General features: G+C 45.1%; 64 protein-coding genes (1 of these 64 only partly in view). 21 read left to right on the forward strand and 43 right to left on the reverse strand.

From position 1 onward, the window contains the following. The first annotated feature begins 48 nt into the window (after positions 1-48). The 8 genes from B0G85_RS00915 to B0G85_RS00950 all read left to right on the forward strand — a co-directional run bounded on the left by B0G85_RS00915 (position 49) and on the right by B0G85_RS00950 (position 5666). Positions 49-1515: a protein adenylyltransferase SelO gene (locus tag B0G85_RS00915; RefSeq protein ID WP_100378565.1), complete on the forward strand. Its 1467-nt coding sequence runs from the start codon at positions 49-51 to the stop codon at positions 1513-1515. Between the two features lie 62 nt (positions 1516-1577). Next, a complete protein-coding gene (gene msrB / locus B0G85_RS00920; protein ID WP_100378566.1) occupies positions 1578-1991 on the forward strand; it encodes a peptide-methionine (R)-S-oxide reductase MsrB in 414 nt (137 codons plus the stop codon). A 26-nt stretch (positions 1992-2017) separates the two neighbouring features. Next, positions 2018-2566 carry a septation protein A gene (locus tag B0G85_RS00925; RefSeq protein WP_100378567.1) on the forward strand — a complete coding sequence of 183 codons (549 nt, stop codon included), beginning with the start codon at positions 2018-2020 and terminating at the stop codon, positions 2564-2566. Beyond that, positions 2563-2841 carry a BolA family protein gene (locus B0G85_RS00930; protein ID WP_100378568.1) on the forward strand — a complete coding sequence of 93 codons (279 nt, stop codon included), beginning with the start codon at positions 2563-2565 and terminating at the stop codon, positions 2839-2841. Before B0G85_RS00925 ends, B0G85_RS00930 begins: the two co-directional genes overlap by 4 nt. Before the next feature lie 99 nt (positions 2842-2940). Further along, positions 2941-3735 (forward strand): peptidylprolyl isomerase, encoded by a 795-nt coding sequence (locus B0G85_RS00935; protein ID WP_100378569.1) that lies wholly within the window; start codon positions 2941-2943, stop codon positions 3733-3735. A 102-nt stretch (positions 3736-3837) separates the two neighbouring features. Further along, entirely contained in the window at positions 3838-4227 is a 390-nt protein-coding gene (gene gloA, locus B0G85_RS00940; RefSeq protein WP_100378570.1) for a lactoylglutathione lyase, read from the forward strand. A 12-nt stretch (positions 4228-4239) separates the two neighbouring features. Then, positions 4240-5412 (forward strand): GNAT family N-acetyltransferase, encoded by a 1173-nt coding sequence (locus B0G85_RS00945; protein WP_100378571.1) that lies wholly within the window; start codon positions 4240-4242, stop codon positions 5410-5412. After that, a complete protein-coding gene (locus B0G85_RS00950; RefSeq protein WP_100378572.1) occupies positions 5409-5666 on the forward strand; it encodes a DUF1289 domain-containing protein in 258 nt (85 codons plus the stop codon). The genes B0G85_RS00945 and B0G85_RS00950 overlap by 4 nt, the downstream gene beginning before the upstream one ends. Here the strand turns inward: B0G85_RS00950 and B0G85_RS00955 are convergent. Next, positions 5663-7270, reverse strand: a complete 1608-nt coding sequence (locus B0G85_RS00955) for an ABC-F family ATPase (protein ID WP_100378573.1) — start codon at positions 7268-7270, stop codon at positions 5663-5665. The genes B0G85_RS00950 and B0G85_RS00955 overlap by 4 nt on opposite strands. A gap of 288 nt (positions 7271-7558) precedes the next feature. Between B0G85_RS00955 and B0G85_RS00960 the strand changes: the two genes are divergently transcribed. After that, positions 7559-8737 carry an acyl-CoA dehydrogenase gene (locus B0G85_RS00960; protein ID WP_232725880.1) on the forward strand — a complete coding sequence of 393 codons (1179 nt, stop codon included), beginning with the start codon at positions 7559-7561 and terminating at the stop codon, positions 8735-8737. Here the strand turns inward: B0G85_RS00960 and mnmH are convergent. The 16 genes from mnmH to B0G85_RS01040 form a co-directional block, all read right to left on the reverse strand. Next, on the reverse strand, positions 8734-9807 hold the full coding sequence (mnmH, locus tag B0G85_RS00965) for a tRNA 2-selenouridine(34) synthase MnmH (RefSeq protein WP_100378575.1): 1074 nt from the start codon (positions 9805-9807) through the stop codon (positions 8734-8736). The genes B0G85_RS00960 and mnmH overlap by 4 nt on opposite strands. A gap of 27 nt (positions 9808-9834) precedes the next feature. Further along, positions 9835-10179 carry a protein tyrosine phosphatase family protein gene (locus B0G85_RS00970; RefSeq protein WP_100378576.1) on the reverse strand — a complete coding sequence of 115 codons (345 nt, stop codon included), beginning with the start codon at positions 10177-10179 and terminating at the stop codon, positions 9835-9837. A 50-nt stretch (positions 10180-10229) separates the two neighbouring features. Continuing rightward, entirely contained in the window at positions 10230-10667 is a 438-nt protein-coding gene (locus B0G85_RS00975) for a DUF6691 family protein (protein ID WP_198508665.1), read from the reverse strand. Between the two features lie 3 nt (positions 10668-10670). Further along, positions 10671-11108, reverse strand: coding sequence for a YeeE/YedE family protein (locus tag B0G85_RS00980; protein ID WP_100378577.1), 438 nt, complete (start codon positions 11106-11108; stop codon positions 10671-10673). Positions 11109-11152: 44 nt separating this feature from the next. Further along, on the reverse strand, positions 11153-12274 hold the full coding sequence (locus B0G85_RS00985; RefSeq protein WP_100378578.1) for a YeeE/YedE family protein: 1122 nt from the start codon (positions 12272-12274) through the stop codon (positions 11153-11155). Positions 12275-12290: 16 nt separating this feature from the next. Next, on the reverse strand, positions 12291-12608 hold the full coding sequence (locus B0G85_RS00990) for a hypothetical protein (RefSeq protein ID WP_232725881.1): 318 nt from the start codon (positions 12606-12608) through the stop codon (positions 12291-12293). Between the two features lie 59 nt (positions 12609-12667). Beyond that, positions 12668-13621, reverse strand: a complete 954-nt coding sequence (locus B0G85_RS00995) for an MBL fold metallo-hydrolase (RefSeq protein ID WP_100378579.1) — start codon at positions 13619-13621, stop codon at positions 12668-12670. Between the two features lie 6 nt (positions 13622-13627). Further along, on the reverse strand, positions 13628-14065 hold the full coding sequence (locus tag B0G85_RS01000) for a DsrE family protein (RefSeq protein WP_100378580.1): 438 nt from the start codon (positions 14063-14065) through the stop codon (positions 13628-13630). 21 nt (positions 14066-14086) lie between these two features. Continuing rightward, the gene (soxB, locus tag B0G85_RS01005) at positions 14087-15817 is read right to left on the reverse strand and encodes a thiosulfohydrolase SoxB (protein ID WP_100378581.1); all 1731 of its coding nucleotides are present in this window, start codon (positions 15815-15817) and stop codon (positions 14087-14089) included. 57 nt (positions 15818-15874) lie between these two features. Continuing rightward, positions 15875-16498, reverse strand: coding sequence for a sulfur oxidation c-type cytochrome SoxX (gene soxX / locus B0G85_RS01010; RefSeq protein WP_232725882.1), 624 nt, complete (start codon positions 16496-16498; stop codon positions 15875-15877). Between the two features lie 34 nt (positions 16499-16532). Then, on the reverse strand, positions 16533-17348 hold the full coding sequence (soxA, locus tag B0G85_RS01015) for a sulfur oxidation c-type cytochrome SoxA (protein ID WP_100378583.1): 816 nt from the start codon (positions 17346-17348) through the stop codon (positions 16533-16535). A gap of 20 nt (positions 17349-17368) precedes the next feature. Continuing rightward, positions 17369-17677: a thiosulfate oxidation carrier complex protein SoxZ gene (gene soxZ / locus B0G85_RS01020; RefSeq protein WP_100378584.1), complete on the reverse strand. Its 309-nt coding sequence runs from the start codon at positions 17675-17677 to the stop codon at positions 17369-17371. Positions 17678-17733: 56 nt separating this feature from the next. Beyond that, complete coding sequence (gene soxY, locus B0G85_RS01025; protein ID WP_100378585.1) at positions 17734-18186, reverse strand: thiosulfate oxidation carrier protein SoxY; 453 nt, start codon at positions 18184-18186, stop codon at positions 17734-17736. A gap of 85 nt (positions 18187-18271) precedes the next feature. Beyond that, positions 18272-19351, reverse strand: a complete 1080-nt coding sequence (locus B0G85_RS01030) for a c-type cytochrome (protein ID WP_100378586.1) — start codon at positions 19349-19351, stop codon at positions 18272-18274. Continuing rightward, positions 19335-20690, reverse strand: a complete 1356-nt coding sequence (gene soxC, locus B0G85_RS01035; protein WP_100379131.1) for a sulfite dehydrogenase — start codon at positions 20688-20690, stop codon at positions 19335-19337. The genes B0G85_RS01030 and soxC overlap by 17 nt, the downstream gene beginning before the upstream one ends. Before the next feature lie 78 nt (positions 20691-20768). Continuing rightward, positions 20769-21110 carry an ArsR/SmtB family transcription factor gene (locus B0G85_RS01040; protein ID WP_100378587.1) on the reverse strand — a complete coding sequence of 114 codons (342 nt, stop codon included), beginning with the start codon at positions 21108-21110 and terminating at the stop codon, positions 20769-20771. Positions 21111-21217: 107 nt separating this feature from the next. Between B0G85_RS01040 and modB the strand changes: the two genes are divergently transcribed. Continuing rightward, entirely contained in the window at positions 21218-21871 is a 654-nt protein-coding gene (gene modB / locus B0G85_RS01045; RefSeq protein WP_369405920.1) for a molybdate ABC transporter permease subunit, read from the forward strand. After that, positions 21871-22983 (forward strand): ABC transporter ATP-binding protein, encoded by a 1113-nt coding sequence (locus B0G85_RS01050; RefSeq protein WP_100378589.1) that lies wholly within the window; start codon positions 21871-21873, stop codon positions 22981-22983. Before modB ends, B0G85_RS01050 begins: the two co-directional genes overlap by 1 nt. A 3-nt stretch (positions 22984-22986) precedes the next feature. On the opposite strand, the gene B0G85_RS01055 is transcribed toward B0G85_RS01050, so the two are convergent. The 24 genes from B0G85_RS01055 to B0G85_RS01170 all read right to left on the reverse strand — a co-directional run bounded on the left by B0G85_RS01055 (position 22987) and on the right by B0G85_RS01170 (position 45467). Then, positions 22987-23607: a class I SAM-dependent methyltransferase gene (locus tag B0G85_RS01055; protein WP_100378590.1), complete on the reverse strand. Its 621-nt coding sequence runs from the start codon at positions 23605-23607 to the stop codon at positions 22987-22989. A gap of 7 nt (positions 23608-23614) precedes the next feature. Continuing rightward, a complete protein-coding gene (locus tag B0G85_RS01060) occupies positions 23615-24820 on the reverse strand; it encodes an O-succinylhomoserine sulfhydrylase (RefSeq protein ID WP_100378591.1) in 1206 nt (401 codons plus the stop codon). Between the two features lie 70 nt (positions 24821-24890). Continuing rightward, on the reverse strand, positions 24891-26429 hold the full coding sequence (gene purF, locus B0G85_RS01065) for an amidophosphoribosyltransferase (protein ID WP_100378592.1): 1539 nt from the start codon (positions 26427-26429) through the stop codon (positions 24891-24893). Between the two features lie 4 nt (positions 26430-26433). Beyond that, positions 26434-27000: a CvpA family protein gene (locus tag B0G85_RS01070; RefSeq protein ID WP_100378593.1), complete on the reverse strand. Its 567-nt coding sequence runs from the start codon at positions 26998-27000 to the stop codon at positions 26434-26436. Then, positions 27000-27770 carry an SPOR domain-containing protein gene (locus B0G85_RS01075; RefSeq protein ID WP_100378594.1) on the reverse strand — a complete coding sequence of 257 codons (771 nt, stop codon included), beginning with the start codon at positions 27768-27770 and terminating at the stop codon, positions 27000-27002. The genes B0G85_RS01070 and B0G85_RS01075 overlap by 1 nt, the downstream gene beginning before the upstream one ends. Before the next feature lie 3 nt (positions 27771-27773). After that, positions 27774-29099 (reverse strand): bifunctional tetrahydrofolate synthase/dihydrofolate synthase, encoded by a 1326-nt coding sequence (folC, locus tag B0G85_RS01080; protein WP_100378595.1) that lies wholly within the window; start codon positions 29097-29099, stop codon positions 27774-27776. A 5-nt stretch (positions 29100-29104) separates the two neighbouring features. Further along, positions 29105-29992, reverse strand: a complete 888-nt coding sequence (gene accD, locus B0G85_RS01085) for an acetyl-CoA carboxylase, carboxyltransferase subunit beta (RefSeq protein ID WP_100378596.1) — start codon at positions 29990-29992, stop codon at positions 29105-29107. A gap of 22 nt (positions 29993-30014) precedes the next feature. Next, entirely contained in the window at positions 30015-30812 is a 798-nt protein-coding gene (gene trpA, locus B0G85_RS01090) for a tryptophan synthase subunit alpha (RefSeq protein ID WP_100378597.1), read from the reverse strand. Positions 30813-30847: 35 nt separating this feature from the next. Beyond that, the gene (trpB, locus tag B0G85_RS01095; RefSeq protein ID WP_100378598.1) at positions 30848-32041 is read right to left on the reverse strand and encodes a tryptophan synthase subunit beta; all 1194 of its coding nucleotides are present in this window, start codon (positions 32039-32041) and stop codon (positions 30848-30850) included. A gap of 29 nt (positions 32042-32070) precedes the next feature. Continuing rightward, positions 32071-32745, reverse strand: a complete 675-nt coding sequence (locus tag B0G85_RS01100; protein ID WP_100378599.1) for a phosphoribosylanthranilate isomerase — start codon at positions 32743-32745, stop codon at positions 32071-32073. A gap of 45 nt (positions 32746-32790) precedes the next feature. Then, positions 32791-33609, reverse strand: coding sequence for a tRNA pseudouridine(38-40) synthase TruA (gene truA / locus B0G85_RS01105; RefSeq protein WP_100378600.1), 819 nt, complete (start codon positions 33607-33609; stop codon positions 32791-32793). A 26-nt stretch (positions 33610-33635) separates the two neighbouring features. Further along, complete coding sequence (locus tag B0G85_RS01110; protein WP_232725883.1) at positions 33636-34931, reverse strand: FimV/HubP family polar landmark protein; 1296 nt, start codon at positions 34929-34931, stop codon at positions 33636-33638. A 97-nt stretch (positions 34932-35028) separates the two neighbouring features. Beyond that, positions 35029-36180, reverse strand: a complete 1152-nt coding sequence (asd, locus tag B0G85_RS01115; protein ID WP_100378602.1) for an aspartate-semialdehyde dehydrogenase — start codon at positions 36178-36180, stop codon at positions 35029-35031. A gap of 27 nt (positions 36181-36207) precedes the next feature. Further along, positions 36208-37281: a 3-isopropylmalate dehydrogenase gene (gene leuB, locus B0G85_RS01120; RefSeq protein WP_100378603.1), complete on the reverse strand. Its 1074-nt coding sequence runs from the start codon at positions 37279-37281 to the stop codon at positions 36208-36210. A 23-nt stretch (positions 37282-37304) separates the two neighbouring features. Beyond that, complete coding sequence (gene leuD, locus B0G85_RS01125) at positions 37305-37952, reverse strand: 3-isopropylmalate dehydratase small subunit (RefSeq protein ID WP_100378604.1); 648 nt, start codon at positions 37950-37952, stop codon at positions 37305-37307. A 35-nt stretch (positions 37953-37987) separates the two neighbouring features. After that, complete coding sequence (locus B0G85_RS01130) at positions 37988-38194, reverse strand: hypothetical protein (protein ID WP_100378605.1); 207 nt, start codon at positions 38192-38194, stop codon at positions 37988-37990. A 9-nt stretch (positions 38195-38203) separates the two neighbouring features. Further along, a complete protein-coding gene (leuC, locus tag B0G85_RS01135; protein ID WP_100378606.1) occupies positions 38204-39613 on the reverse strand; it encodes a 3-isopropylmalate dehydratase large subunit in 1410 nt (469 codons plus the stop codon). Between the two features lie 18 nt (positions 39614-39631). Then, the gene (gene gltA / locus B0G85_RS01140; protein WP_100378607.1) at positions 39632-40945 is read right to left on the reverse strand and encodes a citrate synthase; all 1314 of its coding nucleotides are present in this window, start codon (positions 40943-40945) and stop codon (positions 39632-39634) included. Between the two features lie 60 nt (positions 40946-41005). Further along, a complete protein-coding gene (locus B0G85_RS01145; RefSeq protein ID WP_100378608.1) occupies positions 41006-41275 on the reverse strand; it encodes an FAD assembly factor SdhE in 270 nt (89 codons plus the stop codon). Beyond that, positions 41272-41976, reverse strand: coding sequence for a succinate dehydrogenase iron-sulfur subunit (locus B0G85_RS01150; protein ID WP_100378609.1), 705 nt, complete (start codon positions 41974-41976; stop codon positions 41272-41274). Before B0G85_RS01150 ends, B0G85_RS01145 begins: the two co-directional genes overlap by 4 nt. A 17-nt stretch (positions 41977-41993) precedes the next feature. Next, positions 41994-43772 (reverse strand): succinate dehydrogenase flavoprotein subunit, encoded by a 1779-nt coding sequence (sdhA, locus tag B0G85_RS01155; RefSeq protein WP_100378610.1) that lies wholly within the window; start codon positions 43770-43772, stop codon positions 41994-41996. A gap of 4 nt (positions 43773-43776) precedes the next feature. Beyond that, on the reverse strand, positions 43777-44142 hold the full coding sequence (gene sdhD / locus B0G85_RS01160; protein ID WP_100378611.1) for a succinate dehydrogenase, hydrophobic membrane anchor protein: 366 nt from the start codon (positions 44140-44142) through the stop codon (positions 43777-43779). A 25-nt stretch (positions 44143-44167) separates the two neighbouring features. Continuing rightward, positions 44168-44587 carry a succinate dehydrogenase, cytochrome b556 subunit gene (sdhC, locus tag B0G85_RS01165; protein WP_100378612.1) on the reverse strand — a complete coding sequence of 140 codons (420 nt, stop codon included), beginning with the start codon at positions 44585-44587 and terminating at the stop codon, positions 44168-44170. A gap of 142 nt (positions 44588-44729) precedes the next feature. Then, positions 44730-45467, reverse strand: coding sequence for a GntR family transcriptional regulator (locus B0G85_RS01170; protein WP_100378613.1), 738 nt, complete (start codon positions 45465-45467; stop codon positions 44730-44732). Positions 45468-45619: 152 nt separating this feature from the next. Between B0G85_RS01170 and B0G85_RS01175 the strand changes: the two genes are divergently transcribed. Next, positions 45620-46609 carry a malate dehydrogenase gene (locus B0G85_RS01175; protein ID WP_100378614.1) on the forward strand — a complete coding sequence of 330 codons (990 nt, stop codon included), beginning with the start codon at positions 45620-45622 and terminating at the stop codon, positions 46607-46609. Positions 46610-46617: 8 nt separating this feature from the next. Then, complete coding sequence (locus B0G85_RS01180; RefSeq protein ID WP_100378615.1) at positions 46618-46986, forward strand: hypothetical protein; 369 nt, start codon at positions 46618-46620, stop codon at positions 46984-46986. Between the two features lie 104 nt (positions 46987-47090). On the opposite strand, the gene B0G85_RS01185 is transcribed toward B0G85_RS01180, so the two are convergent. Both B0G85_RS01185 and yaaA read right to left on the reverse strand, forming a co-directional pair. Continuing rightward, positions 47091-48302, reverse strand: coding sequence for a DUF2863 family protein (locus B0G85_RS01185; RefSeq protein WP_100378616.1), 1212 nt, complete (start codon positions 48300-48302; stop codon positions 47091-47093). A gap of 9 nt (positions 48303-48311) precedes the next feature. Then, positions 48312-49088, reverse strand: a complete 777-nt coding sequence (gene yaaA / locus B0G85_RS01190; protein WP_100378617.1) for a peroxide stress protein YaaA — start codon at positions 49086-49088, stop codon at positions 48312-48314. Positions 49089-49156: 68 nt separating this feature from the next. Between yaaA and B0G85_RS01195 the strand changes: the two genes are divergently transcribed. The 8 genes in view from B0G85_RS01195 to B0G85_RS01230 are tightly spaced (at most 54 nt apart) and all read left to right on the forward strand, a layout consistent with a single transcriptional unit that may run on beyond the window. Then, entirely contained in the window at positions 49157-50359 is a 1203-nt protein-coding gene (locus B0G85_RS01195) for a methionine aminotransferase (protein WP_100378618.1), read from the forward strand. A 50-nt stretch (positions 50360-50409) separates the two neighbouring features. Then, the gene (locus B0G85_RS01200; protein WP_100379132.1) at positions 50410-51117 is read left to right on the forward strand and encodes a glutathione binding-like protein; all 708 of its coding nucleotides are present in this window, start codon (positions 50410-50412) and stop codon (positions 51115-51117) included. Position 51118: 1 nt separating this feature from the next. Then, positions 51119-51976, forward strand: coding sequence for a 3-hydroxybutyryl-CoA dehydrogenase (locus tag B0G85_RS01205; protein ID WP_100378619.1), 858 nt, complete (start codon positions 51119-51121; stop codon positions 51974-51976). A 54-nt stretch (positions 51977-52030) separates the two neighbouring features. Then, entirely contained in the window at positions 52031-52510 is a 480-nt protein-coding gene (locus tag B0G85_RS01210; protein WP_100379133.1) for a DUF3429 domain-containing protein, read from the forward strand. 51 nt (positions 52511-52561) lie between these two features. Beyond that, positions 52562-53875 (forward strand): replication-associated recombination protein A, encoded by a 1314-nt coding sequence (locus B0G85_RS01215; RefSeq protein WP_100378620.1) that lies wholly within the window; start codon positions 52562-52564, stop codon positions 53873-53875. Further along, positions 53872-54513: a 2-hydroxychromene-2-carboxylate isomerase gene (locus B0G85_RS01220; protein WP_100378621.1), complete on the forward strand. Its 642-nt coding sequence runs from the start codon at positions 53872-53874 to the stop codon at positions 54511-54513. Before B0G85_RS01215 ends, B0G85_RS01220 begins: the two co-directional genes overlap by 4 nt. 49 nt (positions 54514-54562) lie before the next feature. Then, a complete protein-coding gene (locus B0G85_RS01225; protein ID WP_100378622.1) occupies positions 54563-55138 on the forward strand; it encodes a peptidylprolyl isomerase in 576 nt (191 codons plus the stop codon). 27 nt (positions 55139-55165) lie between these two features. Continuing rightward, positions 55166-56554: the 5' portion of a bifunctional chorismate-binding protein/class IV aminotransferase gene (locus B0G85_RS01230; RefSeq protein ID WP_232725884.1), read on the forward strand. The gene runs 453 nt beyond the window's last position; 1389 of the gene's 1842 nt are visible here — the first part of the coding sequence; it begins with the start codon at positions 55166-55168; the stop codon falls past the right edge of the window.

A 56554-nucleotide genomic window follows, 5' to 3' on the forward strand; every position in this document is an offset into this window, starting at 1 on the left:
TATATTAAATGCTTCTGCGGCGATAGTAAATTCCTCTTAAAATAAAGAATGCCCTTCATTTTGCACGGCGGCGATGTCTGTCAGCCCACTATCCCCACCCCAATCCCCAATCCGCACTGGGTGGCCTTCTCTGAGAGGGCGGCTCAACTGTTAGGCCTGTCTATTAACAACAGTGGCTTGCCAAGCGATCCGCAGTGGCTTGATGTTCTGGCAGGTAATTCTTTAAAAGCCAATGATATTGAATTTATAGACCCTATTTCAACGGCTTATAGTGGCCATCAATTTGGTGTTTGGGCTGGGCAATTAGGCGATGGACGGGCAATCTTACTGGGTGATATGCAGGGGCTTGAACTACAGCTCAAGGGTGCCGGAAAAACACATTACTCACGCATGGGGGACGGCCGTGCCGTTCTTCGATCTTCTATACGAGAGTTTCTCTGTAGTGAAGCAATGGATGCGCTAGGCATTCCTACGAGTCGTGCATTATCGATTGTGGGCTCAAAGCAAGCCGTTAGGAGAGAGACAGTTGAAACTGCGGCGGTATGCGCCAGAATTGCTCCCAGCTTTATTCGGGTTGGCCATTTTGAGCACTATGCCTCATTACAAGATACAGTCCGACTTAAAGAATTGGCCGATTTACTCATAGACCACTTTTACCCCGAATGCCTGGAGTCTAGTGACCCATATTTACAATTATTCATCTGCATAGCATCTAAAAATGCAACGCTAGTTGCTCAGTGGCAATCGGTTGGTTTTTGCCATGGCGTTTTAAATACAGACAATATTAGTGTGCTGGGCTTAACGATTGACTATGGCCCATTTGGCTTTTTAGATCAATTTGAAATTGACCATGTTTGCAACCATAGCGATCATAGTGGTCGGTATGCTTACCATCGACAACCGCAAGTGATGCACTGGAATATGGCATGCCTGGCTAGCGCAATGCTTCCCCTAATAGAGTTAACTCATCCCGCAGAAGAGTCTCAAGAACTTTTACGGGCCGCTCTTGAAGACTTCCCCAAGATTTATGCCCAAAAATGGCAACATTTATTTAGGCGCAAACTTGGGCTAACCCAAGAGTTACCTGATGATATTGCCCTTATTGAACGTTTGCTACAAGCGATGAATCAATCTAAAGTTGATTTTACGAACTTCTTTCGTAGCCTTGCCCAGGTCAATCAACGTAGTGATCTCATCGATATCAAGCAGCGAGATCACTTTATCGATAGGGAGCAAATCGACCAATGGTTTAGTGAATATCTCGCTAGACTTGAAATCGAAAACATTGCCGATCCGGTTCGAAGTCAAGCTATGAACGACATCAACCCAAAATTTATCCTTAGAAATCACTTAGCTCAAACTGCAATAGAAAAAGCCCAGCAAGACGACTTTACTGAGATTGCAACCTTACTCAAGATATTGAGTTATCCGTATGATGAGCAATCCGAGCATGAGAGTTACGCAAACGCACCGCCCCTCGATTTACAGAAAATGGCTGTTAGCTGCTCTTCTTAATGTTCACTTCTTTTAGATCCAACTTCAATCCAAACTTAAATCTAACTTAAATCCAACACACGATGCCTAAAAAAACAGATCAAGAATATAAACAACAATTAAGCGATATTGAATATCGAGTGACACGTGAAGCCGCAACTGAGCGTCCATTTAGCGGTAAGTATTGGGATCACTGGATTGATGGGCGCTATAGCTGCGTCTGTTGTAACGCCCCTCTTTTTCGCTCAACTAGTAAGTTTGATGCAGGTTGCGGGTGGCCAAGCTACAGCTCTCCAGAGGAAAGTGCCGCCATTACTGAAATTAAAGATGTGACTCACGGCATGATCCGTACTGAAGTGAGATGCTCGGAATGTGATGCCCATTTGGGCCATGTTTTTGAGGATGGTCCCCACTCATCAGGGTTGCGCTATTGTATTAACTCCGCATCATTAGGTTTTGAGCCCTCAGACAATGCCGCCGACTCCAATTCGAAATAGCTTAAAAATATCAGGATAATGAAAGAATGAAATTCTTATTTGATTTATTCCCCATTATTTTATTCTTTATTGCCTTTAAATTTGGTGATATCTATACCGCCACAATCGTTGCAATGGTAGCTACGATTGGCCAAATTCTATGGGTCTACTATCGACATCGCAAGATTGAGGCTATGCAATGGGTTAGCTTGGTGATGATCCTAGTTTTTGGTAGCCTAACCATTTTTTTGCATGACAAAACTTTTATACAGCTCAAGCCAACGGCCCTCTATTGGTTATTTTCAGCCACCCTATTTATTAGCGCTCAGTTTTTCCAGAAAAACTGGATACAGGTTTTAATGGGCAAGCAAGTCACTCTAAAAGCATCCTCATCTAAATCGATATGGCAAAAAGTGAATCTAGCTTGGTCTGCATTCTTTTTCCTTATGGGTGCTCTCAATTTATACATTGCTTTTGAGTACACAGAAGAAACTTGGGTTAATTTCAAGCTTTTTGGTAGCACTGGATTGCTCGTTATATTTGTCATTATTCAAGGAATTTGGCTAAGTCGACACATGGAGCAACCGGCAGAATGAGCATCAATCAAGAACGTATCAAGCTTTTTGAAATAGATTTAAGAAGCGCCTTCCAGCTTTCGCAATTAGCGATTGAGGATGAAAGCCACCTGCACGCAGGACATGCAGGTGCAGCTAGTGGTGGCGGTCACTTCAAAGTGCGGATTGTTGCGCCAGAATTTGATGGCCTCAGTCAAGTCAAACGCCATCGCGCAGTCTATGCCGCTTTAAATAGGCACTTTCCCCATGAAATTCATGCGCTTTCCATAAACGCTTTAACCCCAAGCGAAGCCTAGTAGAGTATTGATTGCTACTAAACTACTTTTAGATTTAACTTAAGATTTACCTTTATTCATCTTTGACTAACCTTTACTTCAATAATCACTTCTCTACTTATGTTCAATACACGCAAGTTATCCACCATCAGCGCTCTGATCTTAGCTTTACTCTCTAGTAATGTGATGGCCCAAAATGCCGCTATCGTCAATGGCAAGTCTATTCCAAAATCTCAACTTGATAAGTTGGTGCAAAAGTCGAATCAACCAGATAACCCGCAAGTGCGTGATCAAGCAAGAGAGATGCTAGTGACCCGCGAACTTATTCTTCAAGAGGCGAGCAATCGGGGTGTTACACAAAAAGAATCTGTCAGAGATCAGCTCGAGCAGGCCAAGATGGGCGTCCTCATCGCTGCCGTTTTCGAAGATTACGTTGAAAAAGAAGGTGTTGCAGAAGCTGAACTGAAATCTGCTTATGAGCAGGTAAAAGGACAGTATGCTGGCAAGGAATATCACGTAGAACATATCTTGGTTGAAAAAGAGGCGGATGCAAAAGCGATAACCGCCCAATTGAAGGCGGGTGGTAATTTCGCTCAAATAGCAAAAGAAAAGTCTAAGGATCCAGGGTCAGCTCCAAATGGTGGTGACTTAGGCTGGGTCAGTGAAAAAGCGTTGGTGCCAGAGTTTTCAAAAGCAATGGCTCAACTTAAAAAAGGTCAAATTACCGATAAGCCAGTAAAGACTCAGTATGGCTGGCACATTATCAAAGTTGATGATGTTCGTGATGTTCAGGCTCCCAGTATGGAAGAAATTAAAGATCAGCTAAAACAGATGATCACTGCTGACCAGAATTGGCAAAAAGCTAAGTTTTCTGAGCTAATGCAAAAGCTACGCGCTAAGGCAAAAATACAATAAAGCCTAAAGAATGGTAATTTAAACCGGCTCAAAAAACCCAGCCCACACCTCTGGGTTTTTTGTTAACTGACAAAAAACCGGGTTTAGCTTTATATTGAAAATATGATGATTCTCCACACAATGCTCCGGGTAGGCAACCTTAATCGCTCAATCGACTTTTACACCAAAATATTAGGGATGAATTTACTCAGAACTACCGATCGCCCAGAGCAACAGTACTCACTAGCCTTTATAGGGTTTGGAAAAGGCAATATTGATGGCCAATCCGAGCTAGAGTTGACTTACAACTATGGCGTTGAATCTTATGAGCTAGGTACTGCCTATGGTCATATTGCCATAAGCGTTCCTAATGCATACGCTGCTTGCGAAAAGATCAGGGCCTCTGGTGGTAATGTAACGAGAGAGGCTGGGCCTGTGATGGGTGGCGATACTGTTATTGCGTTTGTGGTGGATCCCGATGGCTACAAGATTGAATTAATTGAGCATAAATAGTACGTACATCGTTTGAACTTAGAAACATATAAACCTCGTATTGCTAACAGTCTTGCAGATGTTTCTTCTTTACAGTGGAATTGCTTGCTTGGAGAAGATTCCGGCCCATTTTTAAAGTATGCATTTCTTCGGGCTCTTGAGAGTTGCGGGTGCGTGGGTGAGGATACCGGTTGGCAAGTTGCCCATATCTTAATTGAAGACAAAGAGTCTCGATTAATAGCAGCTATGCCACTCTACCTAAAGAGCCATTCTTACGGTGAATTTGTATTTGACTGGGCATGGGCTGAAGCCTATGCTCAACACGGTTTGAACTACTACCCAAAAGCGCTGTGCGCCATTCCATTTACCCCAGTTCGAGGTACTAGACTTCTTGTTGGAAAAGGATGTGAAGGCGGACAATTACAAAAAATGCTGATTGAAACACTCAAGACCTTGGTGATTCAAAATCAATTTTCTTCGGCACATATGCTTTTTCCTGATCCAAGTGAGTTACCGAAGATCCAAGAGCAAGGATTCATGCTGCGTGACTCTGTTCAGTTTCACTGGCATAACGCCCAATATAAAAATTTTGAGGAATTTTTATCCCACCTAACCATGAAGCGACGTAAGAATATCCGTCGCGAGCGTGCTCAAGTTGGAGGTATGGGCATTGTGTATCGCCATATCCCGGGAGCAGAAAGCACAACCCATGACTGGGAATTTTTTTATCGCTGTTACGAAAATACATATTTAGAGCATCGCTCAAAACCCTATCTCAACCTACAGTTTTTTCAAGCTTTAGCACTCAGCATGCCTGAGAATTTGCATCTTATTACCGCTATTCGTGACGAAATGCCTATTGCAGCATCTCTACTGATTATTGATAAAGAAGCATCCAAAGCGTACGGTAGATACTGGGGTGCACTGGAGCACATTCCCTGCCTTCATTTTGAAGTAGCCTACTACCAAGCGATCGAGTTCTGTATTGATCAGGACATACAGACTTTCGAGGGAGGCGCTCAAGGTGAGCATAAGATGGCTAGGGGATTTATTCCGAGCACAATTCAATCAGCGCATTGGTTAGCGGACCCTCAATTCTCTCTGGCGGTTCAGCGATTTTTAGAAAGAGAGCAGCAAGGCATTGCTGCCTATGTAAATGAGCTTGAAGAGCATCATCCCTTGAAATCGACTAAAGTACTGCTATGAATTCAAATCAAAGTCCAAACTCCAGCCTAGATAGCGCTAATTCACTAGGCGTTGGCGATGATTCGTCTGACACCCCTTGTATAGGAGTATGTACAACGCTTTATGATGAAATTTGCCAAGGCTGCGGACGTACGCTTGCTGAAGTCAGCAATTGGGTATTCTTAAGCCAGGAAGACAAGGATGTGGTCTGGAAACGCATTCGTACAGAAGGTACTGCAATGCGATTCCAGCGACAGGCAAAGAACCAGCCTTAACCAGCCAAGGCTTGGCTTCTGAGATACTCTTCATAAGTACCAGAGTAATCAGCAATAGTGCCGTCCATCTTTACTTCTAAAATTCGGTTAGCTAGAGCAGAAACAAACTCACGATCGTGAGAAACAAAAACTAAAGTACCCTCATACTTTTCTAAGGCAATTTGTAAGCTCTCAATAGATTCCATATCCATATGATTGGTTGGCTCATCCATGGCAAGCACATTGTGTTTTTGAAGCATGAGCTTACCCCAGATCATGCGTCCCTTCTCTCCGCCTGAAAGAATCTTGACGGACTTACTGATGTCGTCTCCAGAAAACAATAAGCGACCTAAAGTTCCGCGGATCACTTGATCATCATCGCCAGTATTGCGCCACTCATTCATCCAGTCCATCAGAATTTCTTCTTTTGCGAATAGTTCGGTGTTATCTTGCGGCATGACTCCGACGTTGGCATTCTCAGCCCACTTTACATCTCCGCTGTCAGCAGGAATACCGCTAAAGCGCTTACTTAAAATAGTCTTTAAAAGAGTGGTTTTACCAGCGCCGTTTTGGCCGATGATAGCCACCTTCTCACCAGCACGAATGGCAATCTTAAAGTTCTTAAAAATAGGACGGTCGTAAGCCTTGCTCAGGGCGTTGCATTCAACGGCCATATTGTGAAGCTTCTTCTCTGAGTCAAAGCGAATAAACGGATTCTGACGAGAGGATGGCTTAATCTCCGTAATCTCTATCTTCTCTAGTTGTTTTTGACGTGAAGTAGCTTGGCGCGCTTTAGAAGCGTTCGCAGAAAACCGACTTACAAATGCCTGTAATTCAGCAATCTTTTCTTTGGCCTTGACATTGGTACTCAACTGCTGCGCACGTGCCTGAACAGAGGCAAGCATGTAAGAATCATAATTACCAGGGTAGACTTTTAAAGTTCCAAAGTCCATATCAGCCATATGCGTACAAACTTCGTTTAAGAAGTGGCGATCATGGGAAATGATCACGATCGTACTTTTGATCTGATTGAGAATGTCTTCAAGCCAATGAATGGAGTGAATGTCTAAGTTATTGGTTGGCTCATCGAGTAACAACACATCTGGATCTGAAAATAGCGCTTGAGCTAATAGAACGCGCAGCTTCCAGCCGGGTGCAACGTTAGCCATCAGGCCGTCGTGCTGCTCAATCGGAATGCCAATGCCCAATAGCAACTCACCCGCTTTAGCTTCGGCCGTATAACCACCGTATTCTGCATACTTCCCCTCAAGTTCAGCAGCCTTCATGTAGTCTTCGTCACTCGCGTCTGGATTTGCGTAAATAGCATCTCGCTCAGCTGCAGCTTTCCACATCTCCTCATGACCCATCATGACAACATCTAGAACTCGCTGATCTTCATAAGCGAATTGATCTTGGCGCAACTTACCCAAACGAATTCCGGGATCCAGACTAATGTTGCCACTACTGGGCTCTAACTCACCGCCGAGGATTTTCATAAAAGTAGACTTGCCGCAACCGTTTGCACCGATCAAACCATAACGATTGCCACCGCCAAATTTAACGGAAATGTTCTCAAACAGGGGTTTTGCCCCAAATTGCATAGTGATGTTGGATGCGGATAGCACGGCTGGATCTTACTTTCTAATAATGGAATACATATGCGGATGCGGATCTTGCATCGAAGTCCAACATTTTAACGGGTTCAGGGGCTAAATGTTGTAATTTGGCTAATTGTGACCCCCAAATCGTGATGGACGTCAAAAATAGCCACTAAAACCAAAAATATAAGCGATAAAAATCGAAGGAATTGAAGGCCAGAATTATTTAGAGGAAAAAAGGATAATGTACACATCGATAGGTTAATTTACAGACTCTATTAGCCACAGAAATAACCCCGTACTAAGGAATATATGATGAGTAAAGCAAGTTTTAATTGGGCTGATCCCCTACTTCTAGATACCCAGTTAACCGAAGAGGAGCGCATGATTCGTGACGCTGCAGCTGAATATGCTCAAGGTCGTCTCATGCCCCGGATTCATGATGCTTTTCGTAATGAAACTACTGACCCCGCTATTTTTCGCGAAATGGGCGAACTTGGTCTCTTAGGCATCACCATTCCCGAAGAGTACGGTGGAGCTAATTTGAGCTATGTCTCATACGGCTTGATTGCCCGAGAAATTGAGCGAGTTGATTCAGGATATCGCTCCATGATGAGTGTGCAATCCTCTCTTGTCATGGTGCCCATCAATGAATTTGGCAGCAAAGCGCAAAAAGAAAAATATCTGCCCAAATTAGCCACCGGTGAATCGATTGGGTGTTTTGGGCTAACCGAGCCAAACTATGGCTCTGATGCTGGCGGAATGATAACCAGGGCCAAGAAGGTTCCCGGTGGATTCTCTTTAACGGGATCTAAGATGTGGATCTCCAATTCACCAATTGCCGATGTGTTTGTGGTTTGGGCTAAAAACGATGAGGGCCTGATTAGAGGCTATATCTTGGAAAAGGGCATGAAGGGTCTGTCCGCTCCAAAAATCAGCGGAAAAATGGGTTTACGCGCTTCTATTACCGGTGAAATCGTAATGGATGAAGTCTTTGTTCCCGATGAAAATGAGTTCCCTGAAATTACTGGCCTTAAAGGGCCCTTTACCTGCTTAAATTCAGCTCGCTATGGAATTGCCTGGGGGACGCTAGGTGCCGCCGAGTGGTGCTGGTATGCCGCGCGCCAATACACTATGGACCGCAAGCAATTTGGTAGGCCATTAGCAGCTAATCAGCTAATTCAAAAAAAGCTTGCTGATATGCAAACAGAAATTGCCCTAGGGCTGCAAGGATGCCTGCGTCTTGGGCGTATGAAAGATGAAGGCATTGCCTCACCAGAAATTACCTCGATCATGAAGCGTAACTCTTGCGGTAAATCTTTAGATATTGCCCGACTGGCCAGAGATATGCATGGCGGTAACGGTATCTCTGATGAGTACGGAGTAATACGTCATATGCTAAACCTTGAAGTCGTCAACACCTACGAGGGGACTCACGATATTCATGCGCTGATCTTAGGTAGAGCTCAAACCGGTATACAGGCATTTAGTTAAATCGTAAGCTGAGCGATGATGTGCTTTGCTGCTTTGGCAAACGCTTCATCGCTATCATTTTCCAGAGATACAAAATTCTCCTCCCGATAGTTCGGGAAGTTGCGCACGATTGAGGATTGGTATGAGGGGTCGTAATGTGCCACCAACAATTCTTGCACTAATTGACTAAACTTGCCTTGATCAATTGCATCATGCCATTGATCAATTTTTAGCTTTCCGTAGCGTGATGTAAGTAAAGAAAGTTTTTGCTTAAAGCTCTCTGGATTGGATACAAAATGATGGTACTCACGCAATAACCATGACACTCTGGTTTCAGTATTGGATCGTAGCTCGATACACTTACCGGCGCGAATGGTTTCCATTAAAGCATCGGGAATATGTAAGCCGCCCACCTTTTTACTCTCGGACTCCACAAAAACTACTTGGGATGGATCAAGAGAATTCAGCGCATTCCATAACAGCGTTTCAAACCCCTTTTGAGAAGGCTGGTCAATGTCAGGCTCATTGCCAAGAACAGAGCCGCGATGAATTGCTAAGCCCTCAAGATCTAAAATCTGAGCTCCCTGCCCCTGTAAATCCTGTAGAACCCGGGTCTTACCACTACCAGTCATGCCACAAATGACCTGAAAAGAAAAATCTTTTGCGGCACGCTCTAACCCGGCAATAACTATTTTTCTAAAGCCTTGATAGCCATCTTCTAATTGCATCGCTTTCCAACCAATACGATTCAAAATATGGGTAAAGGCTCCGCTACGTTCGCCACCACGCCAGCAATAAATTAATGGACGCCATTCTCTAGGTAGCTCAAGTAAAGATTCTTCTAAATGACGTGCAATATTTTTGGAAACTAATGCTGCGCCTAATTTTTTAGCAGCAAAAGGCGAAACCTGTTTATACAAAGTTCCGATCTGAATACGCTCATTATTATTGAGCACTGGAAAGTTCACTGCACCAGGAATATGATCAAGCGCAAATTCTGCCGGTGAACGAACATCGATAATGGCATCAAACTGCTTAAGACTGCTTGAAAGCTCATCAATGCCCAGTTTGTGCGGATTGCTAGGTTGCAAGCATTGCCCTATCAATAAACCAATTCACTAGCGAACTTGTAAAGCCATCTGATACAGGTTAGAAGAGCGTGCACCAGATCGACAAAAAGCTAAGATAGGACTAGGCATGGTTTTCAATAATCGCGCCATTTCAGCAACTTGCTCAGGTGTAAAAGCGCCGGGAATAACAGGCAAGAATGCGTAATGCAATCCTAGGCTTTCGGCTTGTGCCTGTATAGAGTCATTGGTAGGCTGATTAGGGCCAGCCTCAAAATCAGGGCGATTATTGATCACGCTTTTATAGCCTTGATTCGCAATCTCTGCCAAATGGCTTGGATCAATTTGACCCAGGGTAGAAAAATAATCACTGTGACAAGCAATAGGAAGACTCATCTAAAACCTCAAAATTTGATATACGAAAGAACAATAACAACCATTCTAAATCACGCGCTTAAGCGATGGCCAGTAAAGAAGCGATTGCATATGGCCATACCGGCAAGCATTGCGACAACAAAAACCAGCGCTTTGATTTGACCGCTTCCAATAGCAACGATTGCAGGTCCTGGGCAAAAGCCTGCAATACCCCACCCCACTCCAAAAATGAGACTGCCAATAATTAGTGGTTTTGAGATATCGCGCCTAGTCGGCACATGAAACTGACCGCCGAAGAAGGCTTCCTTTTTTATGGAGGCCACATAAAAACCCCCAAGACCAACCAGTACTGCACCGCCCATTACAAATAGGAGCGAGGGATCCCAGTTGCCTGCGAGGTCTAAAAAATTCAAAATCTTTGCTGGATTACTCATGCCGGATATCAATAAACCGAGTCCAAATAGAACGCCAATTAAGTACTGACTATAAAAAGTAAAGTGTTTTCTCATTTTTTATAACCCTAGTAGATGACGGATAATAAAAACCGTAGTAAAGCCAGCTAACATAAATGTCACTGTAGCTATTAATGAGCGCGGCGAGAGACGTGATATTCCACAGATACCATGGCCGCTCGTACAGCCAGATCCATACTGAGCACCAAACCCAACCAGCAATCCTGCTAGTAAAAGAGCAGCCCATCCCGCATCGATCTCTTGCGTGGCATGTAAATTAAACAACAGCGCACCCCAAAACGGAGCACTCAGAATACCCGCTACCAAAGTAAATCTCCAGGCCCAGTCATCCGCCTTTTGAGAAAGCAAACCAGACACAATTCCGCTAATACCCAAAACTCGGCCATGTAAAAGCACATAAAGAATGGCAGCAAACCCCAATAAGATCCCCCCAAAAAAGGATGGGCCCGGCGTAAAAGCCAACCAATCAATTTGCATGATGAACTCCTAGGGAAGGTAGCACTATAAAGATAAAAGCTTGCTTAAGTACAAGGATTGGGCGCAAGGCGAACCTGCAAATAACGCAAAGCCAAGTATGCCCCGAAGATAAAACCAGGTAAGGCTAAAAAAGATCCGAGTGCTAAGGTAGAAATTCCACTCAAGCCCTGACCAACTGTACAACCCAATGCCGTAATTCCACCAAAGCCCATCAACGCAGCGCCTACCAGGTGATTGGCAGTATCTTCTGCGTCACGAAAACTTTCCCACCGAAATGATTTGGTTGTTAAGGCAATCAATGCCGAACCCGAAATCATTCCAAGGACAGCAGTAATTCCCATCGTTAGAACCTTGGAGGTATCGCTGTACAACATCAGTAAATCCAAAGAGTAGGCATAAGGCGCAACAAAAGAAAGGCTTTCCATGCGACCAGAATTGGTTGCTAAAAATACCTCTTCAAGAGTGTTGGGATCCTCAGCAACAAAGCCTAGGTTTCCTGAAATCCACCACACAGCACAAATAGCTAAACCAACTAATGTACCTGCAAGAATATTTTCAACTGTCCAAAATACCTTATTCGCTAATGCATAGGCAACAAAAGCAAATCCGATGATTAAGCCCAACACCAAATGTAAATCAAGGCGTGCAAAACCAGTAAAGGCGCTCAATATACTGGGAAGATCCTGGGGCGTACTAAGGGCAATAAATACAGAGTCAAGGGTGTTAACGCGCAGTACACCTAAAAACCCACGCATAGTCATATAAGCGGTAAGTCCAAGCACTAAAAAGACAATAATGGACTTTAAGTTACCGCCACCAATACGTACCAATGTTTTACTGCCACAACCGGAGGCTAGAACCATCCCGAACCCAAATAAGGTGCTACCGACGATAGTTGAAAGCCATAAAAACTTACTATTGGTGTAAATGCTTTTAAGTGGGTCAATTAGGCCCAAAAAAGACATCAGGGTAAAGCCAATTATTGCAACTCCAATGGCCAGAAACCATTGTCTGAGACGACTCCAGCTAGACATAATGTATATGTCTGAAACAGCACCCATGCTACAAAATCCAGTTTTTTGCATCACTGCACCAAGCAAAAAGGTAACCGCAAAAGTTGCTAATAAAACAGTTTTGCTAATTGAAGAGATATCTACGGCATCCATATGAAATTCTAAGAAATTAAGGTTTAAATTTATAAAACTGCTTGTTAAGAAAGGCAGCAACATCCGCCTCATCTTCAGGGAATAAATCGAGACGAAGCTCGGTATTGCACAATCCCACCATCGCTTTTAATTGGGCGCTATTTTTAACCTTACCATCACTGCGGGTGTAGATCATGTCGCCGTTTCCAAAGCCCACCTTTTTGGCGTGGCAGGCATAGCATTTTTGTTGATCAATCAGTTTGCCATTCGCAATATCAGGCGAAGCTATCACCAGCGTGCTGTGGAGCCCGCAAAATATCAGTGAAACAAATGAACGAAATAAAGAAATAGCCATTAAAAAACAAGGATTTGAAAGTAATACCCTTATTTTAAGGTCTAAATAGCAAAAATACCTTATTCCGCCTGAATTGAAAGATAAACGTTGAAGGCGTTCATCCGATTGGCGGCCCTAAATAAGGGCATTCCATCATATTCTGACCAATCAGCCTGTAGGTAGGCCGCTTCAAACGGGTCGAGATTGACGGCTGCATTTGTCATAACCTCACGTAAATACTTCAAGTAATTTCTAGTGAAAGTAATATCTGCTGGTGGATTGGTGGAGTAGGCACCATGCCCTGGGATAACAATGCTGGGATCAGACTGATTAATCTGATCTAAAGCAGCCAACCACCCCCGACTATCGGCATTTCCTACAAACGGGATGCGTCCTCGAAAGACTAAATCTCCGGCAAACAAGACCTTTTCTGATGGAATATTAACAATTAAATCTTCAGGAGCATGGGCAGGCCCCACTCTACTGATTAAAAAATCGGTGCCGCCGATGGTCAACTTCATTGTTTGATCGATCCAAATATCTGCAGGAGTCAACCTAGTGCTGGCATTCACCCAGGGAGCAAAATCAACTCTAGATGCGATTAATCGTTGCTTGGCGGTCTCAGAGGAGAGGTAGCTTCTACCCTCTGCTTGGGCGTATATTTTTGCCCCAATTTTTTTAAATTCTTGTAATCCATATACATGATCTGCGTGGTAATGCGTGACGATTACTGCCACGATTTTTTGGGGGGTTATCTTTTTAATTTCACCGATTAATTTAAGCGCTAGGGTTGGCGAGCCCAAAGCATCGATCACCACCACCCCCTTGGGCGTCACGACAAAGCCGGCGTTAGAAATAAAGTTTTGGTTTTTACTACTGCCTAGCTCTGCAAAACCTTGCACAAAATAAGTATGCGGCGCTACTTGAACAGGCTTTAGGTTAATTGTATTGATTGACGGGTTTTCTTGCGCAATTGCAGGGGCAAAAAAAAGGATCCCCGCAATAAAAAAACCACAAGCTTGAAGGAGTGGCATGAGGGTCTATGGCTTGATATAGGCGAAGTGATCTTTGTATTGCAGGTCAGCGATACGAACCACACCAGATGGAGTGAAATCTGCATCAAGTACAAATTGATCTTTTTTCAAATTGCGATTTTTTAAAGTAATTTCGCATACTTCAAAACGAACCCCACGGGATTTCAAGGCAGAAACTAAAGGGGCATATTCCACATTATTTTTCTTATCCTTAGCGCCGTCCATTAAAAGGTCGACACCATTTGCATGTGTGACCACAATAATCGTCGTGGTAGGAGCGGTATCTAAATGATTGCGGACATTACGGAGGCCCTTTAATCCCTGTGACTCAGCATCATCTATGTGATACACCACTTTAGTGGTGCCACTAGTCTGAGCGAATACAGCAGTGCCCAATCCAAAAGTTAATGCGATCGCTAGCAATGATCTTAAAAGAATTTTCATAGTTAATGCCTTTATTAATGTTTACAGAGAAACCATGCCCGGGTTATTACGAATACCTTTGATAGTGGGCTCGTTTAATTTAACGGCCTTAACTACTTTTATATCACGTAAGTGACGCTCCATCACATCCCAAATAGCTTCACCACCAGCATTTTTAGCTTCTTCACTTACTGGGGCCCAACCCGCAACTTTATAGGTTTTGGATGGCTCTATGTCTTTACCATTGAGTCGCATATCAGATATCCGCTTACCGGCAGTTTGATTGGGGTCGATCGTGTATTGCATGCCACCAACACGAACCATATCACCGCCCTGCTGATAATAAGGATCCGGATTAAAGAGGTTATCCGCAACATCCTCTAAGATAGTCTTGATGGTTTCCCCACTCATATTGGTAACAGTTGTATACGGGTAAGTAATCGCAGTTTGATCTAATAAATTCTCACGAGTAATAGCTTGCCCTGGTAACAAGCTTGTTCCCCAACGGAAACCTGGTGAGAAGGCAATCTCTGCATTCTTTTGAGCCATCAGGCCATCCAAGATGAGCTGATCAAAACTCCCGTTAAAATTTCCACGGCGATACAACAAACTATCGGTTGTCGCTAACTTTTCATTTAGCTTGGCCTCGTAAGGCGCCCTTATTTTTGTAATGAGCTGATTCATTACGGGATCAGCAGGGATCAAATTAGAAAAGATGGGAAATAATTTGTAGCGGAAGTCGACTGGCTTGCCACCCTTGACATCGAAATCAAGAACACCTAAGAACTTACTATTCGAGCCCGCATTTGTAACAAGCGTGACGCCATTGGCATTTTTTACTTTAACGGGAATAGGCACTCCATCATGTGTATGCCCACCCATAATTGCATCTAGCCCTGTAACCCGTGATGCCATTTTAAGATCGACATCCATACCATTGTGAGAAAGAAGAACAACTACTTTAGCTCCCTTTGCCTTTACTTCATTAATGGTTTTTTGCATGTTCTCTTCTTGGATACCATAGGTCCAATCAGGCGTAAAGTAGCGCGGGTTTGCAATCGGTGTATACGGGAAGGCCTGACCAATAATAGCTACCTGAATCCCATTTTGGACTTTCATGACATAGGGATTAAACACGGTGTCTCCAAAATCAGCCGTCTTAATATTTTGCGCAATAAAAGAGACCTTGCCCTTAAAGTCACCATCCACAATTTCCATGACCCGCTTCTCGCCTAAAGTCATTTCCCAGTGGGCTGTCATCACATCAACACCCATAGCTAAAGCAGCATCAACCATATCCTGGCCATTGGTCCAAAGTGCAGTACCAGAGCCCTGCCAGGTATCTCCACCATCAAGCAGCAGCGCTCCTGGACGACTCGCTTTCATTTGCTTAATCAAAGTGGTCATATGGGCAAAGCCTCCCATCTTTCCATAATTTTGAGATGCAGCTACATAATCAAGATAGGTGAATGCGTGAGCATCACGCGTACCCGGAGCAATACCATTCGCTTTCAGAAAATATTGCCCAACTAGGTGCGGCGTCTTTCCCTCTTGTGACGCGATGCCAATATTGACATTCGGCTCACGAAAGTAGATGGGCAGCAGCTGTGCATGACAATCGGTGAAATGTAAAAAGTGGACATTACCGAACTTTGGCAAATCATAAAAATTTTTAGCCTTACTTTGCGCGTTTGCAAAATTAGACTGTAGACTCATGCCACCAGCCGAGGCTATAGCAAGGGCCTGTAAAAATTCTCGGCGATTAAGAGACATAGTAGTTTCCTTGTTAAAACAGGCCTTTCGGCCTGTTTTTTTGATGTTGATTGATGTTTATTGATTTACTGGAGAAGCTGGGTCAAGAAGTAAAGCCATGACATCTTGCATCTGCTGCTCACTTAAGAGCTTGAAGTGACCAAAGCGCGGCATGTTACTGCAAGCGTTATAGGCCTTGGAATTATTGATCCGATTCCAGGTGTACGTCACGATCTCTTGCGAATAACCACGTAATTTTCCATAGCCTGTCAGAGATGGGCCAATATTTCCATAGGAAACTTCTTTAGGGTCAATTTGATGGCAGTTGTAACAACCTCCGCCAACAACAGTATCTGCCTTATCGGACCAAGTTGCGCCGCGACCGCTTTGAGCAGTTGCCTCTCCTTTTTTCCAGTCACCAATATATTTTCCATCAGCAGGTTGCTTGATAGTTGACATATTGATCTTCTGAATTTTTTCACGCATTGCTGCGCCTTGCTTGCTATTAGCAAAAACAGGGTCCGAACAAAATTTTTGTGTTTCATCCTGCACAATTCGGTCAAGACCAGCAATACCATCAGCCCTAAAGCTATCCTGCATCAGCTTATTAAACTTAGGATCATTTTTTTGTTGCGCTAGAGCAGTAGTGTTAATCAAGCCAGAGAGCAAGATAAAACCGGTGACGGCTAAGATTTTCTTCATATAGGGCATTCTCATAATCTTTATCAACTCTCTCTTAACGCTTAAGTCCAGGTGTCTCGACAGTTCCACCATTCGCATTCTTCGCCATGTACATAGACAAAGCTAAGGTGACATCAGACCCATAGATTGGAAATGGGAAACGCTGTTGACGGAAGCAATCATTCAGACGCTGCTGCATCGTCCAGAATTGTCCGCTCGAAACGCGGTAGGCAGGCCAATAACCCCAACCCAAAGCGGCTCCTTTTTGCTCGGTAATATTGGGAAGATCTTGAAGTCGAATGCGTTTCCCGGTTTCAGCATGACAAGAGGCGCAGGAAAAATCCATTGGACCCCCTTGATAAAAGAAAGCACGCTTACCAAGGTCATACATTTCTTTTTCTTTAGGATGTGCAGTGCTCACTTTAATTTTGTCGCCTTTGGACAAAGTCACTACGTAAGCAACAATGGCCTCCATATCTTTTTTAGGGCCCTTCTGGAAAGGAGCGTCAATCATCTCCTGTGGATCACGGCCCTGAATCACCTGCATACAGGTCATCAGACGAGATTCTAAGTCTTGTACTTTATTAGTATCCTTAAAATAACGTGGCAACTGGGCAGCAGCACCTTTAACCACACCAGCACCCAAGCCTAAATCACACTTTTCAAGCGTTGCATTTTTGGGTCCAGCTGGCTTCTTCCACAATTCTTCGCCAGCCGCCTCATATAACTCTGAAGGGTTGCCATCTGCAATCATCTCGCGATATTTTGCAATATCGTCCGTAGCACTTTTTTGCGCCCAGCCAGAACTCGCCGTTAATAATAAAGCTGCAAGCAAACAAGATGCTGGCACTAATGTGAATTTACGTTGCATGAGCAACCCTTTCAAAACAATTAAGAAGCAGTTGCTTCATCCGTGCGCTTATCGCCCTTGCTATCAACCCAATTGACAACAATCTTGTCGCCTTTTGCACCCTTGTACTTAAAGTTCAAAAATGGATCTTTGGAAACGGCTGGACCAAACTGGCCACCAAATACATTCTTACCATTGGCGGATACAGTGACAGTGCTAATAAACCATGCTGGAATGGTTTTACCAGAAGCATCTTTGCGTTGCCCCGACTCCATGTCGTGCTTCATTAAAATTTTTACATCAACAGTGCCACCATTTTCTGCAGCTCTTACGCGCATTGGATCAGCCATTTGGTTCCTCTTTTACTCTAAATAAATTAATTGAATGATTGGCAACTGAGATGGCGTTAGCCACCGCAACCACCAAGCGTTACCTTGACTTCTTTAACAGCCATATTCCATTTGCCATCAGCCTTGACTAAGGCATAGACGTTAGAAGTCTGACCCATCTTCATACGTGTAGTCACGAATGCGTCTGTTCCGGCGGGAATAAAAAACTGAGCAGCTAAAGCACTTGGATTCTTCTCAACCAGAATAGCCATTTGCTCTGCTTTTAAGGTGGTGTTAATGCCCACAGGTACAACAGCACCATTCTCGGCAATGTCAGGCGCTACCAAAGTAACCGCAGCGGATTTATCTGCACCAGATGCGCCCAAGATTTTAAAAACATCATCTAAGCTCTTGCCTTCAAAAGCCGCTTTATTCCACTCTTGCGCTTGGGCTAAGCTAATGAGGCCGGTTGAGGCCATCAGACCAAATACTGCTGAATACTTCATTAGACTACGACGCTGCTGATTCATAAAAACTCCTTTAATGATCTTGATCTACAACTACATAAAATCTATTTTGCACCAAAACAGCGTGCAATATTGACAAACCGACTACTTATTTACCCCCAGATAGTATCCAAGACACTAAGGCCTTGCGATCATCATCTGATAATTGGGGATAAGCAGGCATTGGAATGACACCCCAAATACCTGCTCCACCCATTTTGACTTTTGTCACGAGCTTTTCTTGAGCGCCATTTTGACCTTCATACTTTTTTGCCACTTCCGAGATGGAAGGGCCAACTAATTTGGAGTTTAAAGCATGGCAGGCAGAGCAATTTTCACTTTTGAATAGCGCAGACGGGCCTTTAGGTGCGACTGAGCTAGCCTGGGCGGCAGAAACGATCGCTAGACCACTCGAGCTGGGTAAAGCGCTGATAGGTGGCTTAGTAGTGTCTGCGCCTCGATAAGGCCCATAAGTACGATTTTGGTCTGCGATATTGCCATGGGCATCTCTAGCAAAACTAGGTAAGGTCGAACCAATCTGCACAAAAGGTACGCAATTGTGCATACAGTTACTACCATTGACATCTGGTTTTCCAGTAGCGGTCCACATTCCGTGCTTTGTTGTCATACCATTTCGGTTTGGCATTTTTACATCAGCAATATTAGCGTTGCTCAACACGAAGTCATCAGGAACGATTTCCCCAAGACTCAGAATAAATGCGACTAACGCATAAGTATCATCAGGTGAGAGGGATCTTGGCGCATTCCACGGCATTGCACGATAGATGTAATCCCATAAGGTAGAAACCGTAGATACCTTCATCAAAGTCGTTCTCTGTGGCTGCTTCATGTCATTTAGAGAGGCAACACGACCATTCTTGATATCTTCTTTGCTTGTACCGCCAACGATGGGGGTAAAGATTTCATTAGACTCACCAAAGGTGCCGTGACAATTAGCGCATTTAGCCTCCCAAATTACCTGTCCTTTTTCTGCGGAGCCGTAGCCTTTAGGTAAACCCTTAAAGTCGGGACGGACATCAATATCCCAGGCAGCCACTTCGGCGGGCGTAGCCACTCTTCCAATGCCAGTAAATTTAGCACTGTCTGGCTGGGCAAAGCTCCATTGAGAATGCACTAAAAGGAGTGCTACAAACCCTAGACGGGTTTTTAATTTAGCCAACTTGAACATTGCTAACCTCACCATTAGTATCTAATTTCCAGGACTGGATTGCATTGTTGTGATAGATGGATCGAGTGCCACGAACATTACGCAAAGTCTTGATAGATGGCTGAATGTACCCAGTGTCGTCTACCGCCCTGGATTGTAAGATGGCAGGTGACCCATCCCACACCCAGTCGATATTAAATCGGGTAATGGACTTTGTGAGAATAGGCGTCTCCAGGCGAGCTGTGTGCCAATTATTGCCTCCATCAAATGAAACATCTACACGTTTGACTTTGCCGCGACCAGACCAGGCCATGCCACTGACATTATAAAAACCTTTGTCTAGCAATTGCTGGCCACCGGATGGCGTTGTAATAACAGATTTGCATTCCTGAACAGAAGTAAATTGACGATGCTCTCCATTAGGCATCAAGTCAATATAGTGAACAGCTTCATCTTTGGAATTCCATGGCATATCACCAACTTCTAGACGACGCAGCCATTTCACCCAACTAACGCCCTGAACACCGGGCACCACTAAGCGCAGTGGAAAGCCATTTTCTGGGCGTAACATTTCGCCATTCATGGCCCAAGCAACAATCGTGTCATTTAATGCGCTATCTAGATTGATGGTGCGAGTCATGCCTGACCCATCGCCACCCTCGGCCAATAGGAACTTCCCTTTCTTCAAATCTGCGCCACATTCTTGCAGGAGGACGGATAGAGGTACGCCGGTAAATTCGCAACAAGAAAGCATGCCATGGGTGTACTGGACAGTGGGCACAGCTACGTTGCCCCACTCCAACCCCGTGTTTGCGCCGCACTCAATGAAGTGCGTACGCGATACTGAGGGTAGCCGCATTAAATCATTCATCGTAAAAACACGTGGATTTTTTACCAGACCATTCACCATTAAACGATGGGTCTCAGGGTTCAAGTTATACCAACCCTGATGATGACGCTCAAAATGCAAACCATTGGGAGTAATCGTTCCAAACAGTCCTTGTAATGGGGTGAAAGCTACCGATGCGGCAGATACTCGAGTTAGGCCCGGGGACTCACGTCGAATGAGGTTTGCCTCATAGATTGATGGAATCCCATAAGGCATGGTTGCTACATTTTTTCCCAATGTAGTTTGCCACTCCTGTTTCTCTAAAATTGCAGGATCGCCCTCACCAGAAGCAACGGCAAACGGCGCAGCAAGACCGGCTGAGGTACCAGCTAAGGCAGACATAAAACCCTTGCGCAGAAATCCACGACGATTTTCATCAAGGCCAGCCGAATTAATCTCAGCAATCAAACTCTGCGGTACAAAATGCTCCGGAGCTTTTACTAATCGCGCGCGATGAGTAGGCTTTTCCACCAGGTGAATATCTTGCTTGCTAATTTCGAATTGTTTTTTGGTCATTGGATTTTTATAAATTGAGTAGCTACAGCGCAACTAGTGCAAACTCTCAGCAATTTTTGCGCAAATTGTTTGACACATCTCTAAGGTCGCACTGTCCTGAATTGAGTAAAAAACAGTAACACCCTCTTTTCGCCTAGATAAAATTCCTGCTTGATGCAAGGCTGCTAAATGGCGAGAGACATTTGCCTGACTTGTGCCACAGAGTTCAAGCACTTGCGATACTGATTTTTCTCCGCTACAGACGGCGTACATAATACGTAAGCGTGATGGCTCAGAAAGTACTGAAAAGTACTCAGCAACCCTCGTGAAGATAATCTCCATTACCTCTGGCGAGAGATCTTTCGTGGCTTTTTGAACTTTTGACTTTAGGCTCATTAAGAGTGATTATATGTATGTATGTGTATGTGTGTATTTATGTATATTAGACGCCTTGTCTGGAAATAGTTCTATAGTGGCAAACCCTAAAGCCAATACAATCCAAAATGATGGACATCCAAGCAATCCTCCTTTCTCTGAAGCTATCTTTTTGGACCGTAGCAATCATGCTGCCCCTTGGGATTTGGGTCGCACACCGCCTAGTCAGAATGCAAACAGGCAGGATTTGGATTGAGGCTGCCCTTGCTTTGCCATTAGTCCTCCCCCCAACCGTACTTGGTTACTATTTTTTAGTTAGCTTTAGTAACCAAACTGTATTTGGCGTACCAATGGTTTTTTCCTTTACAGGTATCTTGATAGCCTCCCTGCTGGTGAACATCCCCTTCGCCATACAGCCAATCCAGCGGGCTTTTGAAGCGATCAACCCAGAAATTCGTGAGGCAGCGCAGGTGAGCGGTTTAAGTGAATGGCAAATCTTTTACTTAATAGAGCTACCACTCTCTTGGAGGGGGATCACCAATGCAGCCGTCCTTACCTTTGCCCATACTTTAGGCGAATTCGGGGTGATCTTAATGGTTGGCGGCGCCATACCTGGGGAAACAAAAACAGCCTCTATTGCCATCTATGACCGAGTTCAGAGTTTTGACACTACCGGCGCGGGAGTGTTAGCCCTCCTGCTGTTAAGCATCTCTTTAATTGCTATTGCAATATCGTATGGTGTTCTTGGGCGAAGTCAGCCTCACCGTAATGGAATGAGGTAATGCTCAAAGTCAAAATTAATCAAACTGCACCGGTCTTCATGCAAATCACTTTAGAGTGTGCGCCAGGAGAAGTGCATGCACTTGTGGGGCCTTCTGGGAGTGGTAAAACCACCATCTTAAGAACAATCGCAGGACTGAATCAGGCAGCGACTGGAAGCATTGAATGTAATGATCAAATTTGGTTAAGTACCGATCGTTCGGGCCGAGTTAAAAGTTCGCTTGCCGCCAAGGATCGCTGTTGTGGATTTCTGTTTCAACAATATGCCCTCTTTCCACACTTATCTGCATTAGATAACGTCATCATCGCCCTGCAAAATATCGAGTTGACGTCCGAGAGACGCAAGCAGCTTGCTGCTCAATGGTTAGAGCGTATGGGCATTGGGCAGCTTTCTAAACGCATGCCCCACCAACTATCTGGCGGACAACAGCAACGAGTAGGCTTAGCTAGGGCATTAGCAAGAAAACCATCCATTCTTTTACTAGACGAACCCTTCTCCGCCATAGATACACCAACACGCTTAGGCTTATATAAGACGCTGGCTGAGATACGTATCGATTTAAATGTTCCTATGCTGTTGGTGACCCATGATTTGCGAGAGGCCGATTTATTAGCCGATCGAATTACCGTGATTGATCAGGGCATCAGCTTACAAACCGCTGCGCCAAAAACATTATTTTCTAAACCAAGAAACTCTCGTGTTGCAGAACTAGTCGGTATCAGCAATATATTTCAAGGAAAATTTAACTCAGGTGAATTGTCCTGGGATGGATGCAATCAATTATTTTCTGTTGTGGATAAAGGAAAGATCCCTCCGCATTCACAAGTTGCCTGGGTTATCCCCCAAAGTGCTCTAAGCCTACATCGTGAATCTTCGAAGACTGGCGTCACTGCTATCGTTGAAGAAATTAGCAGCCTTGGGCAAATCGCGGTCATTCAATTGCGTATAGAAAATAGTGAAATCCGAATTACCTGGGAAGCGTCAACTGCCGAAATAAAACGTCTTGACATGAAGGTAGATGGCCTTATGCAGATTGAAATGGATGCAAATCAAATTCACATCATGCCGCTGCGCCCCATTAATGACCCGCGCCGCTTTCAGGAATCGGTTTAGGCGCTATATCTTTTTGGCTACTAAGCCCAGTAAGGCAGATAGCCCGCTGTGTCTGGCACCTTCCGAAAGTGATTTTTCATAACAACATAAATCCAGAATTTCAAAATCACTCGCAAGTTCACGAATCATCTCTTCGGTATATAGGTGCTCAATTAAAGAAGGGCCCCCAGTTTTGTATTCTAATTGCTTAGGCGTATAGCCTTGGAGTATAAAAATACCACCTGGTTTTAGCGCTTGAAAAACCTGTTTGAAAATACGTGCGCGCATTTCTGGATCGGCAAACTGTATAAAGATAGCCGCAACCGCATCATAGTCATTCTTAACCCAATCAAAACTATCGGTATCGCACAAGCTGTACTGAACAACGACTTTGCTTTCCAGCGCAAATTGCTTTGCTTTAGCCAGGGCAATATCTGAAACATCAAACCCAGTAACGTGCATACCCTGCTTAGCGAGCCACACACCATTACGCCCCTCACCATCAGAGATGCATAGAATTTTCTGGCCAGCTATCAGATGCGCATGATATTGCTGAACTAAATACTCATTCGGATCACGACCAAAAATAAACTCTGGTTTATCAAACCGAGAATTCCAAAAATCAGTAGCATCAGAAAAGCCCATTAATGTACTACTTCAAGCCAGCAACAAGGTCATTCTTTAGATCCACAATATTCTCAAGTCCTACGGCAATTCTGACCAGACCATCGGTAATGCCAGCAGCTTTACGTGCTTCTGGACTCACCCTGCAATGAGTGGTGGTAGCTGGGTGCGTAATAGTGGTTCTCGTATCCCCTAAATTAGCCGTAATGGAACACAACTTCGTTTGATTAATTAATTTGAATGCAGCTTTTTTGCCGCCCTTCATAGTGAAAGATAAAATCGCCCCGCCCGCTTTCTGCTGGCGCTTGGCAAGAGCATATTGGGGGTGTGACTTTAATCCAGGATGATAGACACGCTTAACACCGGGCTGCTTTTCTAGCCACTGCGCTATAGCTAGCGCATTTTGGCTTTGCTGCTTCATACGTAAATCAAGTGTCTCTAAGCCCTTTAGAAAAACCCACGCATTAAATGCGGATAAGGTAGGGCCAGCCGTTCTCACATACGGAAAAACTTTACCCATGACAAAGTCTTTGCTACCCACAATTGCTCCACCAACAACGCGCCCTTGCCCATCCAAGTATTTTGTAGCGGAATGAATCACAACATCCGCGCCTAATGCCAGAGGTTTTTGTAACGCAGGTGTACAAAAACAATTATCAACAGCAAATAGCGCATGTGCTTTTTTAGCGATCTTAGAGATCGCCTTAATATCTGCGATCTCCGTTAAAGGATTGGATGGTGTTTCTAAATAAAATAATTTGGTATTTTCTTGGACGGCACTTTGCCATGCCTTAGTGTCAGTAAGGTCGACATAGGTAGTGGTAATACCAAAGCGACCCATGATGTTGGTGAATAACTGAATAGTGGCCCCAAATACAGAGCGCGAACAAATCACGTGGTCACCAGACTGAAGATGAGCCATTGCCAACGTCAAAATAGCAGCCATGCCTGATGAGGTGGCTATACAGGCCTCACCCCCTTCTAATGCTGCTAGACGATCTTGAAACATACTTACAGTTGGATTGGTGAAACGGGAGTAAATAAAACCCTGATCTGCATGGGCAAATCCATCCGCTGCAAGCTCAGCGCTATCAAAGCAGAAACTGGACGTTAAGAACATCGCCTCTGAATGCTCTTGATATTCAGCGGTGCGACGGGTACCGGCACGAACTGCTAGGGTTTCTATTGCCAGCTTTGATAAATCAGGCTTTGCTCGGGTATTTTTGCTTTTCATACCCTTATTTTGACACCGAATTGAAGAATTGCCCCAGATGGGAATATCAGAGGCAATTTAAGCCCTGTTTTTAGTCTTCCGTAGCCAAATGCAAGTGCAGCTGCGAACGTGCAAAGTCGCTAGCGTCACGCTGACGATCGGCTTTTGCCTCCGAGGTATTTCTAGCGGCCTCTAAAGCATCCAAATATGAATCATTGATGTCACCAGTGACATAGTGACCATCGAAGCAGGATGCTTCAAAATGCTGAATATTTGGATTGATGTCCATCACGGCCTGCTTCATATCCTCGACGCTTTGATAGATCAATTGATCGGCACCAATCATTTTATTAATTTCTTCATCCGTTCGTCCGTAGGCCACCAGCTCACTCCGGGTTGGCATATCAATACCGTATACATTAGGAAACCGCACTGGAGGTGCAGCAGAGGCAAAAATCACTTTTTTAGCCCCTGATTCACGCGCCATCTGCACAATTTCAAACGAAGTTGTTCCACGAACAATAGAGTCATCTACGATTAATACCGTCTTATCTTTAAATTCAATGCGCATTGCGTTGAGCTTTTGGCGTACTGATTTTTTACGAACGGCTTGGCCTGGCATGATAAAGGTACGACCGATATAGCGATTCTTAAAGAATCCTTCGCGATAATCCACGCCCAAGCGTTTAGCGACTTGCATAGCAGCTGGGCGGCTAGAGTCAGGGATAGGCATGACTACATCAATTTCATCGACATTGGTTTCTTTACGAATTTTCTCCGCAAGGTAGTCTCCCATGCGCATCCGAACGTTATAAACAGTCACCCCATCAATAGTGGAGTCTGGACGGGCCATGTAGACGTATTCAAATATGCAAGGCGTGAGCACGGCATTCGGTACGCATTGACGCGCAGAGAAGTTACCATCAAGATCAATATAAATAGCTTCACCGGGATTGACGTCACGTACAAATGTAAAACCAAGCCCCTCAAGCGCCACAGACTCTGAGGCAATCATCCACTCTGGACCCTTGCCAGTGTCAATACGACCAATACACAAAGGCCGTATTCCATATGGATCCCGAAATGCCAATAAGCCGTAACCGGCAATTAAGGAAACAACAGCATAAGAACCCTTAACTCGCTTCGTTACTTGAGTCACCGCATTGAACATTGCACCCTCATCAAGCGCGGCACTATTCGTTTCTTTTTGTAGCTCATCAGCCAGTACATTTAACAGTACCTCAGTGTCTGAGCTCGTGTTAATATGCCGACGATCTCGATAGGCCATTTCAACACGCAGACTTGGGGCATTGGTGAGGTTGCCGTTATGCGCCAAAATAATGCCATAAGGCGCACTTACATAAAATGGTTGGGCTTCCTCCTCACTACTGGCAGAGCCGGCCGTGGGATAACGAACCTGCCCAATACCAGCGCTCCCGAGCAGACTGCGCATATTGCGTGTTCTAAAGACATCTCGCACTAAACCATTGGCCTTATGCATCGTAAAAGAATTGCCATTCATGGTGGCCATACCAGCCGCATCTTGGCCACGATGCTGCAAAAGCAACAAGGCGTCATAAATGAGTTGATTAACAGGGGAATGGGAAACAGTTCCGATAACGCCGCACATAAGCCTATATCCCTATTGTTAAAGAAGGTGTCAATGTTGGAATTACTTTGGGTACAGCATCGCCCAGTTGCTTCGCCCAATCAGCAGGCAGCCAACCTTTGATCAAGCCAGTTGCCATTTCAATTACAGGGCGAGTTAATGCTTTTTGCCAAGCAATTGTCTCAGGAATCGGTGTTAACGCCGCTAACGTAGCCGCCACCACTACGATTAAAGCGCCACGAACCAAACCAAAGATAAGGCCTAAGAAACGATCAGTCAGACTTAATCCTACCGACAGGATAATTTTCTGAATGACGCCACCGATAAGCCCACACAGCACCAAGGTCAAAATAAATAAAATGATGAAACCAACGCCCAAGCCAAGCAATTCATCCATATGAAAAGTCGATAGCCACTCGGTTGCTAGATAGTTGGCGTAGTGATAGGCGACCCATGCAGCAACAAACCAAGATGCAAGAGCCAAAACCTCTTTAAAAAGACCGCGAGAAATACCCACTAGCGCAGAAAACAACAGAACAACTAAGGTGAAGTAATCCACCGTAGTTAAATGCAAGGTGGAGATCATTTCCATTAAGGTGCGCCAACCTCAACAAGTCTCGGCGAGAGCCCCATCTCTTTTACTTTTTTCTCTGCAGCTTCAGCCACATCCTTATCTGAAAAAGGGCCGGCTCTTAAAACATATAATTTGATGCCATCGGCACCTGTTTTATTGAGTACGTAATTGGGGATATTCTGAGCTTTCATTTTGGTAGTCCAACCTTTTGCGCGCTCTTCTGATGCAAAGGCCCCAATCTGGATAACAAACTTACCTGTAGTAGAGGACTTTTTAATGGGTCCTTCGCTTTTTTCCTTTGAATTTGATGCAGGAACTACCTCTTCACCTGCAATCAGCCCTATTGAGCTAGATTTACTTTGTGCTTGAGCTGGCTTCGTTTCTGGTGAAAGCAGAGTAGTCCCCAGTTCTTTTGATGCCGACAATTGCATACCCTTGACAGGGGAATCTGGCAAAACTGGATTCACCGCATCCTCAGGCGCCGCAGTGATAGTAGGAAGACTGGTAACAATGTTTACGGCAATATCGTTACTATTTAACTTGGGCTTGTTATCTAAAATACGAGGAAGTGCAATGACCGCAACGAGCACTAATACCGCGGCACCGATCAAACGATGGCGAGCACGCTGACGCTCTGGATCCTCAGTAAATGCTAAAGCTTCATTTTCTTGAGCGTGCTGGAAACTGCGTGGAGCCATTCTTTTCGAAGAACGTCGACCGAGGTCTGAGGCTCTACTGAACTCCTCAGTCTCTGGGTTTCGCTTAAAAAAACTCGATAAACGAATCATGGGTCAATGGGCCTGGTTATTTCGGTAAGCCATTACGCCGGCTACTGTATAGAAAGATCCGAAGACTACGATTCTATCACCATCACCTGCATTTGAAAGGGCTTTTTGATACGCGGCAGCAGGGTTTGGGAGGCACTCAATACCCCCATCAGTTCCATTTTGAGCTAAAACGCCGATGCCTTGAAGTTTCTCGGCTAAAACTCCAGAGCTCGCCGCCCTGGCTGTGGGTAGATCAGTACAAAACCAGAAATCAATACTGCCTAGCAACGGTTTAATCACACCAGCAATATCTTTGTCGGCCATAGCCCCAAAAATAGCGTAGGTGTAGGGATGAAAGCCCATCTTATCTAAGCCCTGTCCTAACGTTGCGGCAGCATGTGGGTTGTGAGCTACGTCCAATACGATGGTTGGCTGGCCCGGCAAGACCTGAAAACGACCTGGTAGCTCAACAAGCGCAAAACCATTTCGAATATCTTGAGCGCTAACAGGTAGGCGCTGATGCAAAGCCATAAGTGCGGCTATCACAGCAGATGCATTCAGAATCTGATTTGCGCCCCGTAAAGCTGGATAACCCAATCCACTAAAGCGCTTTTCACGTCCTGCCCAGCCCCACTGCTGCTTATCACCTTGAAAGTTATAGTCCCTTCCCTGCAACCATAAATCACAGCCCAGCTTATCTGCATGGTGAATCAATGACTCAGGTGGCACGGGATCACCACAAACAACGATTTGACCTGAGCGAAAAATACCGGCCTTCTCAAGTCCAATTGCCTCTCTAGTTGACCCTAAAAAATCTGCGTGATCAATATCAATGCTAGTCACGATGGCACAGTCAGCATCCACAATATTGACAGCATCTAAGCGTCCGCCCATCCCGACCTCGAGGATGACTACATCGAGATTGGACTTTGCAAATAAGTGCATGATGGCCAAAGTCGTAAATTCAAAATACGTTAATGTGGGGGCATCAACCAAGCTCACTCGCGCTCTTTCAACCGCTGCAAAATGCTCAAGCAGAAGGACATCCTTTACATCGTCACCATTAAGGCGAGCGCGTTCATTAAAGACCAATAAATGTGGCGAAGTATGACAACCCACTCTATAACCAGAGCACAGAAGAATACTTTCCAGAAATGCACAGGTGGAGCCCTTACCATTAGTACCGGCAACGGTGATTACCGGACAACTAAAATCAAGCCCAAGAGCACTTTTGACCCGATTGATGCGATCAAGCCCCATGTCAATACCCACCGGGTGGGCAGTTTCCAGATGGCTAAGCCAAGCCTCTAAGCTAGAGAACAATAATGGGGCTTGGTGTGCGGTACTCAAGCGCTTTAAACGGCTGCACTGACAGAGGTGACCGGCTCAGGTAAACGCTGCAATAGAGCTAGCAAGCGTGCAATTTCTCCGCGCATTTGGCGTCGATCGACGATCATATCGATACCTCCTTTTTGCATTAAAAACTCAGACCGTTGAAATCCTTCGGGCAATTTTTCACGTACAGTTTGCTCGATCACGCGGGGCCCAGCAAAACCAATTAATGCTTTTGGCTCTGCCATCACAACATCACCCATAAAGGCAAAGCTAGCAGAGATTCCACCCATAGTGGGATCGGTCAATACGCTAATATAAGGTAAGCCTTTTTTAGATAAAAGTGTCAGCATGGAATTTGTTTTAGCCATCTGAAAAAGAGAAAGCAAACTTTCTTGCATGCGCGCACCACCAGTAGCGGCAATGCATATAAAAGCGCATTTTTTTGCGATTGCTTCTTGAGCACCTCTTGCAAAGCGCTCGCCAACAACGGAACCCATTGAGCCGCCCATAAATTGAAATTCAAAACAGGCCACAACGACGGGGATTTCCTCAATTTTTCCACCGAGCACAATCAATGCCTCAGATTCACCAGAGGCATCACTTGCCTCCTTCAGGCGATCAGAGTATTTTTTAGAATCTTTGAACTTCAGAGGGTCCATGGGATAAATATCTGACCCAATTTCGTATCGGCCCTTAGGGTCCAGTAGGCCATCTAGTCGTTGACGCGCACCAATGCGCATGTGATGACTGCATTTAGGGCAAACTGAAAGATTGGCCTCAATGTCAGTGCTGTAAAGAACGGTTTCACAACTGGGGCATTTGACCCATAAACCTTCGGGAACTGATTTGCGATTAGCGGGATCAGTATGCTGAATTTGAGGAGGTAATAATTTATCGATCCAGCTCATACATTCTTCACTATCCAGTACGTTAACTATCTAAGGCAACGCGAATTTCGCGTATAAAAGCTTCAAGTGATTGTACTGCCTGACCTGGGGGTGCATCCTCTAAGAGTCGAATAATTCGACTGCCGATGACCACTGCGTCTGCTGTTTTAGATACTATTCGCGCGCTTTCTGGGTCACTGATACCAAACCCGACCGCAATTGGTATGGAAGTAGCCTCCCGGATTTTGGGGATATTACTGGCAACGTCGGCAGTGTTGAGGTTTGACGATCCAGTGACACCGCGCATGGACACATAATAAATATAACCAGAAGCTATCTTTGCAGCGTCCTTGATACGCTCAAGTGATGAAGTCGGTGCCAGTAAAAAAATAGGATCTACACCAGCAATACGCATTCGTGACGCAAAATCAACGCACTCTTCAGGCGGGTAATCCACAATCAATACGCCGTCCACACCGGCAGCCTTTGCTTCATTAGCAAAACGCTCTGCACCCATTTGCTCTACCGGGTTAGCGTAACCCATCAAAACAACCGGCGTTTTTGAATCGAGCTTACGAAACTCTTTGACTATTTCGAGGCAGCCATGCAAAGTGACTCCCTTAGAAAGTGCCCGCTCAGAAGATCTCTGAATAACTGGCCCATCAGCCATAGGATCTGAAAAAGGAACGCCCAATTCAATTACGTTAGCACCGCCTCTGACCAATGCATGCATTAACTCTACAGTTAAGCCAGGCTCAGGATCGCCAGCAGTAATGAAAGGAATGAGCCCTTTCTTACCATCGATTTTTAACTGATTGAATACGGCGCTAATTTTTGACATGGGAATACGCAGTTCATTTATGTAGAGAAAAAGGCTTAGCCTTCAGAGCCTGTTGCTTGAGCAACGGTATGCATGTCTTTATCGCCGCGACCAGATAAATTGACCAAGATTGTTTTATCTTTGGAAAGTGTCGGGGCTAATTTACAAGCGTAGGCAATCGCATGTGCGGACTCTAGTGCTGGAATAATGCCCTCAATTTGACAGCAGTCATGAAACGCTTTTAAAGCCTCTTCGTCTGTCACTGCTACATAAGCTGCACGACCCGAATCTTTTAGCCATGCATGCTCGGGACCAACACCGGGATAGTCCATACCAGCTGACACTGAATGAGTCTCCGATATTTGACCGTTTTCATCTTGTAGCAAGTAAGTGCGATTGCCGTGCAATACGCCTGGCTTTCCAACGCATAGTGCAGCAGAATGTAGGCCAGTATTTAAGCCATGACCAGCTGCCTCAACACCAATTAATTGGACCTCTGGAAAGTCAATGTAAGGATAAAAAATGCCCATCGCATTTGATCCACCACCAACACAAGCCATAACATAGTCGGGCTGACGTCCTGTGAGTTCGGGCATTTGCACCTTACATTCCTCACCGATCACGCTCTGGAAATCTCTCACCATCATAGGATAGGGATGCGGGCCAGCAACGGTGCCAATAATATAAAAGGTATCGTCAACGTTAGTAACCCAATCACGCATTGCTTCATTTAAAGCATCTTTGAGTGTTTTGGTTCCAGACTCTACTGGGACTACATTTGCCCCCAATAGCTTCATCCGAAAGACATTTTGCGCCTGACGGGCAACATCCACAGAGCCTTGATATACAGTGCAATCTAAACCAAAGCGAGCACAAATAGTAGCCGTGGCTACACCATGCTGACCCGCCCCTGTCTCAGCAATAATGCGCGGCTTACCCATGCGCTTGGCTAGCATTGCTTGACCGATCACATTATTAATTTTGTGGGCGCCAGTGTGATTTAAATCTTCACGCTTTAAGTAAATTTGCGCACCACCAAGCATTTCACTCCAACGCTTAGCGTGATAAACCGGCGATGGGCGACCCACAAAGTGCTTGAGCTCATAATGAAACTCCTCGAGGAACTCAGGGTCATATTGGTATTTGGCGTAGGCCGCTTTGAGCTCATCTAAAGCAAACATGAGCGTTTCAGAAACAAATACGCCGCCATAAGGACCGAAGTGTCCTCTTGCGTCTGGCTTATCGTACATAAATACCTCGTTGATTAATTACAGCAAATTTAGAGTGATGAGCTAGCATCTGCTGCTCGTACCGCTTGGATAAACTCTCTCATCAAGATGTGATCTTTAATGCCCCTACTGCTTTCTACTCCACTAGAAACGTCAACAGCACAAGGCTTTAGTCGAGCTATGGCTTCGCCCACGTTGTGCACGTTCAATCCACCACTCAAAACGACCCGAGGCGCGTTTGCGCTTATCCATGCTTGTGGTATTCCTTGCCAATCAAAGGGAATGCCCCCTCCGCCATAACCCTCAACCAGGGCATCGAGCAAAAGGGCATTTGCATCCCTATATTGTAGGGAAAAATCATCAAATGCGAACTGGGGACCCACGCGAGCCGCTTTCATCCAAGGCTGACTCTCAGAAAGACGCTCACAATCCAAGGCTGACTCATCCCCATGAAACTGCCATAAAGTAATCGTTGTGGCCGCCCGAATGGCATCCATCTCAGCTTTAGAGGCATTAACGACCAATCCCACAGCATCCACCCCTGCTGGAAGCCTTGAAATCAAGGAAGCGGCAATATTCGGGCTGACAGCCCTTGGGCTGGGTGGGTAGAAAACAAATCCGATGGCATCAACCCCGGCAGCAACAGCTGCATCAATATCTGATGGCGATCTGATGCCGCAAATTTTGACCCGTGTATGGCCTGGAGAGTGAGTTAATAAGCCCATAACTAGAAATGATATCGCTTTAAAGCTCCCAATGGGGGCTTCGAATCAAAGTAAGCCCCTTGGAAGCCAAGAGTTCTGAAGCCAAGGAGCCGGAATTTCAAATTGCTCAGGATAGCTAATTTGAGCTAAATATAAGCCAGCGGGCGAGAATGTTGGAGCCGCAATACTACGGTCTTTTGCCCGTAACACCTCAGCCATCCAGGATGAGTCATGTTTGCCAAGCCCAATTTGCAAAAAACTACCCACCAAGTTCCGAACCATGTGGTGCAAAAAGGCATTTCCTTTAATTCGGAAATAGAGCCAAGGTTCACTTGAAACAATCTCAATGGAATACAAAGTCTTGATTGGGGTCTTGCTTTGACATTCTGAAGACCTAAATGAGGTGAAATCATGCTCACCAATCAAGCACTCTGAGGCCTGCTTCATTGCATCAACATCAAACCAACGATTAGCAGGCAGTATTAGAAAACCCGCCCGAGATGCAGTCATCGGAGATCGGCAAGAGCTTGCATGTAATGCATAAACATAAGTGCGCTCGTAAGCACAATACCGAGCACTAAATTCAGACGGAACAGGCTTAGCCCAATTCACCACAATAGATTCTGGCAAGAAAGCGTTAACCCCCCTCACCCATGACCAATCTTCACGCACTACATCAACATCAAAATGCACAACCTGACCTAAGGCATGCACCCCCGTGTCCGTTCTGCCCGCAGTAATTACACGAATAGGCGGCTTACCCGCAATGCCAACAAATGCAGTAATGGCCTTTTCTACCCGATCCTGAACTGTATCTTGGTTGAGTTGAGACTGCCACCCTGAATAAGGGGTACCGTCATATTGAAGGCCTAAGGCGATGCGCATTTTTTACTTAAAACCTGAATCTAACTCTAACTTTGGCGATGAGATAACTGCACCAAAAGACCTTGTGCTTCGATCACAATTGCAGGATCGATCGTAGCGCCCATAGACACAATTTCATGTAGTGATTTTTTAGCGGCGTTAAAGTCTTCGATCGTTATGTAGGCGCGAGCTAGATTTAACTTCACACGCAAAGCATCCGCTAGCGGATTTACATCGGGGTCAATGGTCTGAATGGGCTTACTTGATAGATCTAAATCAATACCTGCAAATAGGGCTTTTGCACGCTCTGGCATTAAGCCGTGTGTCGCAGATGCTTCATTGCCTAGATTGTTGAATGTTTGAGTATTAGGCTGGGAGAAATCACGTGCCTCCTGGCGACGAGCATTTTTAGCCAAGAACCAAAGCAATAAAGCGGTAACTATCATTAACGATAACGTCAGTAAAGCTGGCGCTAGACCTACATCACTAGACGTGCTATTGCTTGCAGATTGATTTTTTAATTTCTCTTTAGATTGATTTAGCAGTAACTGCAAGTCCACAATATTTTTTTCTAGCTCAGCAACTCGAGCGCGAGTTTGCTCTAAAACCTTTTCCTGAGCAACTAAGTCTTCAGTAAATCGTTGCTCATCAGAGTTGCCCTGAACATTTGAGCCAATTCTTAACCTGTCTTTCACTGACTCATCATCAGCATTTTTTGGAGCTAGAGAGGAAGGTGGTGCATTGTTCCTGGAGTCACGTTCAGCGAGCCATCGGGCATTGGATTGGGCGGCAAACTGATTTGCCTCAGCAGGACTAATAGACCGTAATAACGCTTGACTTGGCACCACTAACTCGACGCCTGCCTCTAAGCGATTAATACTTCCACTTGCAAATGCGTCTGGATTGGCCCTAAAAAGAGCCAACATCGTTTGGTCAATACTGGTCCCGCCTAATTGAGGCGCTAACTGAGACGCTATTTCCGACGCGGTTTGACCTGGTTTAACAGTAATTTTCTGGGCATCACCTAAAAGCAAAGTATAGGTTTTAGTGATACTTCCTGACGACCAACTTACAGTTACCAACAAGTCCAGAAATGGATCATCGGTATTGGGCACAGGGCTCACTGTTTCAACTAAGGCCATGAGCTGGTCTTGCTTATTACGATAGATCATCGCCTGCGGATTTAATTCAAGTATTTTTTGTGAAATACCTAAGCGGTCATAGGATGATTTACTAGAGATCACAATACTCAAAGAGGCTAAAGCACTCTGCTCTTCGCTTCCAACTTTAATTGGGAATTCAACTTTAAGAGGCTCTCCAGCCTTAGAGAAAAGCTTAGGCAAGCCTAATGAGATTGCTCCGGCAGTGCATGACCAACTGAGCCAAATGAGAACAAATAACTTGTTAAAACGAGAGGAACTCAATCGGAGCATCTCAGAGTTAACGCTCTAAGAGAATACGTAGCATGCGACGCAGTGGCTCAGCAGCGCCCCACAGTAGCTGATCACCAACGGTAAATGCAGCAAGGTATTCTGGACCCATCGCCATTTTATGTAAGCGACCAATGGGTACAGTCAAGGTTCCACTAACGGCTGCAGGAGATAGCTCACGCTCTGTTGTTTCTCGATCATTTGGTATTACCTTGACCCATTGATTATCGTTTGCAAGGATTGCTTCAATTTCTTTTAGGGGAATATCTTTCTTAAGTTTGATGGTCAAGCCCTGGGAATGACAACGCATGGCACCCACACGTACACACAAACCATCCACAGGAATGCTGCCTTCAGATCTAAATGCAGGGCGACCCAAGATCTTATTAAACTCGGCTCCGCCCTTCCACTCTTCTTTTGTTTGACCATTTTCTACAGGAACATCGATCCAGGGAATTAAGCTACCAGCTAAAGCTGTATTGCGAAAATTTTGTTTTGGGAACTCGGTTGAGCGCAATGTTGAAGTTACCTTGCGATCAATATCCAAAATCCAAGATGAGGGATCGGCTAGCTCTGTTGCTACGCTATCACGCAAAGCGCCCATCTGTAAAAGTAGCTCACGCATATTTTGAGCCCCGGCTCCTGAAGCCGCCTGATATGTCATGGCACTAATCCACTCCACCATATCAGCCTTCACAAGACCGCCCATAGCAATCATCATCAAACTAACGGTGCAGTTACTTCCAATCCAATTTTTTCCACCGGATGCTAAGGCCTTATCAATGACGGAGCGATTAACTGGGTCCAAAATTAGCACCGCATCGTCCCTCATACGCAAAGCGCTAGCGGCATCAATCCAGTGACCCTGCCAACCAGCCGCACGTAATTTAGGAAAAACATCGTTAGTGTAATCACCACCTTGGCAAGTCAAAATAATATCGCAACGGGCAAGAGCGGCAATATCATTAGCATTTTGAAGGGCGTTCTCAGTTTTACTCACCTTGACACCATTCAACAGTGGGACATCACCCCCTGCCTGGCTAGTACTAAAGAAAATCGGCTCGATCAAATCAAAATCTTTCTCAGCTAACATTCTCTCCATGAGAACACTGCCGACCATACCGCGCCAGCCTACTAAACCTACTAATGGTGCATTTGACATGATGATTAACGATCTAATGAAATTGTATTATTTGGAAAGTGCTGCTACTACCGCATCACCCATCTGAATGGTAGATACCATTTGCGAGCCAGCAGTATGAATATCTGCAGTACGCAAACCCTGAGTAAGTACACTCTGCACAGCCGCTTCAATGCGGTCAGCCTCTGCAGGCATTCCAAGTGAGTAACGTAACATCATTGCAGTCGATAAGATCGTAGCCAGTGGATTTGCAACCCCTTTGCCAGCGATATCAGGAGCCGAGCCATGGCTGGGCTCATACAGACCTTTATTGTTTTTATCCAATGAGGCGGAGGGTAGCATTCCTATTGAGCCCGTCAGCATTGCAGCCTCATCAGACAAAATATCTCCAAAAAGATTACCCGTCACCACTACATCAAAAGCCTTGGGTGCTTTAACCAGTTGCATGGCAGCGTTATCGACATACATGTGTGACAGCTCTACATCCGGATAGTCTTTGCCAACCCGAATCATCACTTCACGCCATAGCTGTGAAGTTTCTAGGACGTTGGCCTTATCGACACTGCACACTTTTTTACTGCGTAGTCGGGCTGCTTCAAAAGCCACTCGACCGATACGCTCTACCTCAGGCTCGCTGTAATGCATCATGTCAAACCCTTCGCGAGCTCCTTTAAATAACGGCAACTCAGATGTACGAATACCTCTTGGTTGGCCGAAATAAATATCGCCGTTCAGTTCGCGAATAATCAAGATATCGAGGCCACCAACGATCTCGGGTTTCAAGCTAGAGGCTGCGGTTAGTTCGTCATAGCAAATAGCAGGCCTTAAATTGGCGAATAATTCCAAATGTTTTCTTAAGCCAAGTATCGCCTGCTCTGGACGTAGTTCGCGTGCTAATGAGTCATATTTCCAATCACCAACCGCACCAAACAGGATGGCGTCAGCACTTTTTGCCAAATCCAAAGTAGCAGGAGGTAGTGGATGACCGGAAATATCGTAGGCAGCACCGCCTACAGGCGCCGTTTCTAGGTCAAATTTGGGGCCAAGTGCATTGAGCACTTTAACGGCTTGAGCAACGATTTCCGGGCCGATACCATCACCCGGGAGAACTGCAATTTTCATGGGAGAACCTTAACTCAATAAAACTAGGGCAATTGTGTTGTTAGCCAGGGCATCTTAAGGATGCGCCCAGCTTCGTAAGCCTTGATTTTATCTGCATGTTGCAAAGTTAAGCCAATATCGTCCAAGCCATTGATAAGACAGTGCTTTCTGAAGGGGGCAACGTCAAAGCTATAGGCAGTTCCATCGGGTGTGATGACACTCTGATTCTGCAGATCAACTGTGAGCTGGTAGTTGGTAAATGCCAATGTCTCATTAAATAAATGATCGACCTGTAACTCAGACAGCACTATGGGCAAAAGACCATTTTTAAAGCAATTATTGTAGAAAATATCAGCGAAGCTAGGTGCAATGATCGCTCTAAAGCCAAACTGATCCAGAGCCCACGGAGCATGCTCACGAGAACTTCCACAACCAAAATTTTTCCGCGCCAACAGAATACCCGCCCCATTGTAGCGAGATTGATTGAGAACAAAATCTGGATTAATGGGTCGATTGGCACAATCTTGACCTGGCTCGCCATGATCCAAGTAGCGCCACTCGTCGAATAGATTTTGTCCAAATCCAGTCTTCTTGATAGACTTTAAGAACTGTTTTGGGATGATTGCATCAGTATCCACATTCTCGCGATTGAGCGGGGCAACTAATCCTTTGTATATCGTAAATTTTTCCATACTCTTTGCTTAATCTCTACCTATCAATCAGATGATTATTTAACGGGCGTGACAACAACATCTTTTCCCTTTGTTTGGGATTGATTGTTATTAGGCTGAGTATTTCCGCCCATAGATGTACCCATCGTTTGAAGGTCCTTACCAACCCCCTCCATCGTATTTGCGCAGGCAGAAAGAATGATTCCTACGGTAGCAGTGATTATTAATTTTTGGATCATCGTCAGAGATAGTAATTTCGACATCGTTATTCCTTAAGAAATTTTTCGTATATCCACAAAGTGTCCTTCAATGGCAGCAGCTGCCGCCATTGCCGGACTTACCAGATGGGTTCGACCACCGTTACCCTGACGGCCCTCAAAGTTTCTATTTGAAGTGGAGGCACAGCGCTCACCAGGTTCAAGCCGGTCTGCATTCATCGCTAAACACATCGAGCAGCCAGGCTCACGCCATTCAAAACCAGCAGCTTTAAACACCCTATCCAAGCCCTCACGCTCAGCCTGCGCCTTTACAAGACCTGAGCCTGGAACAACCATTGCCAACTTTACATTCGCGGCTACTTTTTTACCTAAGCGATCGACAACCTTAGCAGCTGCTCGGATATCTTCAATGCGACTATTGGTACAAGAACCGATGAATACCTTGTCAACAGCAATGTTACTTAAAGGAGTATTGGGCTTGAGACCCATGTATTCAAGCGCTCTTTCCATTGCTGACCGTTTATTAGGATCGCGCTCTTTCTCCGGATCAGGTACACGGCCACTAATCGAGAGCACCATTTCAGGAGAGGTACCCCAAGTAACTTGAGGATCAATTTCTTCTGCACGTAGCTCAACAACTGCATCAAATTTGGCGTCCGCATCAGAGTGCAAGGTGCGCCAATACTGCAATGCATGACGCAAGGACTCTCCTTGTGGCGAGTAAGGGCGGCCCTGAATATACTCGATCGTCACTTCATCAACTGCAATCAAGCCTGCGCGAGCTCCGGCTTCAATGGCCATATTGCAGATGGTCATACGACCTTCCATTGATAAATTCCGAATAGCCTCACCAGCAAATTCAATGGTATAGCCTGTGCCGCCAGCCGTGCCAATCTTACCGATTACAGCAAGGACAATATCTTTTGCAGTGGAGCCCGGTTGCAATCGCCCATCTATCCTGACCAGCATATTTTTACTTTTTTTCATTAGTAAAGTTTGCGTAGCCAAAACATGCTCAACCTCAGAGGTACCAATACCAAAGGCCAGAGCGCCAAAAGCGCCATGGGTACTGGTATGAGAATCACCACAAACTACCGTCATTCCAGGTAGGGTTGCGCCCTGCTCTGGTCCTATAACGTGAACGATCCCCTGGCGGGCATCATTCATCTTGTACTGAGTGATCCCAAAGGCATCACAATTCTTGTCTAAGGTGTCGACCTGTAACTTAGAAATAGGATCTGCAATTCCCTCAGAACGATCTGTCGTGGGAACGTTATGGTCTGAAACAGCAAGATTTGCAGAGATCCGCCAAATGGGACGACCTGCAATAGTTAAACCCTCAAAAGCCTGAGGGCTCGTAACCTCATGCAGAAGTTGACGATCAATGTAGATGGTCGCAGTGCCATCATCCTCGGAGTAAACAACGTGGTCATCCCATAACTTATCGTAAAGCGTGCGCGACATGCAAATCCTTTATAACGACTATTGACGTGCAGTAATTGCAGGTACTTTTCGTGAAGTTTCTCCAACATAGAGCTGGCGCGGACGACCAATCTTGTACTCGGAATCTGTAATCATTTCCTCCCACTGCGCAATCCAGCCAACTGTTCTCGCCAAAGCAAAGATACAAGTAAACATTTCGGTAGGAACACCTAGCGCACGCTGAACAATTCCAGAGTAGAAATCTACGTTCGGATAGAGTTTACGGCTAACAAAATACTCATCCTCTAAGGCAATTTTCTCTAGGGTCATAGCCAACTTAAATAATGGATCATTTTCAAGCCCCATTTCTTTGAGCACTTCGTGGCAAGTTTCACGCATTAACTTTGCACGAGGATCAAAGTTTTTGTAAACACGGTGGCCAAAGCCCATTAAACGAACACTTGAATTCTTATCCTTGACTTGGGCGATAAACTCACCAATCTTGTCAACACCACCATTAGCCTGAATTTCATTCAACATTTCTAAGCAAGCTTCATTAGCGCCGCCGTGTGCAGGGCCCCATAAGCAAGCAATACCTGCAGAGATCGCTGCAAATGGATTTGTACCAGAAGAGCCGCATAAACGCACTGTTGAAGTGGAGGCATTTTGCTCATGATCTGCATGCAATATAAAAATACGATCCAAAGCACGCACTAGCACCGGATTAATTTTGTAGTCTTCGCAAGGCGTCGCAAACATCATGCGCATGAAGTTTGCAGTGTAAGACAGTGAATTATCTGGATAAATAAATGGCTGTCCAACAGAATACTTATAGGACATCGCGACTAAAGTTGGCATCTTGGCGATTAAGCGAATCTGCGCAATTTCGCGTGCTTTTGGCTGACTGTAGTCGATCGCATCATGATAGAAGGCTGCCATGGCACCAACCAATCCGGTTAAAACCGACATTGGATGTGCATCTCTACGGAATCCACGCAAAAAGAATTGCATCTGCTCATGAACCATTGTGTGGTGCATGACCATTTCTTCAAAATCTTTTTTCTGTTTTGCGTTTGGCAAATCGCCATTAATTAGCAAAAAGCAGACTTCTAAAAAATCACAGTTGTGAGCTAAATCTTCAATGGGGTAACCGCGGTACAGCAGCTCACCCTTGTCTCCATCAATGTAAGTAATCTTACTATTGCATGAAGCAGTCGATAGAAAGCCAGAGTCATAAGTGAACTTACCAGTTTGACCGTAGAGTTTACGAATATCGATGACGTCTGGGCCGACCGTGCCTTTATAAATTGGCAACTCAATGTCAGGCGTACCATCTGAAAACGACAATTTTGCCTTGATATCCGATTCAATCATTTCTAATCCTTGGTCACTCAAATTAACAATTAATAGTAATTAACACACTTTTTGACGCAATTATTTCTCACGCAGTTGCTGCAGTACCGTTTTAAAAATGTCTGTTTGGGAGTCTGTAGCTAGTGACTCTACGGAATCTTTACGGCCAATCAATAAATCCATTAGATCGTTATCCTCAAGAGCGAAAAGCTTAGTTAAAACAGCACCAGTTTCCACGTCTAATGAATTAGTATATCGAGTAAAAAAGCGCTGCAAGATTAAATCATTCTCAAGCAATCCCCGGCGGGCATCACTTTTCAAGCGATATAACGCTGCAGTTGTCAGGTTCATACCGCTCTTCGCACCATCAGTTCTTTGATTTTCCCAATAGCTTTTGTTGGATTCAGGTGCTTAGGGCAAACATCCACGCAATTCATAATCGTATGGCAGCGGAATAAACGATAGGGGTCCTCTAAGTTATCTAGACGCTGGGCAGTATCCTCATCGCGACTATCCGCAATAAAACGATAGGCCTGGAGTAGACCAGCTGGACCTACAAACTTGTCTGGATTCCACCAAAATGAAGGGCATGAGGTAGAGCAGGAAGCGCACAAGATGCACTCATACAAACCATTTAACTCTTCGCGCTCTTCGGGACTTTGGAGACGCTCTTTTTCTGGTGCAGGATTATCGTTCACCAAATAAGGCTTGATGGATAAATATTGCTTAAAAAACAGAGTCATGTCGACAATCAAATCACGCACTACTGGCAAGCCAGGTAAAGGACGTAAGGTGATGACTTTAGGCAAAGTCAACATATTGGTCAAGCAAGCTAGGCCATTCTTACCATTGATATTCATGGCATCAGAGCCACAAACACCCTCGCGGCATGAGCGGCGATAGGTGATGGATTCATCTTGCTTCTTCAGAGAGATCAAGGCATCCAATAACATGCGCTCACCAGTCAGCTCTAGCTCATAACGCACCATGCGTGGAGCCGCGTCGACGTCTGGATCGTAGCGGTAAATTTCAAATATACGAATATCACTCATTTTATATTTCTCTTCGCTTAGAAAGTACGTTCTTTGGGTGGGAAGGACTCAACGGTCAACGGCTTGAGCACTACTGGCTTGTAGTCAAGGCGATTGCCTTGGCTATACCAAAGCGTATGTTTCATCCAATGCGCATCATCGCGCTCCTGATGATCGTCATGAGAATGGGCGCCACGACTCTCTTTACGGGCAGCCGCAGAAATCATCGTTGCATTAGCAGTCTCTATTAAATTAGCAACCTCTAGCGCCTCAATACGCGCCGTATTGAAGATAGACGATTTGTCTTTTAACCACAGATGCTTAGCACGCTCAGTGAGCTTCGCCATTTGGCGAACGCCTTCATCCATCAACTCTTGATTACGGAAGACCCCAGCATATTTCTGCATCGTCTTACGAATGTCGTTAGCAACGTCTTGCGCATACTCACCAGAGGTGGAGTTATCCAACTGCGCTACTCGCTCAAGCGTTTTCTCGCCAGCATTTTCAGGTAATGGCTTGAAGTCTTGATTCTTCAGATCTAGGGCAACGATATGCTTGCCTGCTGCACGACCAAACACAAGTAGGTCGAGCAGAGAATTGGTTCCAAGACGGTTTGCGCCATGAACAGAAACACAAGAACACTCGCCGATCGCATATAAACCATTGACGATTTCATTATGCTTGCCATTACCGGGCACGACTACTTGTCCATTAATGTTCGTTGGTATACCGCCCATCTGATAGTGAATGGTTGGCACAACAGGAATAGGTTCTTTGGTCACATCGACGTTAGCAAAATTGATGCCAATCTCATATACAGATGGCAGTCGCTTCATGATGGTTTCTGCGCCGATATGAGTCAAATCCAATACAACGTAGTCCCCATTTGGACCGCAACCGCGCCCTTCTTTAATCTCTTGATCCATGCACCGTGAGATGAAATCGCGAGGTGCTAAATCTTTATAAGTTGGAGCGTAGCGCTCCATGAAGCGCTCGCCGTCTTTATTGCGCAAGATGGCGCCTTCACCACGACAGCCTTCCGTTAACAGTACGCCTGCCCCAGCAACGCCCGTTGGGTGAAATTGCCAAAACTCCATATCCTCTAATGGAATATCTGCTCGTGCTGCCAAGCCCATACCATCACCAGTATTAATAAAGGCATTAGTTGAAGCATCCCAAATACGGCCGGCACCACCAGTAGCTAACATCACTACCTTTGCCTCTAAGATATAAATCTCGCCTGTCTCCATCTCTAAAGCAGTCACACCAACTACATCACCGGCGTCATCACGAATCAGGTCAAGTGCGAGCCACTCAACAAAAAAGTTGGTTTTAGCGCGTACGTTACGTTGATAGAGGGTATGCAACATGGCATGACCTGTACGGTCAGCTGCAGCACAAGCGCGCTGCACAGCTTTTTCACCATAGTTCGCCGTATGTCCACCAAATGGGCGCTGATAAATAGTGCCGTCTGGATTGCGGTCAAAAGGCATTCCATAATGCTCAAGCTCGTAAACCACCTTAGGGGCTTCACGACACATGAACTCAATCACATCCTGGTCGCCCAACCAGTCAGAGCCCTTAATCGTGTCATAAAAGTGATAGTGCCAATTATCTTCACTCATATTTCCTAAGGCAGCACCGATACCACCTTGAGCTGCCACCGTATGTGAGCGCGTTGGAAATACTTTAGTCAAAACAGCAACATTCAGACCGGCTTCTGCTAACTGCAGGGAAGCGCGCATACCTGAACCACCCGCACCAATAATCACCGCGTCGAAACGACGGCGTGGCAATACTTTTTTAATCGCAGTCATCGAATTACACTTTCCACAAAATTTGAATGGCATAGGCTGCACAAGCCAACAGATACAACATGGTTAAAGCTTGCAGCGTTAATCGAACACTCAATGGCTTGATGTAGTCCATCCAAATATCTCGGATACCAATCCAAGCGTGATAGAACAAACTAATAAAAGCCAGTAAGGTCAACAACTTCATAAATTGATTGGCAAATAAACCGGCCCACCCCTCGTAAGTTGCACTACCAGTGATGCAATAGTCCACCAGTAAAACAATAGTAAAAACCACCATCACGACCGCAGTAATACGCTGAATAATCCATTCTTTGAGGCCGTAATGGGCCCCAACTACCAGGCGCTTTGGTCCGATTTGATAAATAGGCATTTAGATTTCCTTAACGAAGCAGTGTTTAGTACAGGTCGAATAATTTAAGGCCGACCAATGCGGTCAATAAAAGGCCCAAGCAAAATACAATAATGGCGGAACGATTAGCGTCCACTTTCTCAACACCGATGTCCAGGTCTAGCAAAAGATAACGTATGCCTGCGCAAAAATGGTGCAAGAAGGCCCAAATCAAACCAAGCGAAATCAACTTCACCACAATATGACCTGTGAGCATCTGAAACTTTTCGTAACTCATCTCAGAAGCAAGGCTTTGATCAAAAAGATACAAGATGAATGGCAACATCAAAAACAGAGCAGCCCCACTAATACGGTGAAGAATGGAAACTTTTCCAGCCCAAGGCAGGCGATATTTTATTAGTTGGGCTAAGCCGATATTCCGATAAACGGGTTTGGCTTTTTTAACGTCTTGCTGTGCATCAACCATGGGCAATCTCGATATTTAGAAGGCAGTTTGAGGATAATTTGTTGTGTTGCAGCATATTCTATTGTAAATATTTTATAAATAAGGGTAATTTGGCGATTCAAGGGGGTTAAAGCATGTTTAAAACATATTTACAGTGTAATCCTTAGTTTAATTTATTGCCGTAGTGCTGCTCAGAAGTGTCATAACGAGCCCTTCGAATTTCCACCGGCTTATCACCATAAGTAAAGGCGACCCGCTCCACGGATAACAAGGGGGATCCAACTGGAAGTTGCAGATGGATAGAAATCGCTGCATCAGCCAAGACTGCCTTGATTTTTTCTTCAGCGCGGACCATGTGCGTGGAGTACTTAGCCTCATAAAGAGCGTAAACGGGATCCGACCATGCATTGAGAGATTCAAGACTCAATCCGCGAAAGAGCTCCTCAGGAAGCCAAATTTCCTCAAAAACAGTCGGTCTTCCAGAGATACATTGCACACGCTCAATTTGAATAATGAGATCGCCGCCATTAATTTCCAGTAGATCCGCAATATAAGCATCCGATTGAAGGGTTTTGCAAGCCAGGAATTGATTTTTGAGGTGAAAAGGTTGGCCAGAGTCAGGTTCCAGGCTGAGGAAGCGGTACTGACCACCCTCCTCCTGATGGGTTGCAACAAAAGTGCCTTTACCCTGACGTCGTACTAAGAGATTCTGGGCGGATAGCTCATCAATTGCTTTGCGCACAGTCCCCTGGCTAACAGCATATCGAGCCGCCAGCTCCATTTCACTTGGAATAGGCGCTCCTGGCAACCACTCAGAAGACTGCAGACTCGCTAACAGCAGAGCCTTAATCTGCTCGTAGAGCGGACTGAATGAGGCAACAGGTTCAGTTATAAGTGACAAATTAACTCCAGGACTGCTGGTATTAGATAAAATTGCTTAATCTTATTTTATATCTTATATAAGACATGATTGACAGTGTAAATGGAAACTACCTACACTTGAATGGATAATAGAAAAAATTGAATCATTAACCTTAACTGGAGTTATTAGCAATGCCAAAAGCCCCAATGCGTGTCGCCGTTACCGGTGCAGCCGGTCAAATCGGATATTCCCTACTTTTTCGCATCGCTAATGGCGATTTGTTAGGCAAAGATCAGCCAGTCATCCTGCAGTTACTAGAAATACCTGATGAGAAGGCTCAAAAAGCCCTAGGTGGCGTCATGATGGAGCTAGAAGACTGTGCCTTCCCTCTGCTTGCGGGTATGACCGCGCACTCAGATCCAATGACGGCCTTCAAAGACATTGATGTTGCACTTTTAGTAGGCGCACGTCCTCGCGGCCCTGGGATGGAACGTAAAGACCTACTGTCTGCTAATGCACAAATTTTCACGGCTCAAGGTAAGGCGCTTAACGCAGTAGCCAAACGTACCGTCAAAGTTCTAGTAGTGGGCAATCCTGCCAATACCAATGCTTACATAGCCATGAAATCAGCCCCGGATATTCCTGCAAAGAATTTCACAGCAATGTTGCGACTTGACCACAATCGCGCACTTTCACAACTAGCTAACAAGCTAAATAAGCCTGTTGCTGAAATTGAAAAGTTAATCGTGTGGGGCAACCATAGTCCAACGATGTACCCCGACTACCGTTTTGCCACGATTAATGGGCAATCTGTAAAGGAATTAATTAATGATGCAGATTGGAATAAAGACACCTTTATTCCTACTGTAGGTAAGCGTGGCGCGGCAATCATTGATGCGCGCGGCCTTTCATCTGCAGCCTCTGCAGCCAATGCTGCAATCGATCATATGCATGACTGGGTCTTGGGTACAAACGGTAAATGGGTCACTATGGGCATTCCATCAAAAGGTGAATATGGCATCCCAGCCGAAGTGATTTATGGCTTCCCGGTAATTTGTGAGAATGGTGAATACAAAATGGTTGAAGGCTTAGAGATCGATGCCTTTTCTCGTGAACGCATGGACCACACTCTGAATGAATTACTTGAAGAGCAAGCCGGCGTCAAACACTTACTTTCTTAAGGTCTAATATGAAGCAATTTCTTGTAATCACCAGCCTAGCGTTAGTGACTCTTTCAAACCTGGCTTATGCCAGCGAGGAAGTATCAGCTTGGACCTGCAGTGACAATAAGCAGTTTAAAACTACAGGGACAACTGAACTCATTCGCCTGACTTGGGAATCTAAAACATTTGACCTAAAACGAGAAACTTCATTGCCCGGAAGCTTGCGATATAAAAATGCTGCTACTGGACATGATTTAGTTGTTCTGGGCAATAAGGCAATGCTTTTTAATATCAAATCTGGAACCCGCATGGCTGATTTTTGCCAAACAGCTGAAATGAAAACAGGCAAACTGCCTCACTTGTTTGCCGGCGCGGAACCATTTGTACAGAACTAGTCAATAGATTTAAGCTGTAGTTTTAGTATAAAAAAGCCGAGTAATTCTCGGCTTTTTTCTTTGCTACAAATCATTTAATAACTGAATGTTGCGTTGCTCATCTTTTAATGGAATAAGGGCTGCTGTGTTGGTGCATCATCTGGCAATTCAGCATGCACTGCCTCACCAGATCGATCCGGAAATAAAGGCGCACCGCAATCGTCACAGAGCTCTGGATCAAAGAGCATGGCATGCCGGAACACATCTTCCACCCCAGCATCGCGCAGTGCATCAGTAATGCGCTTCATCGGGCAATCATCATCTGATAAATCATTGAGTGCATCGTTGCTTACGCTCTCACGATCATAAAGAGGCCAGATGACTCCATAAACGACTTCAGCAGAACCTTTTACACTAAAAGAAATTCGGTATTCATCTGCCTGATCTTCGCCAAAAGCACCCACAACACAAGATAAACCTGCAGGTAAAACGCCAAGGGTGCTCTCTAAAAAATTAACCGCAGCCTTCATGCTTAATGGCCTGACTTGTTTGTCAGCCAAGCGGCAATTTGTAAAGTACGCTTCTGGCAATAAGAGTTCAAACTCACACCCTGGCAAAAGCGCCGAAACTGGATCACGCATCGCGTTTTGCCACCCCGTCAAACTCACACCCCGCTCCTGTCGAATTGGAGGTTCTGCTTGCCAACGAAAAAGTGGGGTTCCAGATGGAGCGGCAATCGCCGCAATAATAAAACGAGGGTCAGCCAATACCGCGATAGTCTCTGACATCTCTCGTAACTCTAATTTAATTTCACTTGCAGTAATTGCTGCGGTAGCGAGCGCCTCGGTCAACAAGCGGGTCTGGCAATGTGAATGGGGCATTTGGTCAATACTGTAAAGCCAGGGAATAATCGCGAGGCGCGTATCAGCTGAAGCAATGGCTTGATGCACCGCTGCCGCCGTTGATTCCACTGCACTAGTGGACAAAGCGCCCGAAGGGATTTGATAACGAGTGTGCGCAATAATAGGCAAGGCCAAGAGCAATACATCCCAGGGCTCACCTTCATGTTCCAGCACCAAGGACTCCGCCAGAGTTTCTGCGCAGTCTGCTAGCACCTCAAATGCCAGCGTATTAATTCTGAAGGTTTGATCTAAGGCCGCATCAATCACATTTTGATTTTGACTCTTTAGAAGACGCATCAAACGTACATCCAAACGAGCCTCCCAAAAGCGATCCTCTATTTGACTACCTGATGCGGCTAAAGAAATAGCATCAGCGACTAAGCGCTCTACATCTGGAGATGCGCGTTGAGAAGATTTAGTGCGGTGAACAGCCATAGGAATAAATTACTTTTTTTCAAGACGTCTAAAGAGGGGTTTATCAGGGCGAGAATCAGCTGCGAAATACTGGTAGCCATCCACGTTAAAGTGCTGCAAATCGGCAGGATCAGTAAGGCCATTTTCTACTACATAACGAGCCATCAAGCCCCGGGCACGCTTGGCATAAAAAGAGATAATCTTAAACTTACCATCCTTTTGGTCTTGGAAAACCGGTGAAATTACCGGGCAATTCAAGCTCTTGGGCTGGACCACTTTAAAGTACTCTTCAGAAGCTAAATTCAGGAGAACGGGGTTCTTTTGCGTTTCTAAGATTTTTTTCAGAGAATCGGTCACCCTATCCCCCCAGAAAGCATACAAATCCTTACCCCTGCTATTGCTAAATGAAGTGCCCATCTCTAAGCGGTAAGCCTGCATCAGATCTAAAGGCCTCAAAACACCATATAAACCTGACAAAATGCGCAGGTGGCCTTGAGCGAAGTTAATAGCCTTAGCACCTAAGGTATTAACATCAAAACCATCATAAACATCCCCATTAAAGGCATAAATGGCCGGTTTACTGTTTTCCTCTGTGCTTTTTTTAGACCAGTCACGGTACCGACCTACATTAAGCGCCGCTAAGGCATCGGACAGATCCATCAATTGAGCGACTGCTTGAGGCGAAAGTTGCTTCAAATCAGCAATCAATTTGGCCGACTCCGAGGCAAACTCAGGCAAGGTTGGGGACTTGACCTTGACGGGCGTCTTGTAATCTAAGGATTTAGCAGGTGAAAGCACTATCAGCATGGCACAATTTCAATATGTATTCCTTCCATTCTAGCGATTCCTAAACTTGACTGCCCTAAAGCGCTGACATGGATCAAAGTACTCTTCCGACACCCCCCTTTCCAAGTCGCCTACCAAAGGTAGGGACTACAGTATTTACAGTCATGTCCGAACTAGCAGGTCAACACCAAGCGATCAATCTTGGCCAAGGATTTCCTGACTTCCCCTGCGATCGTGACCTGATCTCAGAGGTAAATACGGCGATGATGTCCGATCGCAATCAATATCCCCCGATGATCGGCATATCTGAATTACGCCACGGCATCTCGGACAAAATTTCCACGCTCTATGGTCATCACTATGACCCCGATTCCGAAATTACCATTACTGCCGGGGGAACACAGGGAATCATGACTGCAATTTTGTCGTGCGTCAGTCCTGGCGATGAAGTCATCATCATTGAGCCGGCCTACGACAGCTATCGTCCGTCGATTGATTTGGCCGGAGGTACAACAATAGCCGTCTCCTTAATTACGAATCGAGATCAACATAATCAAGTTGACTCCTATGCAATTCCCTGGGAAGCAATTGCTAGTGCCATTAGCACCAAAACAAGGTTGATCATCATCAATACGCCGCACAATCCTACCGGCATGGTGTGGCAAGCAGACGACCTAGATCGCTTGGCCCAACTATTACAAAATACCAACGCCTTGGTGTTGAGTGATGAGGTATATGAGCATATGGTTTACGACGGACTATGCCATCAATCGGTTGCCCGACATCCAGCGCTTGCATCACGCAGCTTTTTAATTTCTAGCTTTGGTAAAACATATCACGTGACAGGCTGGAAAGTAGGTTATGTTGCAGCGCCCGCCAACATGATGAGAGAGTTTCGCAAGATTCATCAATTCAATGTTTTTACAGTGAATACCCCCATGCAGTACGGAATATCGAGCTATCTAAAAGAAGCAAGTCACTACTTGGAGCTCGCCGCCTTTTATCAAACCAAGCGAGCGTATTTTCAAGCGGGATTGAAAAAAACTAAATTTAAATTACTTCCCGCCCCTGGAACCTACTTTCAATGCGTTGATTACACGGGTCTTGAGATACCGCAATCTACATTATCGGAGTTCGATTTTTGTACTTGGTTAACCAAAATTGTAGGTGTCGCTGCCATTCCTGTCTCTACTTTTTATGACAAGCCAATAGAATCAGGCGTGATCCGTTTTTGTTTTGCTAAACAAGAGCAAACGCCTAGCAATGCCCTGCAACGTCTTCAAACTTTATAGCCACCTACAAAGGACTCTTTATTATGGCGATTACTAAACTTGCAAATAACATCATTGATGTTTATAGCTGGCCAACCCCGAATGGCCATAAGGTACACATCATGCTTGAGGAATGTGGCTACAAGTTAGGCAAAGATTGGCTTGCCCATCCGATTGACATTGGCGCAGGAGACCAATTTAATGCTGAGTTTCTTAAGATCAGCCCTAATAATAAAATCCCCGCAATAAGCGACCCTGTTGGCCCTGATGGTAAGCCAATACAAATTTTTGAATCAGGCGCTATTTTGTTATATCTGGCCTCTAAAACTGGGAAGTTTTTGCCAAAAAGTACGCGTGCAAAATATGAAGTGCTGCAATGGCTCATGTTTCAAATGGGGGGCTTAGGTCCGATGCTGGGTCAGAATCATCACTTTAGGCTGTATGCCCCTGAAAAAATTGAATACGCAATCAACCGCTACACTAACGAAGCCAAACGCCTCTATAGCGTCATTGATCATCAATTAAAAGATCACCCCTATATCACCGGGAAAACTTACTCAATTGCGGATATTGCCATCTTTCCATGGACCCGCAATTGGAAGAATCAAGGTATCGATATAAATGACTATCCACACTTTAAGCGTTGGTTTGAGATGATTAGCGAACGCCCTGCAGTAAAACGCGGGGTCGAAGTATTAACGGCCCTACGTAAACCTTTGCACGACGCAAAGGCTAGAGAGCAATTGTTTGGATCAACCCAGTATCAAAAAAGGAAATAGCATGAAGATTCAATCCGTTGGTGTAGTTGGTGCTGGAACCATGGGGAATGGCATCGCACAAGTCTGCGCATTAGCCGGACTAAATGTGACGATGGTAGATATCAATGATGCCGCCTTAGAGCGCGGTATGGCGCAGATTCATAAAAGCCTTGATCGACTCGTTAAAAAAGAAACTTTATCAATTCAAGCCAAGGATCTAGCCTTAAAGCAAATAAAAACCAGCACCTCGTACAGCGATCTCAAGGGTTTGCAACTAGTGATTGAAGCGGCGACTGAAAACCAAGCGATTAAAGAGCAAATATTGAAACAGATAGATGCGCTTGTAGCTCCAGAAACCATTATTGCGACCAATACTTCCTCGCTATCTATTACCAAGCTTGCAGCCCTAGATTCACATCCAGAGCGCTTTATCGGTATGCACTTTTTTAATCCGCCTCCGATGATGGCCTTAGTGGAAGTGATTCGGGGCTTACAAACCAGTGACGCTACCCATGCAGCCATTATTGAGATGGCTAAACATATTGGCAAAGAGCCTATTACCGTCAAAAACTCGCCAGGTTTTGTAGTGAACCGCATTTTGCTGCCAATGATCAATGAGGCCTTCTTTGTACTTCATGAAGGCCTGGCAAGCCCAGAAGATATTGATGCAGGCATGAAGTTGGGCTGTAATCAACCCATTGGCCCCTTAGCGCTGGCTGATTTAATTGGTTTAGACACCTGCCTGGCGGTAATGGAAGTATATTTTGAAAACTTTAGCGACTCTAAATATCGCCCTTGCCCTCTACTGCGCGAAATGGTTGACGCCGGCTACCTAGGCCGAAAGACTGGTCGTGGCGTATTTCAATACGAGACTCTCTAGGACTAGCTGTATTTATTGTTTTTGTTAATCATGCCAATATTAAAAAGAAATTTTGTGAATCCGTTGCCCCCTTTAGTTCGACGCTTAGCCTATGCAGGCCTTACTCCCTTTGTAGCACTAGCTCTGACAGTGCAACTTGGGCCAACTCCCCTCAATTATCTCGGTGCTGAATCGCTTGCTGGATATGGGGCAGTCATTACTGCATTTATGGGTGCTTTACATTGGGGCGCTAATTTACACAATTTAGGCAAACCTCCCGTCGGCGACCGATGGATAGATCGAAATGCCTGGATATGGGGCATAACACCAGCCCTCGTTGCCTGGTTAGCATTACATATTTATATCCCGGTCGCCCTGGTCATATTGGCCTCCACACTGATTATTCAACGCAACATCGACACGAATACCTATCGATATTACTTTGACAATGCTGAAGCTTTAGATGCCTTTATTACCTTACGAAACCACTTAACCATCGTTGCTGCTGGTTGCTTGGTATGGGCTTCTATTGTCATTCTATTTATTCAAAACTAATTTTATGCTGACGTCAAATCTAACGCTAACACTAGGGCTTTGAAAAAACAGATGGCAAATTTATTTGACCAAGCACCCCCACCGCCATTAGCTGAAGTATTGCGCCCCAAACGGATTGAAGAAGTAATCGGCCAAACACATTTGTTGGCTGCAGGAAAACCATTAAATCTTGCCTTCGTATCTGGTAAACCCCATTCGATGATTTTATGGGGGCCCCCAGGTGTGGGTAAAACCACTTTAGCCAGGCTGTCAGCCCACGCATTTAATCGAGAATTTATTGCTATCTCTGCAGTGCTTGCTGGCGTAAAAGAAATTCGCGAATCGATTGAACTAGCCCAGCAAAACTTTTCTCAGTACGGCAAACAAACAATCTTATTTGTTGATGAAATACATCGCTTTAATAAAAGTCAGCAAGATGCCTTACTTCCCCATGTTGAATCAGGCCTTTTTACCTTTATTGGTGCCACAACTGAGAATCCCTCATTTGAGGTGAACTCTGCCCTGCTCTCGCGAGCTCAAGTGTATGTCCTGAAATCACTTGACACTGATGAACTAAAGCAATTATTTGATCGGGCACACAATTTTTTAATGCCCACTACGGTATTTGAAAGTGCAGCCATTGATACCCTCATCCACAATGCTGATGGGGATGCACGTCGCCTACTCAACTTGGTAGAGCAAGTCCGAAATGCCATAACAACACCAAGTTCTGAAATTCAGGAAATTGATCAAACGTTTATTGAGAATGCCTTGAGTACTCAAGCGCGACGATTTGATAAAGGTGGCGATCAATTTTATGACCAAATTTCTGCGCTACATAAGTCTGTTCGTGGCTCCCATCCAGACGCAGCGTTATATTGGTTCTGCCGAATGCTTGATGGTGGCGCTGATCCACGCTACCTCGCTAGAAGAATCATACGCATGGCCTGGGAAGATATTGGTTTAGCCGACCCCAGGGCAATGCAACTAGCCAATGACGCAGCCCAAACTTTTGAACGCTTAGGCTCACCCGAGGGAGAGTTAGCATTGGGGCAGGCAGTTGTCTATTTGGCTATTGCCGCAAAGAGTAATGCTAGTTATAAAGCCTTTAGCGCGGCACGCGACTACGTAAGAAATGATCAAAGCAAGGCAGTTCCTCATCACCTGCGAAATGCACCCACTAAGCTGATGCAGGAATTGGGGCATGGAAAAGAGTATCGCTATGCCCATGATGAGCCGCAAGCCTATGCAGCGGGAGAATCCTACCTACCAGAGGGAATGGTAGAGCCTCGTTGGTACGAGCCCGTTAATCGAGGCTTGGAAGCTCAAATTTCAGAGAAAATGGCGTATTTACGAAAGTTAGATTTGGAGTCTCAAAAAAAATGATGCCCACTAAAGACGAAAATAAAAGAACTAAAGCAGTCTTCTATTACGACATCATTTCTCCTTACACATACCTTTATATTCATCAACGCCATCGATTAGATGAGCAACTCGAAATAGAGCCCATTCCTATTTTGCTAGGTGGCCTGCTAAGGGCAACCGATAATCGAGGCCCTGGTGAAGTAGCGGCAAAACGTCCGCATACTTATCAACACTGTGTTTGGCTCGCTGAAAAATTGGGTATACCACTCCATTTTCCAAAGCATCACCCATTTCAAACGGTTTCAGCACAAAGACTGCTAACCCAGCTGGGGGCAAACTGGCAAATGGTTGAAAAAGCATTTGAATATGTCTGGGTTCAAGGCAAAGATCCGAATCTTACTTGGCCAGAGTTTTGTCAATATCTCGGGGTAGACTGCTCGACCCCAAAACCAGATAGCCCTCAAATTAAAGCGCAACTGATGGCGAATACCGAACAGGCAAGGTGCATTGGCGCATTTGGTGTTCCCGCACTGTCTTTCAATGGGCATTGTTTTTGGGGATTAGATACGATTGATTGGGCGCTAGAGTATTTAAATCGCCCAAATATGTTTCAGGAACCGGCTTACCAAAGCGTTTGCAACATCCCTAGCGGCCTTTGAGCAATACAATGCACTTATTCACACTTTATCGAACCATAAGGATCTTCAAATGCGTAATCTAGTTACCACGATACTTTTTATCTCAAGCCTATTAGTCAGTGCGCTTACCTATGCAGGGCCCAAAGTGGAATTTAAAACAACTGCAGGTAATTTCGTTGTTGAACTTGATTCAATTAAGGCGCCAAAGACCTCTGCTAACTTTCTAAATTATGTCAACAAGGGCTTTTATAACGGGACGATTTTTCATCGTGTTATTGATGGCTTCATGATCCAAGGTGGTGGGTTTACGCCTGATTTAGTTCAAAAATCAACCGATGCACCAGTTGCATCAGAGGCGCAAAATGGCTTAAAAAATCAAAGCTACACTATTGCCATGGCGCGTACTTCTGATCCTGACTCTGCAACTGCGCAGTTTTTTATCAACGTCAAAGATAATGAAGCTCTGAATTATCCAAATGCGATGGGCAATGGCTACACCGTTTTTGGCAATGTCATTTCCGGCACTCAAACGATTGATGCTATTCGCAAAATACCAACAATGCTTGCATCAACTCCCAAGATGGGCCGTATGAGTGATGTGCCTAGCAAGACAGTTTTGATTGAATCGGCGACTGTTCTAAAATAAGCTCAATACTCAAGTATCTTGACTTCCATGATGATCCTATTGGATGACGCCCAAAGTACTGCGGCAAATCCATCTAGCCGACTTTATCAAGAAGCTGATCGATACTGGACAGTACTTTTAAGCTCAAATTACGAGGATAGTTTTTTAGCGGTGAATACTTGCCTTCAAGAAATACAGGAATCACTCGATCAAGGTCAATATGTCGTAGCGGCTTTTGCTTATGAACTAGGCGTGCTTCTTCAGAAAATAAATTCACGCAGCTTAAGACAAGATCACCCTGAAAACCATCCGCTGATTCAGGCTTGGTCCTTTAGGAACTTTAAAGCCCTATCAAAACCAGCTGTAGATGAGCTGGTGAGGGATGAACTAGCAAAACTGAATGCTCAATCACGTGTCTCTGGCATAGAAAATATTCAACTATCCATTGATGAAAGTCGATTTAATGCGGACATTGCGGCTATTCAGGAATACATTCGCAATGGTGATGTTTATCAAATTAATCATACTTATCGAATAACGGGCCAATGCTACGGCGATCCATTAGCGCTGTATGCGAGACTGCGTGATCGACAGCCTGGAAGATTTGGCGCTTATATTGCCAATGAAAATCAATACCTCTTATCGCAATCACCTGAGTTATTTATTCAGCGCGAAGGCGCTACATTTAAAGCGATGCCAATGAAAGGTACAGCAGATGCGCTGACCGATTCACCAAAAAAACTTGCTGAGGATAGAAAGAATCAAGCTGAAAACGTGATGATTGTGGATCTCCTCAGAAATGACTTGAGTCAAATTGCCTTACCTGGTTCTGTCGTTGTGCCCCAATTATTTGAAGTCGCGAGATACGGTGACGTATTGCAGATGACTTCAACCATTCAAGCGCAAGCAAGACCTGGCCTCCATTTAAAGGATGTACTGTCTGCCGTATTTCCTTGTGGCTCGATTACTGGCGCCCCTAAAAAGCGCAGCATGGAGATCATTCAAGAATTAGAAACTGAAGATCGTGGCTATTATTGCGGCGCCTTGGGTTGGCTAGATCCTAGCGGAGACTTTGCGTTTAGCGTCCCTATTCGCACAGTAGAAATAAACCATGATCAGAAAACGCATGCTTCATCGTTAATCTTAGGCATTGGTGCGGGTATCACCATAGATTCCGACGCGAAAGAAGAGTGGGAGGAATGCCGCATTAAATCTGCTTTTCTAAGCAAGCTTCCCAGCGAGGTGTCGTTATTCGAAACGATCTTAGTTAAAGCATCGATACCGCAATTTTTATCGGCTCACCTTGATCGCTTAAGCCGATCTGCATTTGCTCTAGGTCTTTCATTCCAGTGGCAAGAAGCTGAAAAAGCGGTTGCAGAAGCATGCTTAAACTGTCATGTGCAATGGCAATATAGACTCAGATTGGATCTAGCAACG

This window comes from Polynucleobacter brandtiae (genome assembly GCF_002797575.1).
In the GTDB taxonomy this organism is placed as follows: Bacteria; Pseudomonadota; Gammaproteobacteria; order Burkholderiales; family Burkholderiaceae; genus Polynucleobacter; species Polynucleobacter brandtiae.

What these genes read in the sequence shown, in the direction of transcription:
- B0G85_RS00915 (WP_100378565.1), top strand. Translation starts at nt 49, where the DNA reads ATGCCCTTCATTTTGCACGGCGGCGATGTCTGTCAGCCCACTATCCCC.
- msrB (WP_100378566.1), top strand. Translation starts at nt 1,578, where the DNA reads ATGCCTAAAAAAACAGATCAAGAATATAAACAACAATTAAGCGATATT.
- B0G85_RS00925 (WP_100378567.1), top strand. Translation starts at nt 2,018, where the DNA reads ATGAAATTCTTATTTGATTTATTCCCCATTATTTTATTCTTTATTGCC.
- B0G85_RS00930 (WP_100378568.1), top strand. Translation starts at nt 2,563, where the DNA reads ATGAGCATCAATCAAGAACGTATCAAGCTTTTTGAAATAGATTTAAGA.
- B0G85_RS00935 (WP_100378569.1), top strand. Translation starts at nt 2,941, where the DNA reads ATGTTCAATACACGCAAGTTATCCACCATCAGCGCTCTGATCTTAGCT.
- gloA (WP_100378570.1), top strand. Translation starts at nt 3,838, where the DNA reads ATGATGATTCTCCACACAATGCTCCGGGTAGGCAACCTTAATCGCTCA.
- B0G85_RS00950 (WP_100378572.1), top strand. Translation starts at nt 5,409, where the DNA reads ATGAATTCAAATCAAAGTCCAAACTCCAGCCTAGATAGCGCTAATTCA.
- B0G85_RS00960 (WP_232725880.1), top strand. Translation starts at nt 7,559, where the DNA reads ATGAGTAAAGCAAGTTTTAATTGGGCTGATCCCCTACTTCTAGATACC.
- B0G85_RS00970 (WP_100378576.1), bottom strand. Translation starts at nt 10,179, where the DNA reads ATGAGTCTTCCTATTGCTTGTCACAGTGATTATTTTTCTACCCTGGGT.
- B0G85_RS00975 (WP_198508665.1), bottom strand. Translation starts at nt 10,667, where the DNA reads ATGAGAAAACACTTTACTTTTTATAGTCAGTACTTAATTGGCGTTCTA.
- B0G85_RS00980 (WP_100378577.1), bottom strand. Translation starts at nt 11,108, where the DNA reads ATGCAAATTGATTGGTTGGCTTTTACGCCGGGCCCATCCTTTTTTGGG.
- B0G85_RS00985 (WP_100378578.1), bottom strand. Translation starts at nt 12,274, where the DNA reads ATGGATGCCGTAGATATCTCTTCAATTAGCAAAACTGTTTTATTAGCA.
- B0G85_RS00990 (WP_232725881.1), bottom strand. Translation starts at nt 12,608, where the DNA reads ATGGCTATTTCTTTATTTCGTTCATTTGTTTCACTGATATTTTGCGGG.
- B0G85_RS00995 (WP_100378579.1), bottom strand. Translation starts at nt 13,621, where the DNA reads ATGCCACTCCTTCAAGCTTGTGGTTTTTTTATTGCGGGGATCCTTTTT.
- B0G85_RS01000 (WP_100378580.1), bottom strand. Translation starts at nt 14,065, where the DNA reads ATGAAAATTCTTTTAAGATCATTGCTAGCGATCGCATTAACTTTTGGA.
- soxB (WP_100378581.1), bottom strand. Translation starts at nt 15,817, where the DNA reads ATGTCTCTTAATCGCCGAGAATTTTTACAGGCCCTTGCTATAGCCTCG.
- soxX (WP_232725882.1), bottom strand. Translation starts at nt 16,498, where the DNA reads ATGAAGAAAATCTTAGCCGTCACCGGTTTTATCTTGCTCTCTGGCTTG.
- soxA (WP_100378583.1), bottom strand. Translation starts at nt 17,348, where the DNA reads ATGCAACGTAAATTCACATTAGTGCCAGCATCTTGTTTGCTTGCAGCT.
- soxZ (WP_100378584.1), bottom strand. Translation starts at nt 17,677, where the DNA reads ATGGCTGATCCAATGCGCGTAAGAGCTGCAGAAAATGGTGGCACTGTT.
- soxY (WP_100378585.1), bottom strand. Translation starts at nt 18,186, where the DNA reads ATGAATCAGCAGCGTCGTAGTCTAATGAAGTATTCAGCAGTATTTGGT.
- B0G85_RS01030 (WP_100378586.1), bottom strand. Translation starts at nt 19,351, where the DNA reads ATGTTCAAGTTGGCTAAATTAAAAACCCGTCTAGGGTTTGTAGCACTC.
- B0G85_RS01040 (WP_100378587.1), bottom strand. Translation starts at nt 21,110, where the DNA reads ATGAGCCTAAAGTCAAAAGTTCAAAAAGCCACGAAAGATCTCTCGCCA.
- modB (WP_369405920.1), top strand. Translation starts at nt 21,218, where the DNA reads ATGATGGACATCCAAGCAATCCTCCTTTCTCTGAAGCTATCTTTTTGG.
- B0G85_RS01050 (WP_100378589.1), top strand. Translation starts at nt 21,871, where the DNA reads ATGCTCAAAGTCAAAATTAATCAAACTGCACCGGTCTTCATGCAAATC.
- B0G85_RS01055 (WP_100378590.1), bottom strand. Translation starts at nt 23,607, where the DNA reads ATGGGCTTTTCTGATGCTACTGATTTTTGGAATTCTCGGTTTGATAAA.
- B0G85_RS01060 (WP_100378591.1), bottom strand. Translation starts at nt 24,820, where the DNA reads ATGAAAAGCAAAAATACCCGAGCAAAGCCTGATTTATCAAAGCTGGCA.
- purF (WP_100378592.1), bottom strand. Translation starts at nt 26,429, where the DNA reads ATGTGCGGCGTTATCGGAACTGTTTCCCATTCCCCTGTTAATCAACTC.
- B0G85_RS01070 (WP_100378593.1), bottom strand. Translation starts at nt 27,000, where the DNA reads ATGGAAATGATCTCCACCTTGCATTTAACTACGGTGGATTACTTCACC.
- B0G85_RS01075 (WP_100378594.1), bottom strand. Translation starts at nt 27,770, where the DNA reads ATGATTCGTTTATCGAGTTTTTTTAAGCGAAACCCAGAGACTGAGGAG.
- accD (WP_100378596.1), bottom strand. Translation starts at nt 29,992, where the DNA reads ATGAGCTGGATCGATAAATTATTACCTCCTCAAATTCAGCATACTGAT.
- trpA (WP_100378597.1), bottom strand. Translation starts at nt 30,812, where the DNA reads ATGTCAAAAATTAGCGCCGTATTCAATCAGTTAAAAATCGATGGTAAG.
- trpB (WP_100378598.1), bottom strand. Translation starts at nt 32,041, where the DNA reads ATGTACGATAAGCCAGACGCAAGAGGACACTTCGGTCCTTATGGCGGC.
- B0G85_RS01100 (WP_100378599.1), bottom strand. Translation starts at nt 32,745, where the DNA reads ATGGGCTTATTAACTCACTCTCCAGGCCATACACGGGTCAAAATTTGC.
- truA (WP_100378600.1), bottom strand. Translation starts at nt 33,609, where the DNA reads ATGCGCATCGCCTTAGGCCTTCAATATGACGGTACCCCTTATTCAGGG.
- asd (WP_100378602.1), bottom strand. Translation starts at nt 36,180, where the DNA reads ATGTCAAATGCACCATTAGTAGGTTTAGTAGGCTGGCGCGGTATGGTC.
- leuB (WP_100378603.1), bottom strand. Translation starts at nt 37,281, where the DNA reads ATGAAAATTGCAGTTCTCCCGGGTGATGGTATCGGCCCGGAAATCGTT.
- leuD (WP_100378604.1), bottom strand. Translation starts at nt 37,952, where the DNA reads ATGGAAAAATTTACGATATACAAAGGATTAGTTGCCCCGCTCAATCGC.
- B0G85_RS01130 (WP_100378605.1), bottom strand. Translation starts at nt 38,194, where the DNA reads ATGTCGAAATTACTATCTCTGACGATGATCCAAAAATTAATAATCACT.
- leuC (WP_100378606.1), bottom strand. Translation starts at nt 39,613, where the DNA reads ATGTCGCGCACGCTTTACGATAAGTTATGGGATGACCACGTTGTTTAC.
- gltA (WP_100378607.1), bottom strand. Translation starts at nt 40,945, where the DNA reads ATGATTGAATCGGATATCAAGGCAAAATTGTCGTTTTCAGATGGTACG.
- B0G85_RS01145 (WP_100378608.1), bottom strand. Translation starts at nt 41,275, where the DNA reads ATGAACCTGACAACTGCAGCGTTATATCGCTTGAAAAGTGATGCCCGC.
- B0G85_RS01150 (WP_100378609.1), bottom strand. Translation starts at nt 41,976, where the DNA reads ATGAGTGATATTCGTATATTTGAAATTTACCGCTACGATCCAGACGTC.
- sdhA (WP_100378610.1), bottom strand. Translation starts at nt 43,772, where the DNA reads ATGACTGCGATTAAAAAAGTATTGCCACGCCGTCGTTTCGACGCGGTG.
- sdhD (WP_100378611.1), bottom strand. Translation starts at nt 44,142, where the DNA reads ATGCCTATTTATCAAATCGGACCAAAGCGCCTGGTAGTTGGGGCCCAT.
- sdhC (WP_100378612.1), bottom strand. Translation starts at nt 44,587, where the DNA reads ATGGTTGATGCACAGCAAGACGTTAAAAAAGCCAAACCCGTTTATCGG.
- B0G85_RS01175 (WP_100378614.1), top strand. Translation starts at nt 45,620, where the DNA reads ATGCCAAAAGCCCCAATGCGTGTCGCCGTTACCGGTGCAGCCGGTCAA.
- B0G85_RS01180 (WP_100378615.1), top strand. Translation starts at nt 46,618, where the DNA reads ATGAAGCAATTTCTTGTAATCACCAGCCTAGCGTTAGTGACTCTTTCA.
- B0G85_RS01185 (WP_100378616.1), bottom strand. Translation starts at nt 48,302, where the DNA reads ATGGCTGTTCACCGCACTAAATCTTCTCAACGCGCATCTCCAGATGTA.
- yaaA (WP_100378617.1), bottom strand. Translation starts at nt 49,088, where the DNA reads ATGCTGATAGTGCTTTCACCTGCTAAATCCTTAGATTACAAGACGCCC.
- B0G85_RS01195 (WP_100378618.1), top strand. Translation starts at nt 49,157, where the DNA reads ATGGATCAAAGTACTCTTCCGACACCCCCCTTTCCAAGTCGCCTACCA.
- B0G85_RS01205 (WP_100378619.1), top strand. Translation starts at nt 51,119, where the DNA reads ATGAAGATTCAATCCGTTGGTGTAGTTGGTGCTGGAACCATGGGGAAT.
- B0G85_RS01215 (WP_100378620.1), top strand. Translation starts at nt 52,562, where the DNA reads ATGGCAAATTTATTTGACCAAGCACCCCCACCGCCATTAGCTGAAGTA.
- B0G85_RS01220 (WP_100378621.1), top strand. Translation starts at nt 53,872, where the DNA reads ATGATGCCCACTAAAGACGAAAATAAAAGAACTAAAGCAGTCTTCTAT.
- B0G85_RS01225 (WP_100378622.1), top strand. Translation starts at nt 54,563, where the DNA reads ATGCGTAATCTAGTTACCACGATACTTTTTATCTCAAGCCTATTAGTC.